Origin of the sequence: Oerskovia sp. USHLN155 (genome assembly GCF_037145535.1) — a bacterium.
In the GTDB taxonomy this organism is placed as follows: Bacteria; Actinomycetota; Actinomycetes; order Actinomycetales; family Cellulomonadaceae; genus Oerskovia; species Oerskovia rustica.
Genome location: NZ_JBBCXG010000012.1, coordinates 1 through 57,671, shown reverse-complemented (window position 1 = coordinate 57,671; position 57,671 = coordinate 1). Strand labels below are relative to the sequence as shown.

49 protein-coding genes (1 of these 49 running past the window's edge) are annotated in these 57,671 nt (G+C 72.6%); 36 read left to right on the top strand and 13 right to left on the bottom strand.

Annotation, left to right across the window (positions count from 1 at the left end):
• The 3 genes from WFH32_RS16790 to WFH32_RS16780 all read left to right on the top strand — a co-directional run.
• Positions 1 to 1,489 carry the 3' portion of a M3 family metallopeptidase gene (locus WFH32_RS16790; protein ID WP_336708458.1) on the top strand. The gene continues 599 nt to the left of window position 1, outside the view, so 1,489 of the gene's 2,088 nt are visible here — the last part of the coding sequence; its start codon lies beyond the left edge, outside the window; the stop codon is at positions 1,487 to 1,489.
• Between the two features lie 219 nt (positions 1,490 to 1,708).
• Positions 1,709 to 3,439, top strand: coding sequence for a multicopper oxidase family protein (locus tag WFH32_RS16785; protein ID WP_336708456.1), 1,731 nt, complete (start codon positions 1,709 to 1,711; stop codon positions 3,437 to 3,439).
• 93 nt (positions 3,440 to 3,532) lie between these two features.
• A complete protein-coding gene (locus tag WFH32_RS16780) occupies positions 3,533 to 4,879 on the top strand; it encodes a M20/M25/M40 family metallo-hydrolase (protein WP_138824586.1) in 1,347 nt (448 codons plus the stop codon).
• Between the two features lie 19 nt (positions 4,880 to 4,898).
• Here WFH32_RS16780 and WFH32_RS16775 read toward each other — a convergent pair whose 3' ends face one another.
• Positions 4,899 to 5,129 (bottom strand): DUF5703 family protein, encoded by a 231-nt coding sequence (locus WFH32_RS16775; protein WP_138824585.1) that lies wholly within the window; start codon positions 5,127 to 5,129, stop codon positions 4,899 to 4,901.
• A gap of 110 nt (positions 5,130 to 5,239) precedes the next feature.
• Between WFH32_RS16775 and WFH32_RS16770 the strand changes: the two genes are divergently transcribed.
• A complete protein-coding gene (locus WFH32_RS16770; protein ID WP_336708454.1) occupies positions 5,240 to 5,563 on the top strand; it encodes a primosomal protein in 324 nt (107 codons plus the stop codon).
• Positions 5,564 to 5,581: 18 nt separating this feature from the next.
• On the opposite strand, the gene WFH32_RS16765 is transcribed toward WFH32_RS16770, so the two are convergent.
• Positions 5,582 to 6,553, bottom strand: coding sequence for an aldo/keto reductase (locus tag WFH32_RS16765; protein WP_336708453.1), 972 nt, complete (start codon positions 6,551 to 6,553; stop codon positions 5,582 to 5,584).
• Positions 6,554 to 6,774: 221 nt separating this feature from the next.
• Between WFH32_RS16765 and WFH32_RS16760 the strand changes: the two genes are divergently transcribed.
• Positions 6,775 to 7,635: an undecaprenyl-diphosphate phosphatase gene (locus tag WFH32_RS16760; RefSeq protein WP_191795997.1), complete on the top strand. Its 861-nt coding sequence runs from the start codon at positions 6,775 to 6,777 to the stop codon at positions 7,633 to 7,635.
• Between the two features lie 35 nt (positions 7,636 to 7,670).
• Here WFH32_RS16760 and WFH32_RS16755 read toward each other — a convergent pair whose 3' ends face one another.
• Entirely contained in the window at positions 7,671 to 8,768 is a 1,098-nt protein-coding gene (locus WFH32_RS16755) for a CorA family divalent cation transporter (RefSeq protein ID WP_336708452.1), read from the bottom strand.
• A 129-nt stretch (positions 8,769 to 8,897) separates the two neighbouring features.
• Here WFH32_RS16755 and mshC point away from each other — a divergent pair, with 129 nt between their 5' ends.
• Entirely contained in the window at positions 8,898 to 10,172 is a 1,275-nt protein-coding gene (gene mshC / locus WFH32_RS16750; protein WP_138824581.1) for a cysteine--1-D-myo-inosityl 2-amino-2-deoxy-alpha-D-glucopyranoside ligase, read from the top strand.
• Positions 10,173 to 10,299: 127 nt separating this feature from the next.
• Here the strand turns inward: mshC and WFH32_RS16745 are convergent, their stop codons facing one another.
• Complete coding sequence (locus WFH32_RS16745; protein WP_138824580.1) at positions 10,300 to 11,208, bottom strand: PAC2 family protein; 909 nt, start codon at positions 11,206 to 11,208, stop codon at positions 10,300 to 10,302.
• Positions 11,209 to 11,603: 395 nt separating this feature from the next.
• Here WFH32_RS16745 and WFH32_RS16740 point away from each other — a divergent pair, with 395 nt between their 5' ends.
• Both WFH32_RS16740 and WFH32_RS16735 read left to right on the top strand, forming a co-directional pair.
• A complete protein-coding gene (locus tag WFH32_RS16740) occupies positions 11,604 to 12,374 on the top strand; it encodes a hypothetical protein (protein ID WP_191795995.1) in 771 nt (256 codons plus the stop codon).
• Between the two features lie 79 nt (positions 12,375 to 12,453).
• Entirely contained in the window at positions 12,454 to 13,185 is a 732-nt protein-coding gene (locus tag WFH32_RS16735; protein ID WP_336708451.1) for an HAD family hydrolase, read from the top strand.
• 48 nt (positions 13,186 to 13,233) lie between these two features.
• On the opposite strand, the gene WFH32_RS16730 is transcribed toward WFH32_RS16735, so the two are convergent.
• Positions 13,234 to 14,217 carry a RecB family exonuclease gene (locus WFH32_RS16730; protein WP_336708450.1) on the bottom strand — a complete coding sequence of 328 codons (984 nt, stop codon included), beginning with the start codon at positions 14,215 to 14,217 and terminating at the stop codon, positions 13,234 to 13,236.
• A gap of 85 nt (positions 14,218 to 14,302) precedes the next feature.
• Between WFH32_RS16730 and WFH32_RS16725 the strand changes: the two genes are divergently transcribed.
• From WFH32_RS16725 to hisF, 10 genes are all read left to right on the top strand, one after another.
• A complete protein-coding gene (locus WFH32_RS16725; protein ID WP_191795992.1) occupies positions 14,303 to 15,472 on the top strand; it encodes a site-2 protease family protein in 1,170 nt (389 codons plus the stop codon).
• Positions 15,473 to 15,645: 173 nt separating this feature from the next.
• Positions 15,646 to 16,695: a tRNA (adenine-N1)-methyltransferase gene (locus WFH32_RS16720; RefSeq protein ID WP_442946351.1), complete on the top strand. Its 1,050-nt coding sequence runs from the start codon at positions 15,646 to 15,648 to the stop codon at positions 16,693 to 16,695.
• Between the two features lie 157 nt (positions 16,696 to 16,852).
• On the top strand, positions 16,853 to 18,544 hold the full coding sequence (arc, locus tag WFH32_RS16715; RefSeq protein ID WP_336708449.1) for a proteasome ATPase: 1,692 nt from the start codon (positions 16,853 to 16,855) through the stop codon (positions 18,542 to 18,544).
• Between the two features lie 191 nt (positions 18,545 to 18,735).
• Positions 18,736 to 20,376 (top strand): depupylase/deamidase Dop, encoded by a 1,641-nt coding sequence (gene dop / locus WFH32_RS16710; protein ID WP_225228007.1) that lies wholly within the window; start codon positions 18,736 to 18,738, stop codon positions 20,374 to 20,376.
• A gap of 134 nt (positions 20,377 to 20,510) precedes the next feature.
• On the top strand, positions 20,511 to 20,705 hold the full coding sequence (locus WFH32_RS16705) for a ubiquitin-like protein Pup (protein WP_191795990.1): 195 nt from the start codon (positions 20,511 to 20,513) through the stop codon (positions 20,703 to 20,705).
• A 19-nt stretch (positions 20,706 to 20,724) separates the two neighbouring features.
• Positions 20,725 to 21,705 (top strand): proteasome subunit beta, encoded by a 981-nt coding sequence (gene prcB, locus WFH32_RS16700; protein WP_225227993.1) that lies wholly within the window; start codon positions 20,725 to 20,727, stop codon positions 21,703 to 21,705.
• The gene (prcA, locus tag WFH32_RS16695) at positions 21,702 to 22,442 is read left to right on the top strand and encodes a proteasome subunit alpha (RefSeq protein WP_336708447.1); all 741 of its coding nucleotides are present in this window, start codon (positions 21,702 to 21,704) and stop codon (positions 22,440 to 22,442) included. The genes prcB and prcA overlap by 4 nt, the downstream gene beginning before the upstream one ends.
• Positions 22,432 to 23,793: a Pup--protein ligase gene (gene pafA, locus WFH32_RS16690; protein WP_336708446.1), complete on the top strand. Its 1,362-nt coding sequence runs from the start codon at positions 22,432 to 22,434 to the stop codon at positions 23,791 to 23,793. The genes prcA and pafA overlap by 11 nt, the downstream gene beginning before the upstream one ends.
• Positions 23,794 to 23,884: 91 nt before the next feature.
• Complete coding sequence (locus WFH32_RS16685) at positions 23,885 to 24,808, top strand: FKBP-type peptidyl-prolyl cis-trans isomerase (RefSeq protein ID WP_336708445.1); 924 nt, start codon at positions 23,885 to 23,887, stop codon at positions 24,806 to 24,808.
• A gap of 3 nt (positions 24,809 to 24,811) precedes the next feature.
• Positions 24,812 to 25,582 (top strand): imidazole glycerol phosphate synthase subunit HisF, encoded by a 771-nt coding sequence (hisF, locus tag WFH32_RS16680; protein WP_191795986.1) that lies wholly within the window; start codon positions 24,812 to 24,814, stop codon positions 25,580 to 25,582.
• 26 nt (positions 25,583 to 25,608) lie between these two features.
• Here the strand turns inward: hisF and WFH32_RS16675 are convergent, their stop codons facing one another.
• Complete coding sequence (locus tag WFH32_RS16675; protein WP_336708444.1) at positions 25,609 to 26,346, bottom strand: TIGR03085 family metal-binding protein; 738 nt, start codon at positions 26,344 to 26,346, stop codon at positions 25,609 to 25,611.
• Positions 26,347 to 26,636: 290 nt separating this feature from the next.
• On the opposite strand from WFH32_RS16675, the gene WFH32_RS16670 reads away from it, so the two are divergent.
• From WFH32_RS16670 to pyk, 15 genes are all read left to right on the top strand, one after another.
• Entirely contained in the window at positions 26,637 to 28,562 is a 1,926-nt protein-coding gene (locus WFH32_RS16670) for an ABC transporter ATP-binding protein (RefSeq protein WP_336708542.1), read from the top strand.
• Positions 28,563 to 28,708: 146 nt separating this feature from the next.
• On the top strand, positions 28,709 to 30,475 hold the full coding sequence (locus tag WFH32_RS16665; RefSeq protein WP_442946350.1) for an ABC transporter ATP-binding protein: 1,767 nt from the start codon (positions 28,709 to 28,711) through the stop codon (positions 30,473 to 30,475).
• Between the two features lie 140 nt (positions 30,476 to 30,615).
• Complete coding sequence (hisI, locus tag WFH32_RS16660; protein ID WP_336708539.1) at positions 30,616 to 31,017, top strand: phosphoribosyl-AMP cyclohydrolase; 402 nt, start codon at positions 30,616 to 30,618, stop codon at positions 31,015 to 31,017.
• Positions 31,018 to 31,031: 14 nt separating this feature from the next.
• Positions 31,032 to 32,603, top strand: a complete 1,572-nt coding sequence (locus WFH32_RS16655; protein ID WP_336708538.1) for an anthranilate synthase component I — start codon at positions 31,032 to 31,034, stop codon at positions 32,601 to 32,603.
• Complete coding sequence (locus WFH32_RS16650) at positions 32,600 to 33,370, top strand: Trp biosynthesis-associated membrane protein (protein ID WP_336708443.1); 771 nt, start codon at positions 32,600 to 32,602, stop codon at positions 33,368 to 33,370. The genes WFH32_RS16655 and WFH32_RS16650 overlap by 4 nt, the downstream gene beginning before the upstream one ends.
• Positions 33,371 to 33,449: 79 nt before the next feature.
• Complete coding sequence (locus tag WFH32_RS16645) at positions 33,450 to 33,725, top strand: HGxxPAAW family protein (RefSeq protein ID WP_191791288.1); 276 nt, start codon at positions 33,450 to 33,452, stop codon at positions 33,723 to 33,725.
• Positions 33,726 to 33,861: 136 nt separating this feature from the next.
• Complete coding sequence (locus tag WFH32_RS16640) at positions 33,862 to 34,452, top strand: DUF4190 domain-containing protein (RefSeq protein WP_336708441.1); 591 nt, start codon at positions 33,862 to 33,864, stop codon at positions 34,450 to 34,452.
• Positions 34,453 to 34,483: 31 nt separating this feature from the next.
• Positions 34,484 to 34,936 (top strand): DUF2752 domain-containing protein, encoded by a 453-nt coding sequence (locus WFH32_RS16635; RefSeq protein WP_191795981.1) that lies wholly within the window; start codon positions 34,484 to 34,486, stop codon positions 34,934 to 34,936.
• 195 nt (positions 34,937 to 35,131) lie between these two features.
• Positions 35,132 to 35,944 carry an indole-3-glycerol phosphate synthase TrpC gene (gene trpC, locus WFH32_RS16630; RefSeq protein ID WP_191795980.1) on the top strand — a complete coding sequence of 271 codons (813 nt, stop codon included), beginning with the start codon at positions 35,132 to 35,134 and terminating at the stop codon, positions 35,942 to 35,944.
• Positions 35,945 to 35,991: 47 nt separating this feature from the next.
• Positions 35,992 to 37,248, top strand: coding sequence for a tryptophan synthase subunit beta (trpB, locus tag WFH32_RS16625; protein ID WP_336708440.1), 1,257 nt, complete (start codon positions 35,992 to 35,994; stop codon positions 37,246 to 37,248).
• Complete coding sequence (gene trpA, locus WFH32_RS16620; protein WP_191795978.1) at positions 37,245 to 38,108, top strand: tryptophan synthase subunit alpha; 864 nt, start codon at positions 37,245 to 37,247, stop codon at positions 38,106 to 38,108. Before trpB ends, trpA begins: the two co-directional genes overlap by 4 nt.
• Positions 38,105 to 39,025 carry a prolipoprotein diacylglyceryl transferase gene (lgt, locus tag WFH32_RS16615; RefSeq protein ID WP_191795977.1) on the top strand — a complete coding sequence of 307 codons (921 nt, stop codon included), beginning with the start codon at positions 38,105 to 38,107 and terminating at the stop codon, positions 39,023 to 39,025. The genes trpA and lgt overlap by 4 nt, the downstream gene beginning before the upstream one ends.
• A gap of 141 nt (positions 39,026 to 39,166) precedes the next feature.
• A complete protein-coding gene (gltB, locus tag WFH32_RS16610; RefSeq protein ID WP_336708438.1) occupies positions 39,167 to 43,726 on the top strand; it encodes a glutamate synthase large subunit in 4,560 nt (1,519 codons plus the stop codon).
• Positions 43,719 to 45,185, top strand: coding sequence for a glutamate synthase subunit beta (locus WFH32_RS16605; protein WP_336708436.1), 1,467 nt, complete (start codon positions 43,719 to 43,721; stop codon positions 45,183 to 45,185). The genes gltB and WFH32_RS16605 overlap by 8 nt, the downstream gene beginning before the upstream one ends.
• Before the next feature lie 117 nt (positions 45,186 to 45,302).
• Positions 45,303 to 46,727 carry a pyruvate kinase gene (gene pyk / locus WFH32_RS16600; protein ID WP_191795974.1) on the top strand — a complete coding sequence of 475 codons (1,425 nt, stop codon included), beginning with the start codon at positions 45,303 to 45,305 and terminating at the stop codon, positions 46,725 to 46,727.
• A 213-nt stretch (positions 46,728 to 46,940) separates the two neighbouring features.
• On the opposite strand, the gene WFH32_RS16595 is transcribed toward pyk, so the two are convergent.
• The 7 genes from WFH32_RS16595 to WFH32_RS16565 all read right to left on the bottom strand — a co-directional run bounded on the left by WFH32_RS16595 (position 46,941) and on the right by WFH32_RS16565 (position 53,193).
• A complete protein-coding gene (locus tag WFH32_RS16595; protein WP_336708435.1) occupies positions 46,941 to 47,570 on the bottom strand; it encodes a LysE family transporter in 630 nt (209 codons plus the stop codon).
• A gap of 202 nt (positions 47,571 to 47,772) precedes the next feature.
• Positions 47,773 to 48,408, bottom strand: a complete 636-nt coding sequence (locus WFH32_RS16590) for a hypothetical protein (RefSeq protein ID WP_336708434.1) — start codon at positions 48,406 to 48,408, stop codon at positions 47,773 to 47,775.
• Between the two features lie 30 nt (positions 48,409 to 48,438).
• Positions 48,439 to 49,575, bottom strand: coding sequence for a DUF6545 domain-containing protein (locus WFH32_RS16585; protein ID WP_336708432.1), 1,137 nt, complete (start codon positions 49,573 to 49,575; stop codon positions 48,439 to 48,441).
• Positions 49,572 to 49,988 (bottom strand): ImmA/IrrE family metallo-endopeptidase, encoded by a 417-nt coding sequence (locus WFH32_RS16580; protein ID WP_191795970.1) that lies wholly within the window; start codon positions 49,986 to 49,988, stop codon positions 49,572 to 49,574. Before WFH32_RS16580 ends, WFH32_RS16585 begins: the two co-directional genes overlap by 4 nt.
• Positions 49,985 to 50,422: an XRE family transcriptional regulator gene (locus WFH32_RS16575; RefSeq protein ID WP_138824553.1), complete on the bottom strand. Its 438-nt coding sequence runs from the start codon at positions 50,420 to 50,422 to the stop codon at positions 49,985 to 49,987. Before WFH32_RS16575 ends, WFH32_RS16580 begins: the two co-directional genes overlap by 4 nt.
• A gap of 414 nt (positions 50,423 to 50,836) precedes the next feature.
• A complete protein-coding gene (gene nrdI / locus WFH32_RS16570) occupies positions 50,837 to 51,280 on the bottom strand; it encodes a class Ib ribonucleoside-diphosphate reductase assembly flavoprotein NrdI (protein ID WP_336708537.1) in 444 nt (147 codons plus the stop codon).
• 251 nt (positions 51,281 to 51,531) lie between these two features.
• A complete protein-coding gene (locus WFH32_RS16565) occupies positions 51,532 to 53,193 on the bottom strand; it encodes an FAD-dependent oxidoreductase (protein WP_336708431.1) in 1,662 nt (553 codons plus the stop codon).
• Positions 53,194 to 53,309: 116 nt separating this feature from the next.
• Here WFH32_RS16565 and WFH32_RS16560 point away from each other — a divergent pair, with 116 nt between their 5' ends.
• The 3 genes from WFH32_RS16560 (at position 53,310) to WFH32_RS16550 (ending at position 57,525) form a co-directional block, all read left to right on the top strand.
• Entirely contained in the window at positions 53,310 to 53,936 is a 627-nt protein-coding gene (locus tag WFH32_RS16560; RefSeq protein ID WP_336708430.1) for a TetR/AcrR family transcriptional regulator, read from the top strand.
• A gap of 453 nt (positions 53,937 to 54,389) precedes the next feature.
• A complete protein-coding gene (locus WFH32_RS16555; RefSeq protein ID WP_336708428.1) occupies positions 54,390 to 55,022 on the top strand; it encodes a hypothetical protein in 633 nt (210 codons plus the stop codon).
• 109 nt (positions 55,023 to 55,131) lie between these two features.
• Positions 55,132 to 57,525, top strand: a complete 2,394-nt coding sequence (locus WFH32_RS16550) for a glycoside hydrolase family 3 C-terminal domain-containing protein (protein WP_336708427.1) — start codon at positions 55,132 to 55,134, stop codon at positions 57,523 to 57,525.
• Positions 57,526 to 57,671 lie beyond the last annotated feature (146 nt).

Here is a 57,671-nt window from a genome sequence, read left to right as displayed (position 1 = left end):
GGGCCTGCCCGAGGACGCGGTCGCCGCGGCTGCCGCAGCCGCTGCGACGCGCGGGCACGAGGGCAAGTACCTCCTCGAGATGCAGCTGCCCACGCAGCAGGGCGTCATCGCGTCGCTCGCACGCCGCGAGACCCGTGAGCGCGTCCAGCAGGCGTCCGTGACGCGCGGCGCGACGGGCGACGACAACGACACGCGCCAGATCGTGCTCGACCTCGCGCGCCTGCGCGCCGAGCACGCCCGGCTCCTCGGGTACGACCACCACGCGGCCTACATCGCCGAGGACGCGACGGCCAAGACGACCGATGCCGTCAACGCGATGCTCTCTCGCCTGGCCCCGGCGGCCGTCGCGAACGCACGCCGCGAGGCCGGCGACCTCGAGGTCGCGCTCGCCCGCGAGGCCGGCGACGGCGCGGAGCTGCGTGCGTCCGACTGGGCGTACCTCGCCGAGCAGGTCCGCAAGGAGCGCTACTCGCTCGACGACGCCGCGCTGCGTCCCTACCTCGAGCTCGACCGCGTCGTGACCGACGGCGTGTTCAAGGCCGCGAACCTGCTCTACGGGATCTCGTTCACCGAGCGCACCGACCTCGTGGGCTACCACCCCGACGTCCGCGTGTTCGAGGTCTTCGACGGGCCGGTCGGCGAGCCCGACCAGGGCCTCGGGCTGTTCCTCGCGGACTTCTACACGCGTGAGTCCAAGCGGGGCGGCGCGTGGATGAACAACCTGGTCGACCAGAACCACCTGCTCGACCAGCCGCCCGTCGTCGTGAACAACCTCAACATCGTCAAGCCGCCGGCGGGTGAGCCCACGCTGCTCGTGTGGGACGAGGTCATCACGCTCTTCCACGAGTTCGGCCACGCGCTGCACGGCCTGTTCTCGGACGTGCGCTACCCGTCGCAGTCGGGCACCGAGGTGCCGCGCGACTTCGTGGAGTACCCCTCGCAGGTCAACGAGATGTGGGCCTGGGAGCCCACGATCCTCACGTCCTACGCGGTCCACCACGTCACGGGCGAGCCGATGCCGGCCGCGTGGGCCCGGACCATGCTCGCCTCGCGCCTGTTCAACGAGGGCTTCGGGACGACCGAGTACCTCGCGGCCGCGCTGCTCGACCAGGCCTGGCACCAGCTCGTCCCCGAGCAGGTCCCCACGAGCGTCGACGACGTCCTGCCGTTCGAGGCCGCTGCCCTCGACGCGGCCGGGGTCGCCTTCGCGCCCGTGCCGCCGCGCTACCGCACGACGTACTTCAACCACGTGTTCGGCGGCGGCTACTCGGCCGGCTACTACTCGTACATCTGGTCCGAGGTCCTCGACGCCGACACCGTGACGTGGTTCGAGGAGAACGGTGGCCTCAACCGGGCCAACGGCGACGCGTTCCGCAAGAAGCTGCTCGCGCGCGGCGGCTCGGTCGACCCCATGGTCGCGTTCGCGGACCTGCGTGGCCGCGACCCGGAGATCGCGCCGCTCCTGACGCGTCGCGGGCTCGACGCGTAGTCCCCGCTCCAGAGCGCTCCCGAGCGCCGAGGTGGACCCAGGTCCACCTCGGCGCTCGGCCGTCCGGGCCAGGGTCGGTTCAGGGCCAGGGTGGGGGACACTCCCGATGTGCCCGACGCCGGGCCCTCCCTAGCCTGGGGTGAGCCGCACCGGGCGTCCGCACGACAGCGGCGCCCGCCGGCCTTCGCACCACCGTCACCTTGGGAGCCTCGCACCGACATGACCGCCACCCCCGACGACGACACCGTCGCCCCCGCGACCACCGCCGAGGTGGAGGGTCCCGTCGGGCCTGCGCCACGCCGTCGGCGCCGCTGGGTCGTCGTCGTGGTGGTGCTCGTCGCCCTCGTCGCAGGCGGGATTGCCGGCGGCGTCGCCGTGGCCTTCTCGAACGGCGCGACCTCGACGGCCGGCGAGGTCGACTTCACACGGCCCCTCGCGATCCCGCCCCTCGCGGCCTCGACCGTCGAGGACGGGGTCCGGGTCTTCACGCTCGACATGCAGGAGGGCCAGACGGACCTGGGGCAGGGCGGCCTGACCCCGACGCTCGGCGTCAACGGCTCGTTCCTGGGCCCGACGCTGCGCGCCTCGCGCGGCGAGCAGGTCCGCATCGACGTCACGAACTCGATGACCGAGACCAGCACGCTGCACTGGCACGGCATGAAGCTGCCCGCGGTCATGGACGGCGGCCCGCACCAGCAGGTCGCGCCGGGGCAGACGTGGTCCCCGACCTGGACGATCGACCAGCCTGCGGCGACGCTCTGGTACCACCCGCACCTGCACGGGCGCACGGCCGACCACGTGTACCGCGGCCTGGCCGGCCTGTTCCTGCTCGACGAGCCCCCGGGGTCCCCCGAGGCCGCGGTCCAGGACGCGCTGCCGCACGTGTACGGCGTCGACGACGTCCCGCTCGTCGTCCAGGACAAGAAGTTCCACGCCGACGGCCGCCTCGACGACGCCGACCCGTTCCTGTCGAGCACGGGCGTGCGGGGCTCGGTGGTCCTCGTGAACGGCACCGCGAACCCCTACCTCGACGTCACGACCGAACGGGTCCGGCTGCGGATCCTCAACGGCTCCAACGCGCGCGTCTACGCCTTCGGGTTCGACGACGGCCGCGACTTTCAGGTGGTCGGCTCGGACGGCGGTCTCCTGGACCAGCCGGTCACGACCGATCGCCTCCAGCTCTCCCCGGGCGACCGCGCCGAGGTCGTGGTCGAGGTCTCGCCGGGGGAGCGGACCGTGCTGCGCAGCTTCCCGCAGGAGCTCGGCGCGAACCCCTTCACGGCGCGGTTCTCCGGCGGCGACGACACGCTCGACGTCCTCGAGCTGCGGGCCGCGGACGGGCTGGCGCCGTCGGCCCCCGTGCCGGCCGAGCTCGGGGACCACCTCCCCGTCGCGGACGAGTCCGCCGCGACCACGACCCGCCGCTTCGAGCTCTCCGGCACCTCGATCAACGACCAGGACATGGACCTGCGCCGTATCGACGAGGTCGTCGACGCCGGGGCGACCGAGGTCTGGGAGGTCACGGGGCTCGACGACACCCCGCACAACTTCCACGTCCACGACGCGCAGTTCCAGGTGCTCGACGTCTCGGGAACACCACCGCCCCTCGAGCTCCGCGGCTGGCAGGACACCGTCTACGTCCGTCCTGGCAAGGTCACCCGGCTCCTGGTCACGTTCGGCACGACCCCCGACGCCGACAGCCCCTACATGTTCCACTGCCACCTGCTCCGCCACGAGGACCAGGGGATGATGGGGCAGTTCGTGGTCGTGGACCCGTCGGCAGCCGCGGGGACGGCGGGGCGCCCCGCCCCGGGGGACCTGCTGCCGGGGGTGAGCGACGACGTCGGGCACGGGGACGGGCACACCGACGCCGCGCCGCGCGGTGGGACGGGGCCGCGGCTCCCCGCCCAGGGGAGCCAGGGCCACGCCGCGACCGGCAACCACGGCTGAGGTCCGACCACAGCCCGGTCGGACGGGTGCCCACGGGGCGAGACACCCCCCGAAAGCCCCGGAGCGTGCCGCGACAGCGGGTACCGTGTGGCCATGACGACCCATGCCCACCCCGCGAACCCGCCGCAGACCCACCCGACCGCCGAGCAGGAGGTCGCGCGCATCTGCCAGGACCTGCTGCGCATCGACACCTCGAACTTCGGGGACGGGTCGGGACCCGGCGAGCGAGCCGCGGCCGAGTACGTGATGGCCTCGCTCCACGAGGTCGGGCTGAGCCCTGAGCTGTTCGAGTCCGCGCCGGGGCGCGCGAGCGTCGTCGTGCGCCTGCCGGGGCAGGACCCCACGCGCCCCGCGCTCGTCCTGCACGGTCACCTCGACGTCGTGCCCGCCCAGGCCGCCGACTGGTCGGTCGACCCGTTCGCGGGCGAGGAGAAGGACGGGCTCCTGTGGGGGCGCGGCGCGGTCGACATGAAGGACATGGACGCGATGATCCTCGCGGTCGTGCGCCAGATGGTCCGCGAGGGGCGCAAGCCGGCCCGTGACGTCGTCGTCGCGTTCTTCGCCGACGAGGAGGCCGGCGGCACCTACGGTGCGAGCTGGGCCGTCGACCACCGCCCCGAGATCTTCGAGGGCGCGACCGAGGCCATCAGCGAGGTGGGCGGCTTCTCGGTCGACATCGACGGCAAGCGTGCCTACCTGCTCCAGACCGCCGAGAAGGGCATCGCCTGGCTGAAGCTCGTCGCCGACGGTCGCGCCGGGCACGGCTCGCAGGTCAACACCGACAACGCCGTGACGCACCTCGCGGCCGCGGTCGCGCGCATCGGGGCCTACCAGTGGCCCTACACGATCACCCCGACCGTCGACGCGCTGCTTCGTGGCGTCGCCGAGCTCACGGACCTGCCCTACGACCCCCGCGACGAGGCGAGCATCGACGCGCTCGTCGCGGCCCTCGGGCCCGCCTCGCGGTTCGTCGGCGCGACCGTGCGCCACACGTCCAACCCGACCCAGCTCGGCGCGGGCTACAAGGCCAACGTCATCCCTGGCCGGGCCGAGGCCGCGATCGACGCGCGCCTGCTCCCGGGCCACGAGGACGAGGGGTTCGCGGTCATCGAGGGCCTCGTGGGCGAGCACGTGCGCATCGAGCCCATCCACCGTGACATCTCGCTCGAGGTGCCTTTCGAGGGCGACCTGGTCGACGCCATGATCGCGTCCCTGCACGCCGAGGACCCCGGCGCGACGGTCCTGCCGTACACGCTCTCGGGCGGGACCGACAACAAGTCGCTCGCGCGCCTGGGCATCACGGGCTACGGGTTCGCCCCGCTCCAGCTCCCCGCGGACCTGGACTTCTCCGGGATGTTCCACGGTGTCGACGAGCGTGTGCCCGTCGAGTCCCTGAAGTTCGGCGTGCGCGTCCTGGACCGGCTCCTGCGGACCTGCTGACCTGCGGGCGCTCGACGCCTCAGAGCGTCGAGCGCACCCGCATGATCTTGCGGCGCAGCCACACGCGCCGCTCGCCGCCCACGTACAGCCGGGTGCGGTCGAGCTCCCAGCGTCCGTACTCGGCCTCGTCCGTCAGGAGGCGGACGGCGTCGTGGCGACTCACGGACCTGTCGATCGTGAGCACCCGGTACTCGTACTGGCTGCTGGGCTCGGTGCGGGCCACGCGCTGCGGGGGAGGAGTGCTTGCCATGTTCCACCGTCCTCGGGTCGGTCGTGAGCGGCGAGCCGTGAGCCGTACCTCACTCTCCCGCGCCGGGATTCCGAGTGCCATTGTGCCTCGGGCAGGGCTACCGTCAGGGTATGACCGCTGACCCGCGCGCCGCGCTCGACCGATTCATCGCGGCCCTCGAGGCCCACTACAACGCTGTCGCCGCGCGCCGGGGCGAGGACGATCCCGCGGTCGACGACGCCTACTACGTCCTCGCGGACGCCTACGAGGTCTACGACGAGGCGCTCGCGCAGGTCCACGGCGAGGCCACACCGTTCTACCTCGCGGAGGACGACGACGAGGACGACGAGGACTCGGACGACGAGGACGACGACGAGCGGGAGGGCGGCTCGGACGACGACCGGCTCGACGAGGAGTTCGACGAGGTCGACCTCCACGACGGCGTCAGCCGCTGACCTCCCGCAGGGGTAGCGCTACCAACGCTCGGGGTAGCCGAACGAGAGGGCGCTGACGTCGTCGAGCGCGTGGTGGACGGCGTCGGGCAGCTCGAGGTCGCTCGCCGCGAGCGAGGCCCGCAGCTGCGACGGGGTCCGGGCGCCGACGATCGCGCTCGAGACCCCCGGCCGCTCCAGGAGCCAGGCCAGCGCCACGTCGAGCGGTGCGCGCCCCAGGCCGTTCGCGGCCGTCACGACGGCCTCGACGATGCCCGACGACGGGCCGTCCAGGTAGGGCTGGACGAACCCGGCCAGGTGCGAGGACGCCCCGCGCGAGTCCGCGGGCAGCGAGCTGCGGTACTTGCCCGTGAGCACGCCCCGACCCAGCGGTGACCACGCGAGGACCCCGAAGCCCATCTCGGTGGCGGCGGGCACGACGTCGCGCTCGATCCCGCGCTGCAGCAGCGAGTACTCGAGCTCCACCGCACTGAGCCCGACGTCGCCGCGCGCGTCGAGCGTCGCGGCCGCCCGCGCGGCGGCCCACCCGGGGTGGTTGGACAGACCCACGTAGCGGGCGCGCCCGGTCGTCACGGCAAGTCGCAGGGCCGAGAGCGTCTCGTCGAAGGGCGTCCGAGGGTCCGGGGTGTGCACCAGGAAGAGGTCGACGTGGTCGGTCCCGAGGCGCGCGAGCGAGGCGTCGAGCGAGTCGAGGAGCGCGCCGCGGGACGCGTCGACGGTGTTGCCGTCGGCGGTCGTGCGGATCCCGGCCTTGGTGCACAGCAGCACGTCGTTGCGGTCGACCTTGCCCGCGGCGAGGAGCGAGCCGATCATCGACTCGCTCGCGCCGCCGCCGTAGGAGGCCGCGGTGTCCACCAGGTTGCCGCCGGCGTCGACGAAGTCCCGGAGCTGCTCCGCCGCGTCGATCTCGTCGGTGTCCCGACCCCACGCCATGGTCCCGAGACCCAGCGGCGAGACGCGAAGGCCGGTGCGGCCGAGCTGACGAAGTTCCATGCGCGGCAGGTTACCGGCGAAGAGGGCGCGATGCCCGGAGACGTGGCGTGGTCGGGAGGGTGAGGTCCGTCGCTCTGGCCCGCGCGGGCGGGTCCCCAGGTGTCCGGCGGGCGTCCCGCGCGGGGCCGCGTGGTGTCCGCCGGGCGACGCCCAGGTGACGCTTTCCCCGATCCGGCCTGTCCGGCCGGGCCTGGGCTCGTGGCGCCGGTATCGTGCCCTTCGTGAATGCGTGGGATGCCGTCCTTCTCGGCCTCGTCCAGGGCCTGACCGAGTTCTTGCCCGTCTCCTCGAGCGCGCACCTGCGCATCGTGGGTGAGCTGATCGGTTCGTCGGACCCTGGGGCGGCCTTCACGGCGATCACCCAGATCGGTACCGAGACCGCGGTCCTGCTGTACTTCCGGCGGGACATCGCGACGATCTGTCGCGCCTGGTGGCGAGCGGTGCGCGGCGAGAACGGCACCGACTGGCGCGCCCGGATGGGCAAGGGCGACCACCACGCCGCCATGGCCTGGTTCATCGCCCTGGGCTCGATCCCGATCGTGGTCCTCGGCCTGCTGTTCCAGGACGCGATCGAGGCCTCGCTGCGCAACCTGTACATCACGGCGTTCATGCTCGCCGCGTTCGCGCTGCTGCTCGGGCTCGCGGACCGGGTCGGGGCCAAGAAGAGGACGCTCGACGAGCTGACCCCGCGCCAGGCCGTCGGGTTCGGGCTGGCGCAGGCGCTCGCCCTGGTCCCCGGCGTCTCCCGGTCCGGCGGGACCATCACCGCGGGCCTGCTCATGGGCTTCACACGGGAGGCTGCCGCGCGCTACTCGTTCCTGCTCGCGATCCCCGCGGTCCTCGGCTCGGGGTTCTACCAGCTCGCGAAGTCGGTCGCGTCGGGCCCCGTGCCCGGCTCGCCCGGCTTCGGGGCGACCCTGATCGCGACGCTCGTGGCGTTCGTCGTCGGGTACCTCGTGATCATCGCGTTCCTGAAGATCGTCTCGACGTTCAGCTACACGCCGTTCGTGATCTACCGGCTGGTACTCGCGGGCGTCGTGATCCTGCTGCTCACGTTCGGCGTCCTGCAGCCGCTCGCCTGACCCGCGCCGCCCGCCGCCGAGGGGGCGGGCGCCCGCTACATCCAGCCGACCTTCTTGAACGCCCCGTAGAGCCCGAAGCAGCCGACCACCATGATCGCGAGCGCCATCGGGTAGCCGAGCGACCAGTGCAGCTCGGGGATGTGGTCGAAGTTCATGCCGTAGATGCCGCCGACGATCGTGGGGAACACGAGGATCGCGGCCCAGGCGCTGATCTTGCGCATGTCCTCGTTCTGGCGCACCGAGACCTGTGACAGGTGCACCGAGAGCATGTCGGACAGCAGGTCGTCGTGCGCGTCGAGGTGGCGGTCGATGCGCTCGACCGTCGAGACCAGGCGGTCCATGAGTCGCTTGTCGAACGTGATGCGCGACCGGGCGCTGCCCGACACGAGCTCGGGCAGCTCGGCCGTGATGGGCAGCAGGGCCCGCCGGGCCTCGGTGATCTCGCGCTTGAGGTCGTAGATGGGCAGGACGGGGTCGGTGTGCCGCCGGGGTTCGAACACGATCTTCTCGACCTCGGCGACCGCGTCGCCCAGGGCCAGCTCGACGTCGGAGGCCGTCGCCACGAGCGCGAACAGGGCCTCGCCCGCCAGGTGCTGGACGCCCTTGCCGCGCCCGTGCGACGGGCCGGTCAGGTGCTCGCGCATCCGGTCGTGGACGCCCCCGGAACCCTTCTCGACCGTCACGACGACGTCCGGTCCGACGAGGATGCAGAAGCTGCCCGTGCTGACCTGCCGGTCGTCCTCGGAGAAGGCCAGGGTCGGGGTCACGACCAGCAGCCAGTCCATGCCGATGTGCTCGACGTGCGCCAAGGGGTGCTTGACGTGCCGCACGTGCACGGGCAGGTGCCCTCGCCCCCACTGCGTGCTCAGGCCCACTCCGAGGGCCTCTGCGGCCTCCACGAAGTCGTCGAGCGTGCGGACCTCGTACCAGCGCGCCCCGGTCTCCTGGTCGGCCGTTCCCGGAGCGCCGGAGTCCGCGAGGCCGGTCGTCCCCGGGCGCCCGTCGACCGGTCGCACGCGCCCGTCGGCCCCCTCGACCCACAGCTCCTTGTAGCGCGTCGGCGCCGTGCGCAGCTTCTCGTGGGCGTCCGGCTCGGAGGATCGGGGGTCGGGGGGACGTGTGGGTTCGGTCACCCCTGCATTCTTGCCCGACGCCGCAGGCACGCCACCCAGGACGGGCTCGCGGCGCCGTCGGGCGGGCTGGGGGGGCCACGCGCGACGACCGTCGAGGAGGCCGGGGCCGTTCGCGGCTAAGGTTGTCGCGTGCACAGCTGGCCCATGCCTCAGATCCCGTCCCTGCCCGGTCGAGGACTCCCGATCCGGGTGCACGACAGCACCACCGGGGAGCTCGTCGTCGCCGCGGAGGGGGACACCGCGACCATGTACGTCTGCGGGATCACCCCGTACGACGCGACCCACATCGGGCACGCCGCGACCTACGTCGCGTTCGACCTCCTGGGCCGCGCCTGGCGCGACTCCGGGCACGACGTCACCTACGCGTCCAACGTGACCGACGTCGACGACCCGCTGCTCGAGCGCGCGACCGCGACAGGCGTCGACTGGTGGGACCTCGCCGTCGAGCAGACCGCCCTGCTCGCCGAGGACATGACCGCGCTCGGCGTCGTGCCCCCGGACGTGTACCGCGGCGCGGTCGAGGCGATCCCCGACGTCGTTCAGGCCGTCGAGGCCCTCATCGAGGACGGGTTCGCGTACCGCGTACCCGTCGAGCCCGGAGCAGGCGGCGACACCCCGGAGCTCGGCGACGTGTACGCCGACCTCAGCGCCGACGCGCGCTTCGGCGCCGTGTCGCGGTTCAGCCGCGAGGACATGCTGCGCCTGTTCGGCGAGCGCGGTGGAGACCCCGAGCGCGACGGCAAGAAGGACCCGCTCGACCCGCTGCTGTGGCGTCGCGAGCGCACGGGCGAGCCCACCTGGGACGGCGCGAGCCTCGGCACCGGGCGCCCCGGCTGGCACATCGAGTGCGCCGTCATCGCGCGCGACGGCCTGGGCCTGCCCTTCGACATCCAGGGCGGGGGAGCGGACCTGCTCTTCCCCCACCACGAGATGTCGACCTCGCACGACCGCCTGCTCGACCACGGGTTCGGGGCGCGCAACCACGTCCACGCGGGCCTCGTCGCCTACCAGGGCGAGAAGATGAGCAAGTCGCGCGGGAACCTCGTGTTCGTCTCGCGGCTGCGCGCCACGGGCGTCGACCCCATGGCCATCCGCCTGGCCCTGCTCGCCCACCACTACCGCTCCGAGTGGGAGTGGACCGACGCCGACCTCCCCGCTGCCGTCGAGCGCCTCGAGCGGTGGCGCTCCGCGGTCTCGGGCAACGGCGGCCCCGACGCCGACGCGACCCTCGCGGCGGTGCGCGCGGCGCTCGCGGACGACCTCGACGCCCCCACCGCGCTCGCCGCGGTCGACGCGTGGGCCGACGTCTCGCTCGCCGACGGGCGCGACACCTCTGCCGACACCGAGGGCGCGCCCGGCGTGATCTCGCGCGCGGTCAACGCGCTGCTCGGCGTGCGGCTCTAGTCCAGGCGCTCCGCCGCCCTCCGCTCGACCGCCCGCGCACGACGACGGCCCGCGGCCCCTCTGGGAGGGGGTCGCGGGCCGTTCGTCGTGCAGGGCCGGGGGCCCGGCAGGGTCGGGCCCGCGATACTCAGGCGAGCGGGCCGCCCGTGCCGTCGTCTCGGCGCTTGAGGTAGCGCTCGAACTCGCGCGCGATGGCCTCACCGCTCGCCTCGGGCAGCTCGGCCGTGTCCTTCGCCTCCTCGAGCTGGTGGACGTACTCCGCGATCTCCTCGTCCTCGGCCGCGAGCTCGTCGACGCCCGCCTGCCACGCCTCGGCCTCCTCCGGGAGGTCGCCCAGAGGGATCGGGTCGGACAGCAGCTCCTCGACCCGGGACAGGATCGCGATCGTCGCCTTGGGCGACGGCGGGTTCGCGACGTAGTGCGGCACCGCCGCCCACAACGACACGGACTGCATGCCCCGCTCCGCGGCGGCGTGCTGGAGGACGCCCACGATCCCCGTCGGCCCCTCGTAGGAGTTGGGCTCGACGTCGAGGACCGCGCGCAGCCCCGCGCTCTCGGACGTCGCGGTCATGGGGATGGGCCGCGTGTGGGGGACGTCGGCGAGCAGCGCGCCCAACGTCACGACCGTGGTCACGCCCTCACGCTCCGCGAGGTCCAACAGCTCGCGGCAGTACCGGCGCCAACGCATCGAGGGCTCGATGCCATGGACCAGCAGGACACGGCGCCCGCTGCCGGGGACGGTCGCGGACACGATCGTCGTCGCAGGCCACGTGATCTCGCGGCGGCCGTTCTCGTCGGTGCCGACGACCGGGCGGATGACCTGGAAGTCGTGGTACTCCTCGGGGTCCAGCTCCGCGAGGTCCTGGGCGTCCCAGAGGTCGTGCAGGTGCAGGAGCGCCGCGGTCGCGGCACTGCCTGCGTCGTTCCATCCCTCGAAAGCGGCGAGCATGACCGTCTGGCGGTGCTCGGCCGGCTCGGCCGGGAGTGTCGGCTCGGGCAGGTCGGCCGGGTCGAGCGGTTCCCTGGTCTCGTTCATCGTCCCAGCCTAGGCTGCCGCGCCGCTGGTCATCGCGCGGGGCGAGAACGCCGACGAGTCCGCCGCCTCCTGCGAGCGGTCGCCGCCGCCGTCGGCCCCGGTGCGACGACGACGCGGGCAGTGTCAGGTGCTCGGGAGACGGCCCGGTGTATCAGGCTGCTCGGTGCATCCTTCCCTAGTGATCGAAGGGTCCGGGTGGGCGAGCCGTGCGCCGAGCGCGAGGACGATCGCTGCGCGGTCCGACCGGCGGGGAAGTGGGTGCCACGATGGCGGACAGGGCTGGCGGTCCACGGGTTGCCGGGCGACGCCGCGCACGCGGCCCCCGCACCGAGGGCGAGGACGAAGCTGACGGTGGCGTCGGGTCTCAGGGTCTCTCTCGCTGGTGGGACAAGCCGGTGTCACGCATCGGCGCCGCTCTGGCGCTCGTCGCCGCGGTGCTCGGGCTGGTGGCGGCCTGGCCTCAGACGTGGTGGCCGCGCCAGGTGCCCGCGTTGGCCGTGAACGTCGTCGCCGACCAGGGGGCGGCGTTGTGGGTCGCGAACGAGCCGCCCGTGATGCCCACGAGCCTGCCGTCCGCCGACGGACCGGCCGGATGTGGTTCCGCAGCCCGGCACGAATGGGCGAAGGGCGCGGGAGCTGCGCCGTTCGTGATCTCCTCGGTGACCGCGTTCCTCACGGCGCTGCGCACGGAGACCACGGTGGTCCTCACGGGAGCGACTCCAGAGGTCAGGCCGCTGTCGGGCGAGTTCGACACCGGCATCCTCCTGTGCCCGGACGAGGAGTGGTTCGCCGTCGGCGGGGGAGAGACGTACCAACGCGTCCTGTCTCTCGACGTCAGCGCGGCAACTCCGACCGTCGAGATCTGGGACCCGGAGTCCGGTGCGAGCGTCGATCGACTGTCGCTGTACCTGACCAGCGGGGAGGCCGCAGAGCTGGTCCTGTCCGCCAAGGCGGAGACCGTCGACGGTGTCGGGCAGGGGTGGGAGTGGGCGGTGAACCTGCACGTCATCGTGAACGGCGAGGAGGAGGTCCTCAGGATCCCCGACGAGGGGTACTTCAAGGTCGCGGTCCTCAGCGAAGAGGGCGAGCTCTGGACCGACGCCGCGCTGCCGCACACCTGCAGCCTGGAGGATGCCGACGCGGACGTCGGAGACGGGTGGTGCTGACGCGCCGGTGGGAGTGCGCTCGTGCCAGCTAGGGTGGCAGGACGGCCACGAACCGTTTCCCCGAAGCATGGAGTACTCGTTGAACCCCCTGGAATCACCCGATCTCGCACGCCCCGACACCGCCTCCCGTGAGGCGTTGGTCCTGCCGCAGGCCGTCCTGTGGGACATGGACGGCACCCTCGTCGACACCGAGCCCTACTGGATCGCCGCCGAGCACGAGCTCGTCGAGGCCCACGGGGGCACGTGGTCCCACGAGCAGGCGATGCAGATGGTGGGCAACGCGCTGCCGGAGTCGGCGCGCGTCCTGCAGGCCGCCGGGGTCGACCTGTCGTCGGAGCAGATCATCGACTTCCTCATCTCACGCGTGATCGAGCAGGTACGGGTCGAGGTCCCGTGGCAGCCGGGGGCTCTGGCGCTGCTCGCCGAGCTGAGCGAGCACGGCGTGCCGTGCGCGCTCGTGACGATGTCCTACCGCGCCCTGGCCGAGCCGGTCGTCGAGCTGGCGCCGCCCGGGTCGTTCGTGACGCTCGTGTGCGGTGACGACGTCACGCACGGCAAGCCGCACCCCGAGCCGTACCTGCTCGCCGCCGAGCGCTTGGGCGTGGACGTGACGCGCTGCGTCGCGATCGAGGACTCGCCCACGGGTATCGCCTCGGCCCGGGCGGCGGGGGCGGCGACGCTGGGCGTCGAGGCGGTCGTGCCCGTCCCGGTGCTGCCCGGGCTCAGCCGGACGCCGTCGCTGGCCCGCCTGGACGTCGACGGGCTCGCGCGCATCCTCGCGGGCGACGTGATCGACCTGTTCCAGGACTGACGCCGAGGCGCGGAGGACGCGGGGGCCGGGCCGACCGGGCGACGCGTCCTACGACGCCACGGCCTCCGGCGCAATGCCGAGGGCGAGCTCGACCGCGCCCTCGGGGATCTCCGGAGGCGTCCCGCCGAACTGCGGGCACACGGCCTGGTGCGCGCACCACCCGCACAGCGGGGTCCGGCGCGGGGTCCACTGCCCGGTGCGCGCGGCCTGCGTGATGGTCGACCAGAGCGTGCGCACCTGCTCCTCGACCGCGAGGAGGTCCGCCTCCTGCGGCTCGGCGCGCAGCACCTGGCCGTCGCCCAGGTAGACGAGCTGGAGCATCTTGGGGATCTCTCCCCGCTCGCGCCACAGCACGAGGCCGTAGAAGCGCATCTGGAACAGGGCAGACCCCTGGTACTGCGGGCGGGGCGACTTGCCCGTCTTGTAGTCCACGACCCGCATCGCCCCGGTCGGGGCGACGTCGAGCCGGTCCACGATGCCGCGCAGCAGCGGGCCGTCCTCGAGCTGGGTCTCGACGAACATCTCGCGCTCGGCAGGCTCGAGGCGGTTGGGGTCCTCGAGCGTGAAGTACGTGCCCAGGAGGTTCCCCGCGCCGTCGAGCCAGGCCTGCACCCCGCCGTCGGCCCCCGCGCCACCGGCGAAAAGCTCCGCGTACCGCGGCTCGGCCTCCTGCAGCCGCTCCCACTCGCCGGGCAGCATGGCCTGCGCGGCCGCGAGGGTGCGCTCGCCCAGCGGGGCGTCGTACAGGCGCTCGAGCACCGAGTGGACCAGGGTGCCGCGCGCGGCGGCCGAGCTGGGGGGCTCGGGCAGCTTGTCGATCACCCGGAAGCGGAAGAGCAGAGGGCACTGCATGAAGTCGTTGGCGCGCGACGGCGAGAGGGCGGGCCGGCGGCGCTCGCGGGGCGCGTGGCCCAGGAGCTCGGCGGTCTCGACGGACTCGAGCGGCTCCGCGGCGTCGGCGGGCCCACCGGGGACGGCAGGTCCGTCGGGCGGGGTGCCGGAGCCGGCGAGGTCGGGGGCGAGGGACGTCATGCGTCGAGCCTACGTGTCGACTCCCACACGCCCACCACGCTCCACAGCCCAGGTCCGGCCAAGGTGCCCGACATAGGGTGTCGACGTGGAGACCACCCCGGCACCGGCACGTCGCGCCCCCCGAGACCCGCAGCTCACGAAGGGCTGGACCATCGGTCGGGTGTCGGGTGCCCCCGTCATCCTGACCCCGTCCTGGTTCCTGGCCGCGGCCGTGCTGACGTTCCTGTTCGTCCCCACCGTGCGCAGCTTCGCGCCGCACCTCGGCAGCAGCGAGGTCTACCTGGTCTCCTTCGTCTTCGTGCTGCTGCTGTTCGTCTCGGTGTTCCTGCACGAGGTCGCGCACGCCGTGGTCGCGAAGGCTCGGGGGCACCAGGTCACGGAGCTCGCCGTGACGCTGTGGGGCGGCCACACCGCGTACTCGGGTGCGTCGAAGCGCCCGCTCGACGGCATCCTCGTCTCGGTCGTCGGCCCGCTCACGAACCTTCTCCTCGCAGCCGTGTGCTGGCTCGTCTTCCAGGTGCAGCCGACCATGACGATCCCCGCCCTGCTGCTGTACGCGGCGGCGTTCTCGAACGCGTTCGTGGGGATCTTCAACCTTCTGCCCGGCCTGCCGCTCGACGGCGGCCAGATCCTCGAGTCCGCGGTCTGGGCCGCGACGGGTTCCCGGACCACGGGCACGATCGTCGCGGGCTGGGTCGGGCGCGTCGTAGCCGTCGGGGTCGTGCTCTGGGCGCTCGCGTGGCCGCCGCTCAACGGGTATCAGGTGTCCTTGTTCACGGTCGCGTGGGCTGCGCTGATCGGCGCCTTCCTGTGGTCGGGTGCCGGGGCGGCGATCAAGAACGGCCGCACGCGCGCGGCCGTCGCGGACCTGTCGGTCGCGGCGCTCGCGTACCCGGCCGTCGCGGTGCCCGTGACCAGCACGGTGGCCGACGCCGTCGCGTCGGCCCAACGTGCCGGCGCCGGCCACGTCGTGCTCGTCGAGACGGACGGCCACCCCGTGGCCTTCGCGGACCCCGCGGCCGTCGCCGCGGTGCCGCCGGCGCAGGCGCCGCTGACCCCGGTCGGGGCGGTCGCCGTCGGGCTGCCTCCCACCGCGTGGGTCGACGTGCACCTGCGCGGCCAGGCCATGCTCGACGCCGTCGCCGCGGTGACCCGTGACGCACCGGTGATCGTCGTGACCGACGGCGGTCGCGTCGTCGGGCTCCTGGACGTCACCCGGGTCGTCGCGGCGCTCAAGGGGACCCGCGGGCGCTGACCCGTCACCGGGCCGCGTCCGAGGGCGGGGCAGCCCGTCCCGCCCGACTAGGATGGTCGCCCGTGACCCACGACCCCGCGCACGACGCCTCCGCCCTGCCCGTCCCGGCCGACGACGCCGCCACGCAGGCCCCCACGCCGACCGGCGCCGACGTGCGCCGCGGACCGCTGCGCCTGGGGGACAAGGTCCAGCTCACCGACCCGCGCGGGCGCCTGCACACCATCACGCTCGCGACGGGCGCCACGTTCCACACGCACCGCGGCTACCTCGCGCACGAGGACCTCGTGGGGCTGCCCGAGGGGTCGGTCGTGCGCAACACCGCGGGCATCGAGTACCTCGCGCTGCGCCCGCTGCTCGCCGACTACGTGCTCTCGATGCCGCGCGGCGCGGCCGTGGTCTACCCCAAGGACGCGGGCCAGATCGTCGCGATGGCCGACATCTACCCCGGTGCGCGCGTCGTCGAGGCGGGCGTGGGCTCGGGCGCGCTGACCATGTCGCTGCTGCGCGCCGTCGGCGACCAGGGCACGGTCCACTCGATCGAGCGCCGTGAGGACTTCGCGGCGATCGCGCGCGGGAACGTCGAGCTGTTCTTCGGCGGGGAGCACCCCGCGTGGGAGCTGTCCGTCGGCGACCTGTCCGACGTCCTGCCGCAGGTCGCGGAGAAGGGCTCGATCGACCGCGTCGTGCTCGACATGCTCGCGCCGTGGGAGAACCTCGACGCCGTGGCCGACGCGCTCGCACCCGGTGGGGTCCTCATCTGCTACGTCGCGACCGCCACCCAGCTCTCGCGCCTGGCCGAGGACCTGCGTTCCGACGGCCGGTACGCCGAGCCGTCGGCGTGGGAGTCGCTCGTGCGCGGCTGGCACCTCGAGGGGCTCGCGGTCCGCCCGCAGCACCGCATGGTCGGGCACACGGGCTTCCTGCTCACGGCGCGCCGCCTCGCGGACGGCACGGTCGCGCCCCTGCGCAAGCGTCGCCCTGCGAAGGGGTCCTACCCGGTGGCCGAGGAGTGGACGCCCGAGGACCTGGGCGAGCGGTCGGTCTCCGACAAGCGCGTGCGCCGCGTGCGCCGCGACGTCGGCCAGGGCCCCCAGCTCGACCCGCGCACGGGCCAGCCGCTCGAGCCGGTCGACGCCGCGGACGGCGTCGACGAGCCGCTGGCGGACCCCGCGGCCTCGGCCGAGGACACCCGGGACGTTTCGGGCGCCGTCGACAACGATTGAGGAACGGCCGTCTCAGCCCGGGTGTTCTGGCAGCGCTCGCGAGAGACTTGTGCGTAAGGTCGTGCCTCGATCACCGGGTTGCCGGGGGTCGGTGACGCACCGGTGACGGGGTCGACCGCACGACCTCCTGACGGTGCCTGCGAGAGGGAGAAGCCGGATGACCGACACACCTGGACTGACACCTGGACAGACCCCGAGCCGTGACGCGGAGCGCCAGCAGGCGATCCTGTCCGCGAAGAACGAGCGGCTCGCCGAGGCCCTGCGGGCCGCGCGGGACCAGATCATCGACCTCAAGCGGCAGATCGACGAGCTCGCCAAGCCGCCGGGCACGTACGCGCTGTTCCTCGGTGCGCACCCCGACGGCACGGTCGACGTGTCCGCGGCGGGCCGCAAGATGCACGTCGGGGCGAGTCCGGGCCTGGACGTGTCGCGGTTGGCGCCGGGCCAGGAGGTCAAGCTCAACGAGGCCATGACGGTCGTGGCCGCGGGCGGGTACGAGCAGGTCGGCGAGCTCGTGACGGTCAAGGAGCTCCTGGGCTCCGACCGTGCGCTGGTCGTCGGGCGCTCCGACGAGGAGCGCGTCGTGCGCCTCGCGGGCTCGCTCGCCGACGCGCCTCTGCGCGTCGGGGACTCCCTGACGATCGACACGCGCAGCGGCTTCGTGTTCGAGATCGTGCCCAAGTCCGAGGTCGAGGAGCTCGTCCTCGAAGAGGTTCCCGACATCGACTACTCGGACATCGGTGGCCTGGGGCCGCAGATCGAGCAGATCCGTGACGCGGTCGAGCTGCCGTTCAGCCACCCGGACCTGTTCCGTGAGCACGGGCTGCGCCCGCCCAAGGGCGTCCTGCTGTACGGGCCCCCCGGGTGCGGCAAGACGCTCATCGCCAAGGCCGTCGCGAACTCGCTCGCGCACACCGTCGCCAAGGCGCGCGCCGCCGCGGGCGAGCTCGCGGGGGAGACGGTCGTCTCGGACCCCCAGGGCGCCAAGAGCTACTTCCTCAACGTCAAGGGGCCCGAGCTTCTCAACAAGTACGTCGGGGAGACCGAGCGACACATCCGGCTCATCTTCGCGCGCGCCCGGGAGAAGGCCTCGCAGGGCACCCCGGTCGTGGTGTTCTTCGACGAGATGGAGTCGCTGTTCCGCACGCGCGGCACGGGGCTGTCGTCCGACGTCGAGACGACGATCGTCCCGCAGCTCCTGAGCGAGATCGACGGCGTCGAACGCCTCGACAACGTCATCGTCATCGGCGCCTCCAACCGCGAGGACATGATCGACCCCGCGATCCTGCGGCCCGGGCGGCTCGACGTGAAGATCAAGATCGAGCGCCCCGACGCCGAGGGAGCCAAGGAGATCTTCGCGAAGTACCTGACCACGGACCTGCCGATCCACGCCGACGACCTGGCCGAGCACGGCGGGAGCCCGCAGGAGGCCCTCGACGCGATGATCACGAGCGTCGTCGAGCGCATGTACTCCGAGGAGGACGAGAACCAGTTCCTCGAGGTCACGTACGCGAGCGGCGACAAGGAGGTCCTGTACTTCAAGGACTTCAACTCGGGCGCCATGATCCAGAACGTCGTGGACCGCGCCAAGAAGTCCGCGATCAAGGACCTCCTGGCGACCGGTCAGCGCGGCATCCGGGTCGAGCACCTGCTCGCGGCGTGCGTCGACGAGTTCAAGGAGAACGAGGACCTGCCGAACACGACCAACCCCGACGACTGGGCGCGGATCTCCGGCAAGAAGGGCGAGCGCATCGTCTTCATCCGCACGATCGTCCAGAAGAAGGGCGACGGGGCGGGCGCGGTCGCGCGCACGATCGACACCGTGACCAACACGGGGCAGTACCTCTAGGCACCTGCAGGCACAGGGGCCGCGCGAGGCGCCGCACCACACGACCAGGCCCGACGGCGCACCCCGCCGCTGGGCCCGGTTCGCGTCGGGGACGGGTCGGGCAGGTGCGTCGTGGCGGTCCTCTCCGTGGACAGCCCGCCCCGCCGTCACGGCCCCGGCATAGGGTGGTGCTCGTGACCGTGCGACGCGTGATGGGGATCGAGACCGAGTACGGCGTGCTGCAGCCCGGGCGGCCGCTCGCGAACCCGATGCTCATGTCGAGCCAGGTCGTGACGACCTACCGGGCGCTCGCGGCCCGTGCCGACGGCGCTCGCGGCAAGGCCCGGTGGGACTACGACGACGAGGACCCGTTGCAGGACGCCCGGGGGTTCCACCTCCAGCGCGCCTCGGCCCACCCCTCGCTGCTGACGGACGACCCGACCCGGCCTGCGCCGTCTGGCCCCGTGGCGCAGCGCCCCGGCGTGTCGACCTCCCTCCAGGAGGTCGCGCGCCCCACGCACGAGGAGTACGACGACCCGAGCGCCGCGAACGTCATCCTGACGAACGGTGCGCGGCTGTACGTCGACCACGCGCACCCGGAGTACTCGTCGCCCGAGGTCACGAACCCGGCCGACGCGGTCTGCTGGGACGTCGCGGGCGAGCGCATCATGCTCGCGGCCTCGCGCGAGCTGAGCGCCGTGCCGGGCTCGGAGGTCGTGCTCTACAAGAACAACGTCGACGGCAAGGGCGCCTCGTACGGCACGCACGAGAACTACCTCGTCGAGCGCGACGTCCCGTTCGCGACGATCGTCGAGCTGCTCACCCCGTTCCTCGTCACTCGCCAGGTCTTCACGGGTTCGGGCCGCGTGGGCCTCGGCGCCGTGGGGCAGGAGCCAGGCTTCCAGCTCTCGCAGCGCGCGGACTACATGGAGGCCGAGGTCGGCCTCGAGACGACGCTGCGCCGCCCCATCGTCAACACGCGCGACGAGCCGCACGCCGACCGTCAGCGCTGGCGGCGCCTGCACCTGATCATCGGGGACGCGAACCTGTTCGAGGTCGCGACCTACCTCAAGCTCGGCACCACCTCGCTCGTCCTCTTCGTGATCGAGCAGCTCGACGCGCTCGCGTCGGTCGAGGCGGCGACCGGGGTCTCGCTGCGCGCCGAGCTCGCGGCCCTGCGCCTGCACGACCCCGTGACGGACGTGCAGAGGGTCAGCCGCGACCTCGACCTGACCGCGCCGCTCCTGCTCGCCGACGGGCGCCGGCTCACGGCCCTCGACGTCCAGCGCGTGTATGCCGACGTGGCGCGCCGTGCGGCCGAGCACCTGGGCACGCTCGACGACGAGACCCGGTCGGTCCTGGACCGCTGGGACTCGGTCCTCGAACGGCTCGGGACGGACCCCTCCTCGTGCGCCAAGGAGGTCGAGTGGGTCGCGAAGCTGCGGCTCCTGGACAGGCTGCGGCAGCGCGACCACCTCGACTGGGACCACCCGCGCCTGGCCGCGATGGACCTCCAGTGGTCGGACGTGCGCCCCGAGCGCAGCATCTACCACCGGCTGCTCGCCGCGGGCGCGGCCGAGCGCGTCGTCGACGAGCGCGCGGTCTCCCAGGCCGTGCACCACGCGCCGGAGGACACGCGCGCGTACTTCCGGGGCGAGGTCATGGCCCGGTTCGGCGACCAGGTCTCGGCCGCGAGCTGGGACTCGGTGATCTTCGACGTCGTGGGCGCCCCGTCGCTCCAGCGCGTGCCCATGCTCGACCCGCTGCGCGGCACCCGGGCCCACATCGGCGCGCTGCTCGACGCGAGCACGGACGCGGGGGCGCTCCTCGCAGGCCTCTCGGGCAGCCGATGACGGACCCCGCCGCGCGCTCGCGGCTCGTCGCACCTCGCGATCGGCACGCAAGAGCCTAGGCTTCAAGAAGACGCGGGCCTCGCGCAGGGCCGCCCACGGACCAGCAGGACAGCACGCACACCCAGGAGGCGAAGATGGCCCAGGAACGCACCAGCGCATCGCACGAGGACCGGCGTCCCGACGACGACGCGGCCACCCCCGCGCCCGTCGCACCGCAGGCCCAGGACCGGGACGCCGAGGTCGACTCGCTCCTGGAGGAGATCGACGAGGTGCTCGAGTCCAACGCCGAGTCGTTCGTCCGAGGGTTCGTCCAGAAGGGCGGCGAGTAGCCGGACCGGCCAGGAGCTGATGACCATGGACTTCTCCGGGCGTCTGCCGCACGCCTTCACCACGCCGGGCTCGTCCTCCTTCGTGGAGTTCCTCGCGAGCCACGCCCCTGACCTCCTGCCCTCTGCGAAGGCCGTCGCGGGTCCCTCCGCCGCAGCCGGCCACGGCGCTGCGGGCGCGCAGCTCGCCCCGCACGCCACGACGATCGTCGCGCTGACCTTCGGGGACCCCGGGTCCCTGGGGGCCGGGGTCGTCATGGCGGGGGACCGGCGCGCCACGATGGGGTCGATGATCGCCAACCGCGAGATCGAGAAGGTCTTCCCGGCCGACGAGTTCTCCGCGGTGGGCATCGCGGGGACCGCGGGCATCGCGGTCGAGCTCGTGCGCCTCTTCCAGCTCGAGCTCGAGCACTACGAGAAGATCGAGGGCGCGCTCCTGTCGCTCGACGGCAAGGCCAACCGGCTCTCGACCATGATCCGGGCGAACCTCGGCCTGGCCATGCAGGGCCTGGCGGTCGTGCCGCTGTTCGCGGGCTACGACCTGGACCGTGGGCTGGGGCGCATCTTCTCCTACGACGTCACGGGCGGACGCTACGAGGAGCGCGACCACCACAGCGTGGGGTCGGGCTCGGTCTTCGCGCGCGGGTCGCTCAAGAAGCGCTGGCACCCGGGGCTCGAACCCGCCGACGCGGTCCACGTGGCCGTCGAGGCGCTGTACGACGCGGCGGACGACGACTCGGCAACGGGCGGCCCGGACGCGGTCCGTCAGATCTGGCCCGTGGTGGTCACCGTGACCGCCGAGGGGTACCGCCGAGTCCCTGACGACGAGCTCGCGGCGGTCGCGGCGCAGATCGTCGCGGAGCGCACCGAGCAGGCCGACGGGAACCGTGCGGCGCGCGTGCGCATCGCACGCCCGACGGCGGGGCTCGCCCCGGAGCCGCCGGGGCTCCCGGCCGACCAGCCGGACCCGACCGACCAGAACGAGGGAGGTGACGCACGATGAGCATGCCGTTCTACGTCTCGCCCGAGCAGCTCATGAAGGACCGGGCCGACTTCGCGCGCAAGGGCATCGGCCGGGGTCGCTCGGTCGTCGTGCTCGCCTACGACGAGGGCATCGCGTTCGCGACGCACAACCCGTCCCGGTCGCTGCACAAGATCTCCGAGATCTACGACCGCATCGCGTTCGCGGCGGTCGGCAAGTACAACGAGTTCGAGAACCTGCGCGTCGCGGGCGTGCGGTACGCGGACCTGCGCGGCTACTCGTACGACCGGTCCGACGTGAACGCGCGCGGGCTGGCGAACGCGTACGCGCAGACGCTCGGCACGGTCTTCACGACCGAGTCCAAGCCGCTCGAGGTCGAGCTCGTCGTGGCCGAGGTCGGGCCGAGCCCGTCCCAGGACCAGATCTACCGCCTGTCCTACGACGGGTCGGTCGCGGACGAGTCGGGCTTCGTCGTCATGGGCGGGCAGGCCGAGCAGCTCGGCCGGGACCTGGGCGAGGCCTGGCACCCCGGCATGGCGCTCCCCGAGGTGCTGCGTCTCGCGGTCGCGACGCTCGGCGGCGCGGGCGCCCACGACGCCCGGGACGCGCTCGAAGGGGCGGAAGCGATCCCCCCCAGCCAGCTCGAGGTCGCGGTCCTCGACCGCACCCGTCCTCGGCGCGCCTTCCGCCGCCTGACCGGCGCGGTGCTGGCCAGGCTGCTCGAGGAGACACCCGAGGAGGCTCCGGATGGACCGTAGGATCTTCGGTCTCGAGACCGAGTACGGCGTGACCTGCGCCTCGGACGACGGCCGCGGCCTGTCCGCGGACGAGGTCGCGCGCTACCTGTTCCGCAAGGTCGTGGCCTGGGGGCGCTCGTCGAACGTGTTCCTTCGCAACGGCTCGCGCCTCTACCTCGACGTCGGGTCGCACCCCGAGTACGCGACGGCCGAGTGCGACGACGTCCGCCAGCTCGTGGCGTACGACCGCGGCGGCGAGCGCATCCTGGAGGGCCTCGTGGCCGACGCCCAGGAGAGGCTCGAGCACGAGGGGCTGCCTGGACGCATCCACCTGTTCAAGAACAACACCGACTCGGCGGGCAACTCCTACGGCTGCCACGAGAACTATCTCGTGCGCCGTCAGGGTGACTTCGCGCGCCTCTCGGACGTCCTGGTGCCGTTCCTCATCACGCGCCAGGTGCTCACGGGGGCCGGGAAGATCCTCGCGACACCGCGCGGTGCGATCTACGCCCTGTCGCAGCGCGCGGACCACATCTGGGAGGCGGTCTCGAGCGCGACCACGCGCTCGCGCCCCATCATCAACACGCGCGACGAGCCGCACGCCGACGCCGAGTCCTACCGGCGCCTGCACGTCATCGTGGGCGACTCGTCGATGGCGGAGACCACGACGATGCTCAAGGTCGGGGCGACCGACCTGATCCTGCGCATGATCGAGGCGGGGGTACCGATGCGGGACATGGCCCTCGAGAACCCGATCCGGGCCATCCGCGAGATCAGCCACGACATGACCGGCAAGCACCCCGTGCAGATGGCGAACGGGCGCACCGTGACGGCCGTGGACCTGCAGGGCGAGTACCTGCAGCGGGTCAAGGAGTTCGTCGACGCGAACGAGACCCCCACGCCCGTCGTGAAGCAGGTCCTGGACCTGTGGGAGCGCGGGCTGCGTGCCCTGGAGACCGACGACCTGTCGCTCGTCGACCGTGAGCTCGACTGGGTCATCAAGCTCAAGATCCTGCGCCGCTACCAGGAGAAGCACGGCCTGGAGCTCGACGACCCCCGCATCGCCCGCCTGGACCTGGCGTACCACGACATCTCGCGGACCGACGGGCTGTACAACATGCTCGCGGCGCGCGGCATGGTCGAGCGCATCACCACGGACCTCGAGGTCTTCGAGTCGACGGCGATCCCGCCGCAGACCACCCGGGCCAAGCTGCGCGGGGACTTCGTGCGCAAGGCGCAGGAGGCCCGGCGCGACTACACGGTCGACTGGGTGCACCTCAAGCTGAACGACCAGGCCCAGCGGACCGTGCTGTGCAAGGACCCGTTCCAGAACGTCGACGAGAGGGTCGAGCGGCTCATCGAGTCCATGTGACGTCGGCCCGCAGTCCGGACACGAGCAGGGACGGGGCGCCGCCACCGCTAGGGTGGTGGCACCCCGTTCCCTGCTCGTCCCGAGGAGCTTCGTGCGCCGTCAGCACCACTGGTCGTCCGTCGTCGTACTGGCGCTCGTGCTGACCACCACGGCCTGCTCGGAGCTGCCGGAGCGCGAGGACGCGTCCGCGAACTCCGAGGTCACGGTCTCGGGGAAGATCGGGGACCCGCCCGTCGTCGAGTTCCAGCAGCCCCTGAGCGTCCCGGACGAGCGTGGCGAGGTCCTCGTGCCCGGAACAGGCGCGGAGCTGGTCGAGGGGCAGGACGTGCTCGTCAACATGTACGCGCTCGACGGGCGGGACGGCACGGTGCTGCAGAACACGTACACCGACGCCCCCACGTCGCTCGCCCTGACGGACGCCGAGGCGGGGTCGGAGATCGTCGACCTCCTGGCCGGGCAGCGGGTCGGGGCGCGCGTGCTGTACCTCGAGGAGGCGAACGACGTCCCGCTGGTCCTGGTCATCGACGTGCTGCCCACGCGCGCGTCGGGGGCCGAGATCCCACCGGTCGAGGGGTTGCCCACGGTGGCGCTCGACGACGACGGGGCTCCCACGGTGACGATCCCCGCCGACACCGCCCCGCCGGGGGATCTGGTGGTCCAGCCGCTCGTCCGCGGCGCCGGGGTCCAGGTCGAGGCCGGGCAGGTCGTCACGGTCCGCTTCACGGGGGTCGCGTGGTCGTCGGGCGAGGTCGTGGACTCGAACTGGCCCGAGGGCACCAAGCCGGCGTCGACCATGATCGGGATCGGGCAGATCATCGAGGGGTGGGAGCGGGGCCTCCTGGAGCAGAGCGTCGGCAGCCAGGTGCTGCTCGTCGTCCCGCCCGCTCTGGCCTACGCGGGCACGGGGCGGCCGTACGCGGACGAGACGCTCGTGTACGTGGTGGACATCCTGGACGCGCACTTCCCGGTGGTCGACGAGACACCGGGCCTAGAAGGTCAGACGGAAGGTCAGTAGCTCATGTCGGTCACGGTCCGTGTCATCCCCTGCCTGGACGTCGACGCGGGGCGCGTCGTCAAGGGCGTCAACTTCGAGAACCTGCGCGACGCGGGTGACCCCGTCGAGCTCGCGGCGCGCTACGACGCCGAGGGGGCGGACGAGATCACGTTCCTCGACGTCTCGGCCTCCTCGGGCAACCGCGAGACCACGTACGACGTGGTCCGCCGGACGGCGGAGCAGGTCTTCGTACCGCTCACGGTCGGTGGCGGGGTGCGCACGCCCGACGACGTCGACAAGCTGCTGCGCGCGGGGGCGGACAAGGTCGGGGTCAACACGGCGGCGATCGCTCGCCCCGAGCTCGTCGCGGAGATCGCCGACCGGTTCGGCAGCCAGGTCCTGGTGCTCTCGGTCGACGCGCGACGCGTGAGCGGTGAGGTGCGGACGCCGTCGGGCTTCGAGGTGACGACGCACGGCGGTCGCCGGGGGACCGGGATCGACGCGGTCGAGTGGGCCGTGCGCGCCGCGGAGCTGGGCGCGGGCGAGATCCTGCTGAACTCGATGGACGCCGACGGCACGACGGGTGGGTTCGACCTGGAGATGTTCGCCGCGGTGCGCTCCGAGGTGAAGGTCCCGCTCATCGCGAGCGGGGGAGCGGGCACCCCCGAGCACTTCGCCCAGGCCGCGCAGGCCGGCGCGGACGCCGTGCTGGCCGCGAGCGTGTTCCACTTCCGGACGCTGACGATCGGCGACGTCAAGGAGCACATGCGCGAGGCCGGCCTGCTCGTCCGCTGAGTGCGTGCCCGACGACGACGCGCGCCTCAGCGCGGTCCGGGCACCACGGCGTCGAGCGCTTCGACGTCGGCCGCGTCGCCCTGGACCGTGACCCCGGCGTGGCGCCCGCGACCGAACGCGTGGAGCACGAGCTCGCCCACCTGACCCGTGACGACGACCGTGCCGGCGAGGCGTCCGTCCTCGGACGGACGCTGCGGCGGTGACTTGACCGCCAGACGCTGCCCGCCGGGGACGACCAGCACGACGCCCACGGGGGAACGGCGGAAGAACAGCGGGGCGGCGCGGCGGAGCTGCGCCCAGAGCGCGTCCCGCAGGCCGGGCGGCAGGTCGCGGGCGCGCCCGTCCGAGGGGTTCGTGCCCCCGGTGCCGCCGTCCGTGCCGGTCTCTTCCGGCCCCGCCTCCCACGTGCCGCGCCGCGCGTCCTCGGTGTGTACGAAGTACTCGGCGAGGTTGACGAGGTCCCCGGCCCAGGACCACGGGCTCCACGCGGCGGGAGGCTGCTCGACGCGGGCCAGGAGCGCGGCATAGCCTCCGGGCTCGAGCGCGGTCGCCGCGAGCTCCTGGAGGTGGCCCTCGGACCAGCGGTGCAGCGGACCGCCGTTGGCGCCGGCCTGCGTCCACGGCTGGTGCTCGCGCAGGATCACGTGCGCCACGAGGTGCCGGGTGCGCCACCCCTCGCAGAGGGTCGGGGCGTCGGGGCCGGCCTGGGTGAGGGCGTGGACGAGGGCGGCGCGCTCGTGGGCGTGCCAGGCGGTGGGCTGCATCGGGCCATGCTCGCACGAGCACGCCATGTCCCGTGTGAGAAGATCGTGACAACCCCCACGAAAGACGAGGATCGTCCGTGTCCGCGCGACGGAGCACCCCCACGAACACCACGCCCCGGACCCAGGACGCGCGCCCCGGCGCTGCGCCCGGCCGGTCGGAGTCCACCCACCCGCACCCCGACGCACCCGCAGGGTCCACCGGACGGACAGTGCCGCCCGCGCCCTCGTCGTCGGCGACGACACGGCGCCACGCCCTGACCGGTTCGCGCACGCGACGCTCGCTCCAGCTCATGGGGCGCGGCATGCGTTCCGAGTGGCGCGTCTACATCTTCGCGATCGGGGCCTCCGCGCTGTTCGGCGCGACGACCGTGGGCATCAGCCTCGCGGTCGGGCGGGTCACGGACGAGGTCGTCGTCCCTGCGCTCGCGGGGGACGCCGACGCCCGGGGCGACCTGTGGATCGCTGGGCTCGTGCTGGTGGGCATCGCGGTGACGCTCGCGCTGACCGTCGCTGGTCGGCGCATCTTCGCGGGCTACGGCTACGCGAACATCCAGGCCCGGCACCGCACGGCCGTCACGCACCAGTACCTGCGCCTGCCCATGTCGTGGCACCGCGCCCATCCGGCGGGCCAGCTCCTGTCGAACGCCAACTCCGACGTCGAGGCCGCGACGGGGGTCTTCAACCCGCTGCCCTTCGCGCTGGGCGTGGTCGTGATGATCGGCGTGTCCGCGGTCATGCTGTTCCGCATCGACGTGTGGCTCGCGTGCGCCGCGCTGATCGTCATCCCGGTCGCGGTCGCGGTCAACGTCGTCTTCCAGAAGTACATGTCGCCCGCGATCACGCACGCTCAGCAGCTGCGGGCCGAGGTCTCGGACGTCGCGCACGAGAGCTTCGAGGCCGCGCTCCTGGTCAAGTCGCTCGGCACCGAGGCGCGTGAGGAGCGCCGCTTCGCGGCCCGCACCGACGAGCTGCGCGCGGCCAACGTGCGCGTCGGGATCGTCCGCGCGTACTTCGACCCGGTGATCGAGCTGCTGCCCTCGCTGGGCACGCTCCTGGTCCTCGGGGTCGGGGCGGCCCGGGTCTCGGCGGGGGCGGTCGACACGGGCGAGATCGTGACGGCGGCGTACCTGCTGACGATCATGGCGGTCCCCGTCCGTGCGTTCGGGTGGGTCCTGGGCGAGCTGCCGCGTGCGCTCGTGGGCTACGAGCGCATCGCGAGCGTGCTCGACGCCCCGGGCATCCCGGTCGCGGGCGAGCAGCGGCTGCCCGTGACGTCGCGGGGTGCGCACGTGCGCTTCGAGGACGTGGGCGTCGACGTCCGCGCGGGCGGTCGCGACGTGACCCTGCTCGACGGCATCGAGCTCGACCTGGCCCCCGGGCGGACCGTCGCGGTCGTCGGCCCCACGGGTGCGGGCAAGACCACGCTCGTGTCCCTGCTCTCGCGCCTGTCGGACCCGACGCGGGGCCGTGTCCTGATCGACGGCGTCGACGTGCGCGACGCGCTCGCGTCCGACCTCACGGGTCAGGTCGCGCTCGTCGGGCAGTCCACGTTCATCTTCGAGGACACGGTCCGTTCCAACGTGACGCTCGCGGACGAGGGCGTCGGCCCGACCGACGAGCAGGTGTGGGACGCGCTGCGCCTGGCGAAGGTCGACGACGTCGTCTCCCGTCTGCCCGGCGGCCTCGACTCGCCGCTGGGCGAGCGCGGCTCGAACCTGTCGGGCGGGCAGCGGCAGCGGCTCGCGATCGCGCGTGCCCTGGTGCGGTCCCCACGCCTGCTGGTCCTCGACGACGCCACCTCCGCCGTCGACCCGCGCGTGGAGCAGCAGATCCTGGCGGGGCTGCGCGGCGAGGGCCCCACGGCCGCGGCAGGCGCACGCCCGACGGCGGAGCACCCCACGGTCGTCATGGTCGCCTACCGCATGTCGAGCGTCGCGCTCGCGGACCAGGTGGTCCACGTCGAGTCCGGGCGGGTGGTCGACGTCGGGACGCACGAGGAGCTGCTGGCCCGCGATCTCGGCTACCGCGAGCTCGCGACCGCGTACCAGCGCGAGGCCGAGCGTCGCGCGGAGGCCGACGAGCTCGACGGCGCCCTGCCGGACGGGCACGAGGAGCAGGACCAGGACGACGAGCAGCGCGAGGAGATCGAGCGCTGCGAGCAGGAGGAGACCGACGAGATCGTGCGTCATGCCGAGGAAGGGACGGTGACCGAGTGAGCACCACGACCGCCACCCCGCCCCGCGAGCGTCGTCGTCGCGGCCGCGCCGCGAAGCCCGAGGTCGTCGTCGAGGACGCGACGGGCGCCCGCATCGCCTCGGCGAGCGCGCTGGGGGTCTTCGCGACCCTGCGCAAGGGCGTCCAGATGTCGCCGGAGATCCTCCAGGGCGTGTGGATCACGCTGCTCCTGGCCGTCGCGGCCGCCCTGGGGCGCATCGTCGTCCCGATCGCGGTCCAGCAGACGGTCGACACCGGCATCATGGCGCCGGGAGGCCCCGACACGAGCCGCGTGACGCTGCTCGTGGGGGCTGCGGCCCTCGTCCTGGTGGTCGCGGGCCTGTGCTCGGCGCTCGTCAACGTGCGCCTCTTCCGCTCGACCGAGGCCGGGCTCGCGAGCCTGCGCGTGCGCGCGTTCCGGCACGTGCACGACCTGTCGGTCCTCACGCAGAGCACCGAGCGTCGCGGCGCCCTGGTCTCGCGCGTCACGAGCGACGTCGACACCATCTCCCTGTTCGTCCAGTGGGGCGGCATCATGCTGCTCGTCTCGGTGCTGCAGATCGGTGCCGCGACGATCCTCATGGCGTTCTACTCGTGGCAGCTCACGCTGCTCGTGTGGGCGTGCTTCGTGCCGCTCTTCCTGATCCTGCGCCCCGCGCAGAAGCACGTGAACGCGGCGTACACCGCGCTGCGCGAACGGGTCGGCGCGATGCTCGGCGCCATCTCGGAGTCCGTCGTGGGCGCCGAGACGATCCGCGCCTACGGCGTGGGGGAGCGCACGGGACGCCGGATCGACGCGGCCGTCGAGAGCACGCGCACGGGCATGGTCCGGGCGCAGAAGCTCGTCTCGACCGTCTTTTCCAGCGGCGTGCTCGTCGCGAACCTGGTCCTCGCGGCGGTCGTGGTCGTGGGCACCCTGCTCGGCATCGACGGGACGATCACGGCCGGCAAGCTCCTCGCGTTCCTGTTCCTCGTGCAGCTCTTCACAGGGCCGGTGCAGATGGCGACCGAGATCCTCAACGAGCTGCAGAACGCCGTCGCGGGCTGGCGTCGTGTGCTCGCGGTCGTCGAGACCCCGATCCAGGTCGTCGACAAGGGCGAGCAGGGCGTGCGCTCGCCGCGCGGGCCCGCCCACGTGACGCTCGACGACGTCCGATTCGCCTACCCGGACGGCCCGGAGGTGCTCCACGGCGTGGACCTCGACTTCCCGGCCCGCACCTCGGTGGCGGTCGTCGGCGCCACGGGCTCGGGCAAGACGACGATCGCCAAGCTCGTGACACGGCTCATGGACCCGACGTCGGGCGCGGTCCGGCTCGACGGCGTGGACCTGCGCGACCTGTCGGCCGCGAGCCTGCGCGAGCGCGTGGTCCTCGTGCCGCAGGAGGGCTTCCTGTTCGACGGCACGCTCGCCGAGAACATCGCGTACGGCGTGCGGGACGTGTCGGAGCAGGGAGGTCCTCGGACGGGGGAGACCGCCGCGCAGGCCGCCGCCCGGCACGCCGGGCGCATCGACGCCGCGGTCGCCGAGCTCGGCCTGACCGACTGGGTCGCGGACCTGCCGCACGGGCTGGGCTCCGCCGTCGGGCAGCGTGGTGAGGCGCTGTCCGCGGGCGAGCGGCAGCTCGTCGCGATCACGCGCGCGTACCTCGCCGAGGCCGACCTCCTGGTGCTCGACGAGGCGACGTCGGCGGTCGACCCCGCGACCGAGGTGCGCATCGCGCGGGCCCTGGACTCGCTCACGGCGGGCCGCAGCACCATCACGATCGCGCACCGGCTCTCGACCGCGGAGGCCGCGGACCTCGTGGTCGTGGTCGACGCGGGGCACGTGGTCGAGGTCGGCCCGCACGCCGAGCTCGCGGCCGCGGGAGGCGTCTACGCCTCGATGCACGCGTCGTGGGTCGCACAGACGCGATGAGCGAGGTCGGCGGGCGGGCCGAGGCGCGGACCACGGACGAGGGGAGCCCGGGGATCTGGCAGGATTCTCGGGTGCCCCAGAACGCAGCCCCGTCCGCCGACCAGCCCGTCCCTGCGGACAAGACCTCCGACGGGACCTCGATCGCGGCTCCCGCCGAGCTGCCCGCGACCCTCGCCGCCCGCCTCAAGCGCGACGCCGACGGCCTCGTCGCCGCGATCGTCCAGCAGCACGACACCGGTGAGGTGCTCATGCTCGGCTGGATGGACGACGAGGCGCTGCGCCGCACGCTGACGACCGGCCGGGTCACGTTCTGGTCGCGCTCACGGCAGGAGTACTGGCGCAAGGGCGACACGTCGGGCCACGCGCAGTGGGTACGGTCCGTCGCGATCGACTGCGACGGCGACGCCCTGCTCGTCCGCGCCGACCAGGTGGGTGCGGCCTGCCACACCGGTGCCCGGACCTGCTTCGAGGCGGGTGGAGACCTGGGCGCCGTCGTCGGGAACCGCCCCGAGACCGAGACCTCCGAGGAGAAGACGCAGTGACCGGACCGGCCCCCGTGACCAGCTCGCCCGTCCCCGTGGTGCCCGCCGCGGGCCTTCCCTGGGGCGAGACCTGGCCCGCGGTCGAGGGATTCCGCGCGCTCGCGTCCTCGCGCCGGGTGGTCCCGGTCGTGCGCCGCCTCCTGGCCGACGACGTCACTCCCGTGGGCCTGTACCGGACCCTCGCGCAGAGCCGCCCGGGCACGTTCGTGCTGGAGTCCGCCGAGGTCGACGGCTCCTGGGCCCGCTACTCGTTCGTGGGCGTCGCCTCGCGGGCGACGCTCACCGCGCGCGACGGTCAGGCCGTGTGGACGGGCGACGTCCCCGCGGGCGTCCCCACGTCCGGGGACGTCGTCGACGTGCTCGAACGGACCCTCGACGCGCTGCGCACCCCCGCGATCGACGGCCTGCCCCCGCTCACGGGCGGGCTCGCGGGCGCCCTGGGGTGGGACGTCGTGCGCCACTGGGAGCCCACGCTGCCCGCGAACGCGCCCGACGAGCTGGGTGTCCCCGAGGTCACGCTGTGCCTCGCGACCGACCTCGCGGTCGTGGACCACCGTGAGGGCAGCGTGTGGCTCGTGGCCAACGCGATCAACTTCGACGACACCGACGAGCGGGTCGACGAGGCCTACGTCGACGCCGTCGCGCGCCTCGACCGCATGCAGGGCGAGCTCGTGGCCGGGACCGGCCGTGGATCCTCGACCGCGGCCGTCGTCGTCGACGTCCCCGAGCCCGAGCTCGAGTTCCGCTCGACGCGCGAGGAGTTCGAGGACGCGGTGCTCGCGGGCAAGGAGGCGATCCGCGACGGCGAGGTCTTCCAGATCGTCATCTCCCAGCGGCTCGACCTCGACTGCCCGGCACCGCCGCTCGACGTCTACCGGGCCCTGCGGACCATCAACCCGAGCCCGTACATGTACTACTTCCAGCTCACCAACGCCGACGGCGCGGACTTCGCCGTGGTCGGGTCGAGCCCCGAGACGCTCGTCAAGGTCGACGACGGGCACGTGGTCACGTTCCCCATCGCCGGGTCGCGTCCACGCGGCGCGACCCCCGAGCAGGACGTCGCGCTGGGCGAGGAGCTGCTGGCCGACCCCAAGGAGCGCGCCGAGCACATCATGCTCGTCGACCTCTCGCGCAACGACCTCGTGAAGGTGTGCGAGCCCGCGTCGGTCGAGGTGGTCGAGTTCATGGCCACCAAGCGGTTCAGCCACATCATGCACCTGTGCTCGACCGTCGTCGGGACGCTGCGCGAGGGAGCACGGGCGCTCGACGTGCTTCGTGCGACGTTCCCGGCGGGCACCCTCTCGGGCGCCCCGAAGCCGCGCGCCATCGCCCTGATCGACGAGCTCGAGCCCGCGTCGCGCGGCATCTACGGCGGGACCGTGGGCTACTTCGACTTCGACGGCAACATGGACATGGCCATCGCGATCCGCACCGCGCTCATCCGAGGTGGACGCGCGAGCGTCCAGGCGGGCGGGGGCATCGTGGCCGACTCCGTGCCCGCCCTCGAGTACGAGGAGTCACGCAACAAGGCGGCGGCCGCGGTGCGCGCCGTCCAGCTCGCGGCGCGCCTGCGGAGCCTGGCATGACCGGGGTGTCGTCCGGCGCTGCCGGCGCCGCGCGAGGTACCGGGTCCGCGGCGGCCGCTCGTGCGCCGCGGTCGTGGCGCCTGGCGCGCCGCAGCGCCATCCTGCTGCTGCTCGTGCTCGGTGGCGGCGCTCTCGCGGCTGCCGCACCCACCTGGCTGCGCACCTCGGGGGCCACACCGCTCGACCCCGACGTCCTGGTCCAGGTCACGGGCACGTCGGCCGCGCCGGGAGTCGGCGCGGGCGCGCTGGTCGTCGTGGCGAGCGCGCTGGCTCTCGGACTGGTCGGGCGGATCGGTCGCTGGCTCGTGCTCCTGGTGTCCGCCGCGAGCGGGGTCGTCGTCGCCGCATCGGCCGCCGCGATCCTGCGCGACCCCACGCAGGCCGCCCGGACCGCGGTCGCCGAGGCGACCGGGGTCACGGACATGACGAGCGGCATCGTCCTCACCCCCTGGCCCTACGTCGCCTGCGCCGTGGGCGTGCTCGTGGTCCTCGTGGCCCTCTGGGCGGCGGTGTCCTCCCCGTCGTGGGGGCGGGTCTCCGCCCGCCACGAGATCGTCCGCACCGAGGCCTCGCCGTCGTCCGGCACCGGTCGCGCCGACGGGACCCGCACCGGCGCCACCGGGGCGACGGGCCGCGCCGACGCGTCGTCCACCGCGTCTGCCGACGCGCCGGCGGGCGACGCGGCGGCCGCACCGGAGGGCGAGGAGCCCGACGAGCAGGAGACGTGGGACTCGCTGACCCGCGGCGAGGACCCCACCGACCGCTGAACATCACGTCCTGCCAGCAGGAACAGACCGACCCGCGTCCGATAGGCTGGGCGCACATCTTGACGAAAGGCACACCCCCATGGCCGAGAAGCCGCAGACCACCGAGATCTCCTACCTGCCGCCGTCGGCACCTCCCACGAACCACGGGCACACCGTCGCGGCCTGGTTCACCATGATCGGCATCATCGTGGGCGCGGTCGTCGCGGGTGTCGCCGTCGCGATGGCCCAGGTCTGGCTCTTCTGGGTCGGCATGGTCGTGGTCGCCCTGGCCCTCGTCGGCGGCGGCGTGCTGCGCAACATGGGGTACGGCCAGCCGAAGCCCGGGGTCGCACCCCGGACGACGACGCAGCACTGACCCCTCCCGGGCGAGAGCCCGGACGTGACTCCACGCGCCGCGCACCCCCTTCGGTGCGTGGCGCGTGCCGTACCACCGGCAGCAGACCCGGCGTCGACCGGGCCGCGCAGCCGTCTCGTAGAGAGCAGGTCGCACCATGAGCTACCCACCCACCCCGCCGAACGACCCCTACCGCCCCGAGGGCGAGCAGCCCGGCGGCGAGCCCGTGGAGCCGCAGGCCCCCGGCCAGGCGCCGCCCCCGACCCCCGGCTACCCGACCTACCCCGGGCAGCCCGCGTCGCCGTACGCGGCGCCCACGGGGCAGCCCGCCCCGGGTTCCGTGCCCGGTGCAGAGCAGGGCGGGTACTCGCCGTACCCGCCGCCCGCGCAGCCGCCCTACGGTGCGCCGCAGCAGGTTCCGTACGGTGCCTCGCCGTACCCCGCCCCCGGCGCTCCCGGGGGCTACGGCTACTTCCCCCGTAACGACCTGGGCATCTGGGCCCTCGTGCTGGGCATCGCGTCGTTCGTGCTGTCGTGCGGGTTCCTCACGGGCATCCCGGCCATCATCGTCGGCACGAAGGCCAAGCGTGCGGTCGAGGCCGGCGAGGCGAACAACGGAGGGCTCGCGCAGGCGGGGGTCATCCTCGGCTGGGTCGCGTCGGCGCTGTCGGTGCTCGCGATCATCCTGTTCGTGATCCTGGTGGGCTTCGGGCTCGCGTTCGGCGAGGTCGACTCGACGTCCTACTGACGAGCGGCACAGGACGAGAGGGGGCGCGCAGATGACGAGACCACCGGTGTCGCCGCCGGCTCCCTCGGCGACGGTTCGGGCCGAGGACCGGACGTGGCGTGCCCTGCGCACGCCGCTCGGGGTCGGGGCGGGCGTCGCAGGGGCCACCGTGCTCCTCGCGCTCGTGGACCCGCACGAGGGCGGCTACCCGTTGTGCCCGCTGCTCGCCCTCACCGGGTGGGCGTGCCCGGCGTGCGGTGGCCTGCGCGCGACGCACGACCTCGCGACGGGCGACCTCGCGGGGGCGTGGGCCATGAACCCGCTCTGGGTCCTCGTCGTGCCGTTCCTCGTCGTCGCCTGGGCCCTGTGGGTCCGTCGGGCCCGGCGCGGAACGACGGCGAGGGCGGTCCCCCCGTGGACCGGGGTCGTCGGGCTCGCGATCCTGATCGGCTTCGGGATCGCGCGGAACGTGCCCGCGCTGGCGCCGTTCCTGGGGCCGTCCTGACGCCCAGGCGTGGACCTGGGACACGTCTCGCGAGGTGACACGTGTCCCTGGTCACTCTCAGGCGGCTCTACGATGGCAGGTATCTCCCTGTCAATGGTTCGCGGAGAGATGCTGCGGGTGACCCGTCACGGTCCCGGCGGACGGACGCGAGCCTCTGGTGGCACGGAGTCGACGACGAGCACGGGGAGATATCAGATGACGGTTCTGGAGGACATCGTCGCGGGAGTCCGCGAGGACCTTGCGGAGCGCCAGGCGAGGACGACCCTGGACGAGCTGAAGGAGCGCGCCTCGCGCGTCCACGGAGCGCTCGACTGCATCAGCCGCCTCAAGGCCGAGGACGCCGTCGCCGTGATCGCCGAGGTCAAGCGCTCGAGCCCCAGCAAGGGCAACCTGGCGGCCATCGCCGACCCCGCGTCGCTCGCCTCGGAGTACGAGAAGGGCGGCGCCGCCGTCATCTCGGTGCTCACCGAGCAGCGACGGTTCAACGGGAGCCTGGCCGATCTCGACGCCGTGCGGGGCAAGGTCGACATCCCGGTCCTGCGCAAGGACTTCGTCGTGACGCCGTACCAGGTCTGGGAGGCCCGTGCCCACGGTGCGGACCTCGTCCTGCTCATCGTCGCGGCGCTCGAGCAGACCGTCCTGACCTCGCTCGTCGAGCGCGTCCACTCGCTCGGCATGACCGCCCTCGTGGAGGTGCACACGCTCGACGAGGTCTCGCGCGCGATCGACGCCGGTGCCCGCGTCATCGGCGTCAACGCCCGCGACCTCAAGACCCTCGAGGTCGACCGTACGACGTTCGCACGGCTCGCCCCGGCCATCCCCGACGAGTACGTCCGCATCGCCGAGTCCGGGGTGCGTGGCCCGCACGACGTCATGGACTACGCCCGTTCCGGGGCGCACGCCGTCCTCGTGGGCGAGGCCCTCGTCACGGACGCCGCACCGCGCGCGTCGGTCGCCGACCTCGTCGCGGCCGGGTCGCACCCGTCGCTGTGGTCCGTCCGCCACTGAGCAAGCCCCCGACACCCCCAGATCCCGTACCGAGGAGGTCAGGCCGCGTGCCCGACGCAACACGTTCCCTGCAGGACCAGCAGGGCCCCTACTTCGGGGACTTCGGCGGACGCTTCGTCCCGGAGGCCCTGATCGCCGCTCTCGACGAGCTCGAGGCCGAGTACCGCAAGGCCGTCGTCGACCCGACGTTCCAGGAGGAGCTCGCCCGGCTGCACAGGGAATACACGGGGCGCCCCAATCCCCTCACGGAGGTGCCCCGCTTCGCGGAGCACGCCGGGGGGGCGAGGGTCTTCCTCAAGCGCGAGGACCTCAACCACACGGGGTCGCACAAGATCAACAACGTGCTCGGCCAGGCGCTGCTCGTCAAGCGCATGGGCAAGAAGCGCGTCATCGCGGAGACCGGCGCCGGGCAGCACGGCGTGGCCACCGCGACGGCGGCAGCCCTCATGGACCTCGAGTGCGTCGTGTACATGGGCGAGGAGGACACCGAGCGCCAGGCGCTGAACGTGGCGCGCATGCGCCTGCTCGGTGCGACGGTCGTCCCCGTCACGATCGGCTCGCGCACCCTCAAGGACGCCATCAACGAGGCGCTGCGCGACTGGGTCGCCAACGTCGACACCACGCACTACCTGCTCGGCACGGTCACGGGGCCGCACCCGTTCCCCGAGATGGTCCGCGACTTCCACCGCATCATCGGCGAGGAGGCGCGCGCGCAGATCCTCGACCGGATCAGCCGCCTGCCCGACGCCCTCGCTGCGTGCGTGGGCGGCGGGTCGAACGCACTGGGCCTGTTCAACGCGTTCCTCGACGACAAGGACGTCGCGCTCTACGGCTTCGAGGCCGGGGGAGAGGGCGTCCCGACCGGCAAGCACGCCGCACGGTTCAGCGGTGGCGCGCCGGGCGTGCTGCACGGCGCGCGCTCGTACCTCATGCAGGACGAGGACGGCCAGACGCTGCCCAGCCACTCGATCTCCGCGGGGCTCGACTACCCGAGCGTCGGGCCCGCCCACTCGTGGCTGCACGACCTGGGCCGGGCGACCTACGAGCCCGTGACCGACGTCGAGGCCATGGAGGCCTTCCGTCTCCTGTGCCGCACCGAGGGCATCATCCCGGCGATCGAGTCGGCGCACGCGCTGGCCGGAGCGCTGCGGATCGGCCGCGAGGCGCAGGCCGCGGGCAAGGAGGACACCGTGATCCTGGTGAACCTCTCGGGCCGCGGGGACAAGGACGTCGCGACCGCGGCGCGGTGGTTCGACCTGATCGACGCGGACACCGTGGTCGACGGCGAAGGGAGCAGCCTGTGAGCGGGACCGTCGGGGGCGTCCGCGCCCCCCACGCGACGTCGGCACGGATCGACGAGCTGGCGGCCGAGGGGCGCGCGGCGCTCATCGGCTACCTGCCGGTCGGCTACCCGAGCGTCGAGGGGACCGTCCAGGCCGCGACGGCGCTGGTCGAGTCCGGGGTCGACATCATCGAGCTCGGGCTGCCCTACACGGACCCCGTCATGGACGGGCCCGTCATCCAGCGCGCGGTCGAGCACGCCCTCGCGGGCGGCACGCGCGTGCGGGACGTCTTCACGGCGGTCGAGGCCGTGGCGGCGCTCGGCGTCCCCGTGCTCGTCATGACCTACTGGAACCCCGTGCTGCGCTACGGCGTCGAGGCCTTCGCCCGCGACCTGGCGGCCGCCGGGGGAGCCGGGCTCATCACGGCCGACCTCATCCCGGACGAGGCGGGCGAGTGGATCGCCGCCGCGGACGCGCACGGCCTCGACAAGGTGTTCCTCGTCGCGCCGAGCTCGACCCCCGAGCGACTGCGCCTGACGGCGGCCGCGTCGCGCGGCTTCGTCTACGCCGCGTCGACCATGGGTGTGACCGGAGTCCGCGCCGAGGTCGGCAGCAGGGCCGAGGAGCTGGTCGCCGCGACCCGCGCCGCGGGGGGCGAGCACGTGTGCGTGGGGCTCGGCGTCTCGACGGCCGCACAGGCCGCGCAGGTCGGTCGCTACGCCGACGGCGTGATCGTCGGCTCGGCCTTCGTTCGTCCGCTCCTCGGTGACGAGCCCTGGGAAGAGCGCCTGGAGAACCTGCGCACGGTCACGCGTGACCTGGCGGAAGGCGTCCGCACGGCTCGCGCGGGCGACGGGACCACCGGGCAGGTGACGGCATGAACGGGCTGGTCTCCGCCGTCGGGCCCGTGGTCGCCTCGATCCCCAGCCCCTCCGAGCACACCTGGTACATCGGGCCCTTCCCGCTGCGCGCCTACGCGCTCGCGATCCTGGCGGGCATCGCGGTCGCGGTGTGGCTCACGCGCAAGCGCTGGGTCGAGCGTGGCGGCGACGCCGACGACGTCCTCGAGATCGCGTTCTGGGCCGTGCCCTTCGGCATCGTCGGTGGGCGTCTCTACCACGTCATCTCCTCGCCGGACGCGTACTGGGGTCCTGACGGCGACCCGCTCAAGGCCCTGCGCATCTGGGACGGCGGCCTCGGGATCTGGGGCGCGATCGCCCTCGGTGCCGTGGGTGCCTACATCGGCTGCCGACGCCAGAAGGTGAGCTTCCCGGCGTTCGCGGACGCGCTCGCCCCAGGTCTCCTGCTCGCCCAGGCGATCGGCCGGCTCGGCAACTGGTTCAACCAGGAGCTGTTCGGTGGTCCCACCACCCTCCCGTGGGGGCTCGAGGTCGACCCGAGCATCGCGGACTACGTCTGCAGCAACGCAGGACTCACGTGCGGGGCCGGGACGCTGTTCCACCCGACGTTCCTCTACGAGATGCTGTGGAACGTCGCAGCAGCCTTCCTCCTCATCTATCTCGACCGTCGCTTCAGGTTGGGTCACGGTCGGGTATTCTGGCTGTACGTTCTCTTCTACACGCTTGGCCGCGTGTGGATCGAGATGCTACGCATCGACGACGCCGAGCTGGTGCTCGGTCTCCGACTGAACGTCTGGACCTCCATCCTGGTCGGAGTCGGTGCGTTGATTGCGTTTATCGTTGTCGGGCGCCGAAACCCAGGGCGCGAAGAGACAGTATCGCTCGATGCTGCGGAGCCCGAGCAGGCAGATGCTGCCAGACCCGACCCAGGTCGCTGAAGCATCCGTCTTTTCATAGGCGAACCCGCTGGACAACCATCCAGCAGGTTCAGTCATGTCCGTTGGGCCGATGAAGTCCCACAATCCCCCAAGTTGGATCAAAGCCCGGCCCATGGCCGGGCGCCTGTGAGGACGGTGTTGATGACCACGCCGCTGCACCGGGCTGCTGCGCCTTCGGCACAGGGCCTGTACGACCCTGTGGCCGAGCACGACGCGTGCGGTGTCGCCTTCGTGGCGACGCTCCGCGGCACGCCCGGACGCGACATCGTTGACGCGGGGCTCACGGCCCTGCTCAACCTGGACCACCGCGGCGCCGTCGGCGCCGAGGAGAACAGCGGTGACGGGGCAGGCATCCTGACCCAGATCCCCGACGCCTTCGTGCGGGACGTCGTCGACGTCGAGCTGCCGCCCGCGGGCCACTACGCGATCGGCATGGCCTTCCTGCCGCAGGACCCCGTGGCTGCGGCCGAGGCGGTCCGGCAGGTCGAGGCCATCGCGACCGAGGAGAAGCTCGTCGTCCTCGCCTGGCGCGACGTCCCCGTGACGGCGGACCTCGTCGGGCCGAGCGCGCGCGCCTCGATGCCGACGTTCCGTCAGCTCGTGGTCGCCGACCTGACCCGCGAGCTGTCCGGCCTCGAGCTGGACCGTCGGACGTACCGTCTGCGCAAGCGCGCCGAGCACGAGCTCGGGCTGTTCTTCGCGTCGCTGTCCTCGCGCACGCTCACCTACAAGGGCATGCTGACCGTCGCGCAGCTCGAGCCGTTCTTCCCGGACCTCTCGGACCCGCGCTACGCGAGCGAGCTGGTCCTGGTGCACTCGCGCTTCTCGACCAACACGTTCCCGTCGTGGCCGCTCGCCCAGCCCTTCCGCATGATCGCGCACAACGGCGAGATCAACACGGTGCGAGGCAACCGCAACTGGATGGCCGCACGCCAGGGCATGCTCGCGAGCGACAAGCTCGGCGACCTCGGTCCGCTGCTGCCGGTCTGCTCGGAGGGTTCGAGCGACTCGGCCAGCTTCGACGAGGTGCTCGAGCTCCTGCACCTGTCGGGCCGTTCGCTGCCGCACGCCGTGCTGATGATGGCGCCCGAGGCGTGGGAGAACCACACGGAGATGGACCCGGACCGTCGGGCCTTCTACGAGTACCACTCCACGCTCATGGAGCCGTGGGACGGCCCCGCGTGCCTGAACTTCACCGACGGCACCCTCATCGGCGCCGTCCTGGACCGCAACGGGCTGCGCCCGGGGCGGTACTGGGTGACCGAGGACGGCCTCGTCGTCCTGGCGTCCGAGGCCGGGGTCCTGGACCTCGACCCCGCCACGATCGTGCGCAAGGGCCGGCTCGAGCCGGGCCGCATGTTCCTGGTCGACACGGGCCAGGGCCGCATCATCGAGGACGAGGAGATCAAGGGGCAGCTCGCCGCGCAGCGTCCGTACGCGCAGTGGGTCGCCGAGAACTCGGTCTACCTCGACCGCATGCCCGAGCGTGAGCACGTCGCGCACAGCCCCGCCTCGGTCCAGCGTCGCCAGCGCGCCTTCGGCTACACCGAGGAGGAGCTGCGGATCCTGCTCACCCCCATGGCCGGCACGGGCGCCGAGCCGCTCGGCGCCATGGGCACGGACACGCCGATCGCGGTGCTGTCCAGCCGGCCGCGGCTGCTGTTCGACTACTTCACGCAGATGTTCGCCCAGGTGACGAACCCGCCGCTGGACGCGATCCGCGAGGAGCTGGTCACGTCGATCGGCGGGGCGATCGGCCCCGAGCCGAACCTCCTGGACGACAGCCCGCTGCACGCCCGCAAGCTGATCCTGCCGTTCCCCGTGCTCGACAACGACGAGCTCGCGAAGATCCTGCGCGTCGACCGTGACCCGGCCCTCGAGGGCATCTTCCGGGCCGTGACCGTCAAGGGGCTGTACCCCGTCGGTGGGGGTGGCCAGGCTCTTCAGGACCGCCTCGAGGAGATCTTCGCCGAGGTCGACCAGCACGTGGCCGAGGGTGCGAGCTTCATCGTGCTCTCCGACCGCGACTCGAACCAGGAGCTCGCGCCGATCCCGTCGCTGCTCCTGTCGAGCGCGGTGCACCACCACCTGCTGCGCCGCCACACGCGCACCCAGGTCTCGCTCGTCGTGGAGGCCGGGGACGTCCGCGAGGTGCACCACGTGGCCCTCCTGATCGGCTACGGCGCGGCCGCGGTCAACCCGTACCTCGCGATGGAGACCGTCGAGGACCTCGCCAAGTCGGGCTTCGTCCCGGTCAGCCCCGAGCAGGCCGTGAAGAACCTCATCAAGGCGCTCGGCAAGGGCGTCCTGAAGGTCATGAGCAAGATGGGCATCTCGACCATCTCCTCGTACCGCGGGGCGCAGGTCTTCGAGGCGCTCGGTCTCTCGCACGAGCTCGTCGCGGACTACTTCGCCGGGACGACGAGCCGCCTCGGCGGCATCGGCCTCGACGTCCTCGCGGCAGAGGTCGCCGCACGGCACGCCGAGGCCTACCCGGCCTCGGGCAACCACCAGGCGCACGTCCGTCTCACCACGGGCGGCGAGTACCAGTGGCGCCGCGACGGCGAGGAGCACCTGTTCGACCCCGAGACAGTCTTCCGCCTGCAGCACGCGACGCGCGAGCGCCGGTACGACGTCTTCCGCCAGTACACCCAGCGGGTCGACGACCAGTCGACCCGTCTGATGACGCTGCGTGGCCTCCTGGAGTTCCAGGAGGGGCAGCGCCCGGCGCTGTCGATCGACGAGGTCGAGCCGGTCAGCGAGATCGTCAAGCGCTTCAACACGGGTGCGATGTCCTACGGCTCCATCTCGGCCGAGACGCACGAGACCCTCGCGATCGCGATGAACCGGCTCGGCGGACGGTCGAACACGGGTGAGGGCGGCGAGGACCCGGAGCGCCTGTACGACCCGGAGCGTCGTTCGAAGGTCAAGCAGATCGCGTCGGGCCGCTTCGGCGTCACGTCCGAGTACCTGACCAACGCGGACGACATCCAGATCAAGCTCGCCCAGGGCGCCAAGCCCGGCGAGGGCGGTCAGCTGCCCGGTCACAAGGTGTACCCGTGGGTCGCCAAGACGCGTCACTCGACGCCGGGGGTCGGGCTCATCTCCCCGCCGCCGCACCACGACATCTACTCGATCGAGGACCTCGCGCAGCTCATCCACGACGCCAAGAACGCGAACCCGTCGGCTCGCGTGCACGTCAAGCTCGTGAGCGAGTTCGGCGTGGGCACCGTGGCGACAGGTGTGTCCAAGGCGCACGCCGACGTCGTCCTCATCTCGGGGCACGACGGCGGCACGGGCGCGAGCCCGCTGACCTCGCTCAAGCACGCGGGCACCCCGTGGGAGCTCGGCCTGGCCGAGACCCAGCAGACGCTCGTGCTGAACAACCTGCGCGACCGCATCGTGGTCCAGGTCGACGGCCAGATGAAGACCGGGCGCGACGTCGTGATCGGTGCGCTGCTGGGGGCCGAGGAGTTCGGCTTCGCGACGGCTCCCATGGTCGTCTCCGGTTGCGTCATGATGCGCGTGTGCCACCTGGACACGTGCCCGGTCGGCGTCGCGACGCAGAACCCCGAGCTGCGCGCCCGGTTCACGGGCAAGCCGGAGTTCGTCGTGAACTTCTTCGAGTTCATCGCGGAGGAGGTGCGCGAGCACCTGGCCCGCCTCGGGTTCCGTTCGATCGAGGAGGCCGTCGGGCACGTCGAGGCGCTCGACACCCGCAAGGCGGTCGAGCACTGGAAGGCTCAGGGTCTCGACCTCGGGCCCGTGCTCGAGAAGCCGCAGCCCGTCGAGGGGTCGTCGCTGCGCAACACGACGACGCAGGACCACGGGCTCGACCGCGCGCTCGACAACCAGCTCATCGCGCTGGCGACCGACGCGCTCGAGAACCGTGAGCCCGTGCGGATCGCCCTGCCGATCCGCAACGTCAACCGCACCGTGGGCACGATGCTCGGTCACGAGGTGACCAAGCGGTACCGCGGCGAGGGCTTGGCCGACGACACGATCGACGTCTCCCTCACGGGGTCGGCCGGTCAGTCGATGGGCGCGTTCCTCCCGCGAGGCATCACGCTGCGCCTGTTCGGCGACGCGAACGACTACGTCGGCAAGGGCCTGTCGGGCGGACGCATCGTCGTCCGTCCTGACCGTGCCGCGGTCCTCACGGGGTCGAGCAACGTCGTCGCGGGCAACGTCATCGGCTACGGCGCCACGTCCGGGCAGATCTTCCTGCGCGGCCTGGTGGGCGAGCGCTTCGCGGTCCGCAACTCGGGCGCCACGCTCGTCGTGGAGGGCGTGGGCGACCACGGCCTCGAGTACATGACCGGCGGGTCCGTCGTGATCCTCGGACCGACGGGACGCAACCTCGGTGCGGGCATGTCGGGAGGTACGGCCTACGTGCTCGACCTGCGCCCGCAGGCGATGAACACGACCGGCGTGTCCTCGGGCGAGCTGCTGCTCGACACGCTCGACGACGCGGACGCCGCGCTCGTCGAGGGCCTGGTCCGGACGCATCTCGAGGAGACGGGCTCGACCGTCGCGGCCGAGCTGCTCGAGGACTTCGACGCGGCGCGCGCTCGCTTCACGCGCATCCTGCCGGCCGAGTTCGCCCGCGTGCGCAAGGCGCTCGCCCAGGCGGAGCTCGACGGTCTCGATCCTGCCGCCCCCGGCGTGTGGGACCAGATCTTGGAGGTGGCCCGTGGCTGATCCCCGCGGATTCCTGAAGGTGCGGGAGCGTGAGCTCCCGCCCAACCGCCCTGTCGAGGTCCGTCTGCGTGACTGGCGCGACGTCCACGAGCACCGTGTCGAGGGGCAGCCGTTCCTCAAGGAGCAGGCCGGCCGTTGCATGGACTGCGGCATCCCGTTCTGCCACCAGGGCTGCCCGCTCGGGAACCTCATCCCCGAGTGGAACGACCTCGTCTGGCGCGACCAGTGGGCCGAGGCCAGCGAGCGGCTGCACGAGACGAACAACTTCCCGGAGTTCACGGGGCGGGTGTGCCCGGCGCCGTGCGAGTCGAGCTGCGTGCTGGGCATCAACCAGCCTGCCGTGACGATCAAGAACGTCGAGGTCTCGATCATCGACGAGGCGTTCGCGCGGGGCTTCGTCACGCCGCACGTGCCGCAGAGGCTCACGGGCTCGACGGTCGCGGTCGTCGGGTCGGGGCCGGCGGGGCTCGCCGCGGCGCAGCAGCTCACGCGGGCCGGCCACACGGTCGTCGTGTACGAGCGGGACGCCGCGATCGGTGGCCTCCTGCGGTTCGGCATCCCGGACTTCAAGCTCGAGAAGACGCACATCGAGCGTCGTCTCGCGCAGATGGAGGCCGAGGGCACGCGCTTCCGCACGGGCGTGGAGATCGGTACGGACATCACCTGGGACGAGCTGCGGCGCCGGTTCGACGCCGTCGTGCTCGCGACGGGCGCGACGATCCCGCGTGCGCTCCAGGTGCCGGGCAGCGACCTCGACGGCGTGCACTTCGCCATGGAGTTCCTGCACCAGGCGAACACCGTGGTCGCGGGCGGGACCGTCGAGGACCAGATCGTCGCGACGGGCAAGAACGTGATCATCATCGGCGGCGGCGACACGGGCTCGGACTGCCTGGGCACCTCGCTCCGGCAGGGTGCCGCGAGCGTCACGACGCTCGCGATCGGCAAGCAGCCGCCGCGTGAGCGGGCCGCGGGCCAGCCCTGGCCGACCGACCCGATCCTGTTCGAGGTCTCGACCTCGCACGAGGAGGGCGGTGAGCGGGCCTACCTGGCCTCGACCGTCGAGTTCCTCGCGGGCGAGGACGGTCGGGTGCGAGCACTGCTCGTCGCCGAGACCGAGTACCTCCCGGACGGGCGACGCGTCCCGAAGGCCGGCACCGAGAAGGAGATCCCTGCCGATCTCGTGCTCGTGGCCATGGGCTTCACGGGACCCGAGACGGACACGCTCTCGACCCAGTCCGACATCGGGCTGACGACGCGCGGGCTCGTGGCGCGCGGGGACGACTTCGCGGCCACGGTGCCCGGGGTCTTCGTCGCGGGCGACGCGGGCCGGGGCCAGTCGCTCATCGTGTGGGCGATCGCCGAGGGTCGTGCCGCGGCGGCGTCGGTCGACGCGTACCTGCAGGGCAGCAGCGAGCTGCCCGCTCCGGTGCGCGCGTCGACCGTGTCGCTGAGAGCATGACAGGAGTGTGAGACGCGCCCCGACGTCCGACCGGACGTCGGGGTGGAGACGGGGCCCAGGCAGGGGCCCGAAGCGGTCCGGTTCCGCCGGACACGAAGGAACAACGAGGCTGGAGAAATGCGCAGAGCAAAGATCGTTTGCACCATCGGACCCGCGACCGAGTCGAAGGAGCAGCTCCGGGCGCTCGTCGACGCCGGGATGGACGTGGCGCGGATCAACCGCAGCCACGGCAGCGCCGAGGAGCACGCAGCCGTCTACCACGGCGTGCGCGAGGCCGCTGCGGCGTCGGGCCGTTCGGTCGCGGTGCTCGTCGACCTGCAGGGCCCCAAGATCCGCCTGGGCCGCTTCGGCGGCGACGAGAAGCACTGGCTCAACGAGGGTGACGTCTTCACCATCACGACCGAGGACGTCGTCGGCACCAAGGAGCTCGTCTCCACGACGCACAAGGGTCTGCCGGGCGACGCTCGCGTCGGCGACCCGATCCTCATCGACGACGGCAAGGTGCTCGTCCGCGTCACGGCCGTCGAGGGCCCGCGCGTCGTGACGCGCGTCGAGGTCGCAGGCCCTGTGTCGAACAACAAGGGTCTGAACCTCCCGGGCGTCGCGGTCTCCGTGCCGGCGCTGTCCGACAAGGACCGCGACGACCTGCGCTGGGCGCTGCGCATTGGCGCGGACATCATCGCGCTGTCGTTCGTGCGTTCCGCCGCGGACTTCGACGACGTCAAGGCGATCATGGACGAGGAGGGCCGCACGGTCCCCGTCGTCGCGAAGATCGAGAAGCCGCAGGCCGTCGAGAACCTCGCCGAGATCGTCGACGCGTTCGACGGTGTCATGGTCGCGCGTGGTGACCTCGCGGTCGAGCTCCCGCTCGAGCAGGTCCCGCTCGTGCAGAAGCGCATCGTGGAGATGGCTCGCCGCAACGCGAAGCCGGTCATCGTGGCGACGCAGGTGCTCGAGTCCATGACGAACTCGCCGCGCCCCACGCGCGCCGAGGCGTCGGACTGCGCGAACGCCGTCCTGGACGGGGCGGACGCCGTCATGCTCTCGGGCGAGACGAGCGTCGGCGAGTTCCCGATCCTCACGGTCGAGACGATGGCCCGCATCATCGAGGCGACGGAGGAGGCCGGCCGCGAGCGCATGGCTCCGCTCGGCTCGACGCCGCACACCCGCGGTGGCGCGATCACGCGTGCCGCTGCGGAGATCGGTGAGATCCTCGGCGCGAAGTACCTCGCGACGTTCACGCAGTCGGGCGACTCGGCGCGCCGCATGTCGCGTCTGCGTTCGTCGATCCCGCTGCTGGCCTTCACGCCGCGTGAGCACGTGCGCAACGTGCTGTCGCTCTCGTGGGGCACGCAGACCTACCAGGTGCCGGAGGTCCAGAACACCGACGCCATGGTCGGCCAGGTCGACACGACCCTGCAGGCCAACGGTCTCGCCGAGGTGGGCGACCTCGTGGTCGTCGTCTCCGGTGCGCCCGTGGGCCAGCCGGGCACGACGAACTCGATCCTCGTGCACCGGATCGGTGACAGCACGGACGTCTGATCCGCGCTGACCCCTGATCGACGACGGCCCCGGTGGCCGGCCGCGCTCCTCGCGCGACCGGCCACCGGGGCTTCGTCGTCCCGGCCCGACGGCGGTGCTCACCCCGAGCGGTGGACCGCACGGAGGCGCGGGAGCGCGCGGCGGACGTCTTCCGGTCGGCGGTCGAGCGGTACGCCCCGGTGCGAACCGTCGCGCCCTGACGTCCGGGTGCCGTCAGGCCCCGAGCGCCAGGTGCACCGCGAGGCCGAGGATCACGAGCCCGCCGACGGCCGCGGTGACCCGCTGACCGGTGTCGTTGGTCAGGGCCCGTCCGAGCACCGCGCCACCGCCCGCGACGACCAGCTGCCAGCTCGCGGACGCGAGGAACGCCGCGGCGACGAACACGGCACGCTCGGGCCCGGTGGCGTCGGGGCTGAGCGCCCCGCCCGCGACGAGCACGGCGAAGTAGACGACGGTCGCGGGGTTGACCAGGGTCAGCCCGAGGAGCGTCGCGTAGGCGCGCACGGGAGTGGTGTCGCTCGTCGCCGGGCGGGGCGTGGCGCCGTCGGGCACGACGCGCTGGAGAGCCGGACGGAACGTGCGCCACGCGAGGAACACCAGGACAGCGACCGACGCCCACGTGAGCGGGGTGCGGATCGACGCGACGAACGGCGCGACGACCGCACCTGCCACCACGGCGACCGTCGCGTAGATGCCGTCCGCGGTCGCGGTGCCCAGGCCCGCCGCGGCGCCCACGGTGAAACGCGTGCGCGCGGTGAGCGTCACGAGGTAGACCGCGATGGCGCCGACGGGGATCGCGATCGCGTACCCGGCGACGAGGCCCGCGACGAGCGCGGCCGTCATCGGTCCGGGTGAGGTCGCCGGGTCGGGAGGCCCTGCTGTCGGCCGGCAGGTCGCGCGGGAGCGGCGAGCGGGCGGGGAGCGGGCGTCGTCGGCATGGATCGAGGATCACCTCTGGGGGCCGAGCCGTCAAGCATTTTTCGGAGTCGTGCAGCGCTCGTGCCCGACGGCGCCGCTCGCCCGGGCGCGGACGGCGGGCCGGTCGTCAGCCGACGAGCACGGCTGCCGCGACCGCGCCCACGACCGCACCGAGCACGAGGCCCGTGACGACCTCCGTGCGCGTGTGGTCGCGCACCCCGAGCCGGGCGAGGCCCACGACCACGGCGACGACCAGCAGACCGGCCGCGAGCCACCACGACAGCGTGGTCGCGACGCCTGCCGCGACCGAGAAGACGCCCGTGTGCACCGACGCACGCACGACCGGGGTCACGAGGGCGAGGGCGACGATCCCCGAGAGGTAGGCCGTGAGGAGCTGGGGCAACAGCGGCGGAGCCCCCGTGAGGTGCAGGGCGACGATCGCCGTGACCTCGATGAGGACGAGTCCCGCGAAGACGATCATGCGCTGCGCGCGAGGACGCACGTGCCGGGACTCGAGCACCCGCAGGCGGGCGAGCCCGTGCACGAACAGGTAGGGCAGCCCACCGCACAGGAGCACGGCGAGGGCGACGTGGCCGAGGCCCGACACACCGGGGGAGGCGTACAGGGCGGTCGCGAGCACGAGCGCGGCGACCGTGTAGCCGGGGGCGAGCACCTCGGTCACGAGGACGGCCCACCGGGGGTGGGGCGCCGTCGTGCCAGGGGGCGCCTCGGCCGGCGGTGCGGTGGGGACGGGGTGGGCCATGGTTCTCCGAGCGGCAGGGTGCGGTCGCGGTCAGTGGTGGTCGTCGCGCTCGCTGCCCGGCGGGAGGTGCGAGCCCTCGTGGCCGTCGTACCCGAGGACGGACACGAGGACGCTCGCGCGCCGCTCGCCCGTCTGCTCGCGGAACGCCCGCCCGAGATCGCGCAGGGCCTGGTCGTCACTGACCCAGTCGCCCCAGTCGGCCGGGACCGCTGGCCGCTCGTCCATCCCTCTCCGGGTCGCGGCGAGGTCGATCTGGAGGGCGCGCAGCACGGGTGCGGGCGCGTCGCCGACGAGGGCGCGGACCTGCGCTGCGTCCTGTGGGTCGGAGTAGCGGGCGAGGGTCGCCAGGGCGTCCATGATCTCGATGGTGCGGTGGTACTCCGCGACCTCGGGCCGGACGGCGGGCAGCCGGGACTCGGCGACGGCGTCCACGAGGTGGGAGTGCAGGGCGCCGAGGTCGGCGTGCCGACGCCTGCGGGTGCGGGCCGCGGAGAGGAGGTGTCCCATGATCCCGACCGTGAGCAGGACGCTCGACGTCGCGATGAGGTACCGCGTGCGGACGCCGAGGAGGCGGAACTGCCCGACGGCCTCCGGTTCCTGCAGGACGATGTTGACGGCGCTGAGCAGCGCCCACAGGACGCCGACGAACGCTCCGGCCGCCGCCAGGTCCATGCCCCATCTGCCGCCGCGCGGTCGCTCGCCGCGCGAGCGCAGGGTGGAGACGCCGAACGTCGCCGTCGCCCACAGGAAGGCGCCGTAGTAGGTGGCCCAGTAGAGGGCCATCCACGGCTTGCCGGCGGTCTGGAAGTCGAAGTCCCGTCGCTCCCACGGCCCGTTGAGGACGAAGACCACGACGAGCACGCTCACGACGCCGACCACGCCCGCCACGACGTACCGGGGACGAGGACGTCGCCCCTGGGTCCCCTGGACCCAGGCCGCGATGCACAGGCAGCCCGCGACGAGCAGCGAGTGCTTCGCGAGCTCGTGGAGCCCGGCCGGGGCGGACGTCAGCAGGAAGGACTCGATGGTGTCGATCCGCAGCGCGGAGGCCGCGGCCACGAGGCCGAGACCCCAGGTGAGCGCACGGTCGCCGTCGAGGTGTGAGCGGTGCCGCAGCGCGGTCCACCCCGCTGCCCCGGCGAAGAGCAGGAAGGCGAGGTAGGTCACCGGTAGCGCTCCATGCCTGCCAACCGGTGGGCGACACCGCCCGTCGCCTCGATCGACATCATGAGCTCGCTCGCGAGGGACTCGGCACGGTGCTCGACCGGGTCCTCGTAGCGGTTGCGTCGCTGCGGGCCCGGGGGAGGAGCCGTGGGGTCGTCGCACGCGTCGAGGATGTGGACGAGCTCGTGGGCGATGATGTGCTGCCGGTGGCGCGGGGAGAGCGCGGCCTCGGAGCTGACGATGACCTTCTCGCCGTCCGGCAGGCTGAGCCACATCCCGGAGACCCCTTCGCCGAGGGGGCCGTCGACGACGTCGACCGGGCGCCCGCGACGGGTCGCGACGATCCCGCGCGCCTCGTCGATGCTGCGCGCGCGGTCGAGGCCGGCGGAGGTCAGCCAGGCGCGATGCTCGGTCACGGTTCGTCGTCGGTCTCGACGGCAGGGAGCGACTGCATGCGGCGCATCTGGTCGAGGAGCTGAGTCACCGCACGGACGTTCTCCGCCGAGAGCCCCTCGGCGCGCATCGCGAAGGCCTCGACGCCGTGGTCCGACAGGGCGAGGCGCAGCTCCTTCTTGGGGTCCTCGCCCGTGTCGAGGAGGTCCTTGGGCTCGACGCCGAAGTACGCCGCGAGACCCTCGATGATGCGCAGCGAGGGAGAGGTGCGGTGGCCGCCGCGCAGCGCGCTCAGGTAGGCCTCCTTCACGGCGTAGCCGTGCTCGGTCATCCAGGTCGCGACCTCGCGGTTGGTCGCGCCGCGTCCGGCCCGCTGCCTGGTCGCGAACAGCTCGTTCAGCCGGTGCTGGAACGCGCGGCTGAGCCGCTCGCCCGGGGGGTTCTCCTGTGTCGTCACCTCTCGATTGTCCCAGGATCGACGGGGTGCTGGTAGCACCTGTCCGCCGAGCCGACGGACCGGCGCCGGGCGGGTGAGGGCGGGCGCGTCGAGCGCTGTTTCCGGCGGTGTCTCCGAGGGCAGGAGCGCGACCACCGGCGGGACGCCGTGGGCCGGTCCCGATGTGGTGGCGATGTGTGACCGGCGCGCTCGTGTGGTGCAGTTCACATGAGAGCTCTCTCATCTACAGGAACATCGTCGTCGGGTCAGGGATGCCCTCAGTAGAGTACGGATGTCGCGGTTCGTGACGGTCGAGGCCTTGGGGGTCGTGCGTCCCGTCACGCCGCGACCGCCCGGCGCCTCCGGGGGAGCAGGGGGTCCCCGGACGGCGCCGGCGCTGTCCCTGCGTCCTTCCAGCGGCCGGCCCGGTCCCGTCTAGGCCTGCGCGCCCGCCTCGCGCCTCGCGTGCTCGACGTCGAGCGCCCGGTCCAGGCCCTCCAGGATGCTCCTGGCCTCCTCGACGTCCCACGTCGTGCCCTGCAGCTCGAACTCGAAGAGCACGGGGCGCCCCGACGTCCGGGCGATCTGCCGGCACGCTGCCTGGTAGTGCTCGCCGAAGTTCCGGTTGCCCGACCCCATGACCCCCACGAGACGTCGCCGCGTCACAGGGCTCGCGAGGAAGCGGCGCACCGGTTCGGGGATGGTGTCGTTGTCGACGTTCCCCGTCTTGTACGAGGGCGTGAGCAGCACCCAGGGGCCGTCCGGCACGGAGCGACGGACCTCACGGTCGCCCAGGTCGAACGCCTCGCGGCCCAGCCGGAGCGCGAACGAGCGCACCATGCCCGACGCCGACGAGTAGAAGTAGACGACGGTCCGCACCGGGCTCACCAGCCCAGGAGCACCCGGGCCCCCGGGGGAGCCTTCGGCGACGGGAGAGCGATCGGGACGGGCGGCGTCGGGCACGGGTGCGGCGCTCCTCAGGTCGGGGGGACTCTCCAGTCCACACCGGCCCTGCGCGGCCGGCCAGGGCACAAGGTCCCGTCCCGGTGCTCATGGAGGTCCCGGCGGCCCGGGCCGTGCCAGCGGGCTCCAGCGTGCTCCCGCCGTGCGACGGGAGCACGCCGTCCTGCTCAGGGGGCCGCGGTCACGACCGCGCGCGAGGCGGCGTGGCGTGCGCCGAGGTAGCCGAAGACGACGGCCGGCCCGATCGTCGAGCCGGGGCCAGGGTAGGTGCGTCCCATGACCGCTGCGGTCGAGTTCCCTGCTGCATAGAGCCCCGGGACGGGCGAGAGGTCCTCGCGCAGGACCGCGCCGTGCTCGTCGGTGAGGAGCCCGCCCTTGGTCCCGAGATCGCCCGGGACGATCTTCACGGCCGTGAACGGCCCCCTCTCGATCGGGCCGAGGTTCGGGTTGGGCCTGACGCCGGGGTCGCCGTAGTAGCGGTCGTACAGCGAGTCCCCGCGGTGGAAGTCCTCGTCGACGCCGGTGCGCGCGAAGCCGTTGAAGCGTTCGACGGTCGCGGCGAGCTGCGCGGGCTCCATGTGGAGCAACCGGGCGAGGTCCTCGAGCGTGTCGGCGACGACGAGGGTCCCGGCCTTCTCGAGATTCTTGGTGCCCGACGGCGCGATGGTGAACAGGTACCTGCGGCGCGCACGGGAGTCCAGGACGAGCCAGGACGGTATCGAGGGCGTGGTGCGGTCGTGCTCGAGCATGGCGTGCCCGAAGTCGATGTAGCTCGCCGACTCGTTGGTGTACCGCTGCCCGTGCTGATCGACGAGGATGCTGTACGGCATGGACCGCTCGCTGAGCACGAAGCCGTTCATCCCCTTCTCGTTCGCGACGCCGGCCCCCCACCAGGCGTCGTCCATGAGGGCCAGCGTCCCGCCTGCCGCGACCCCGGCCTCGATCCCCGTCCCGAGGTCGCCGTCCGCGGCCGCGCTCCACCCGGGTACCCCGTGGTACTTCTCGCGCCACTCGGTGCGGTGCGCGAAGCCTCCGGCCGCGATGACGACGCCACCCCGGGTCCGGACGGTCCGCCGGCCGGTCGGACCGCCGAGCACCGCCCCGACGACCGCGTCGTCCTCGACGACGAGCTCGACGAGCGGGGTGCTCAGCAGGACCGGCGTGCCCTGCGTCCGTACGACCTGCATGAGCGAGCACACGAGCGCCGCACCGATGCCCGCGGGGCGCTGCCCGCGCACCAGGGAGCCGAGCGTGCGCCCGACGAAGCGGGCGCCGCGGACGAAGCCGCTGGGTGAGGACCACGCGCGGGCGAGAAGCCACACGTCGTCGGTGCGGAGGGGGAGCGGCATCCCGCCGTCGTTCATGCGTGAGTACTTGATCCAGGTACCGAGCCGTCGGGTGTCGAAGGCCTGGGCCTCGATGCTGCGTCCCACCATCCCACCGGGCTGTTCCGGGTAGTAGTCGGGATAGTCGGTCGCCCGGACCCAGCGCACCCCGTGCGTCTCGAGGCTCGTGACGACCTCCGGCACGGCCTCGACGAAGGCCCGCTTGCGCGCCGGCGAGGTCGCCGGACCGGCGTCCTCGACGACCGCGTCGAGGTACGTCAGCGCCTTCTCGGCGGAGTCCTCGACGCCGTCACGTGCCATGAGCGGGTTGGCCGGCATCCACAGCCCACCGCCGCTGCGCATCGTCGTGCCGCCCCACCGGTCCGTGCCCTCGACCAGCAGGACCTTGGCGCCGGCGTCCGAGGCGGCTACCGCCGCCGAGAGCCCCGCTGCACCGGTCCCGACCACCAGGACATCGACCTCGTCGTCCCACGACCGCTCCATCGCGGCCTCCTCTCACGCGCAGCTCACACGCTTCGGCAGAACCGGAGGATGATCCTCCGTATCGAGAATGTAGCGGGCGATACGCTGCTGCGGAAGAGGCCGACCGAGGGGGAACGATGTCCGAGCAAGTCCTGCGCGCCGACGCGCAGCGCAACCGCGACCAGATCGTCACGTCGGCCACGTCCCTGTTCGTCGACGTCGGCCCCGACGTCGCTCTCGAGACCGTCGCCCGCAAGGCCGGAGTCGGCATCGGCACGCTCTACCGCCGGTTCCCCGACCGGGAGGCGCTCCTGCGCGCAGTCCTGCAGGACGCGCTCGAAGGGCTCCTGGCCGACATGCGCTCGGCGCGCGACCACGAGCGCACGGCCTGGGACGCGCTGGTCGGTGCGCTCGGTTGGTCGCACCGCCTGCGGGTCGTCCTCACCCTGACCGGTGCGGTCACGGCCGCCGAGTCCGCGGACCTCGCGCACCACGCCGGTCTCGTGCAGGTCCGGGACGAGCTCGTCGAGCTCGTCGACGAGCTCGTCGGCGCCGCACAGCGGGAGAAGAGTCTGCGCAGCGACGTCGCGACAGGAGACGTCGTCCTGCTCATGGCGGCCGTCAGCCGAGGGCTGCCACGCGGGACCACGAACGCCGCGAACGCCTACACCCGCGCCCACGCGCTCGTCCTCGACGCGTTGCGCGCCCCGGCGGCGACACCGCTGCCCGGCGTGCCGACGCGCGTCGGCGACCTCCCGCTGTAGACGTCCCGCTGTCGACGTCCCGCCGTGGGCGGGCGCCCTCCGCCACCGGACCGACGGCGGTCGTCACCGGGCGAGGACGCCAGCCGGGGCGACAGGTTGTGCGCCAGAACCGACAGGTTATGCAAACCGACCACCCCCCTCACCAGGGGTGCGCTGTGATGAGTTCGTTATCAACCGACCAGCGACACCAACGTCTCTGGGCACCAGGGCGTGGCGGCCCTCAGCGGACGAGGGGCTCGACCCCGACGTCACCCGAGTCCGCCCGGTCGACGGCGCGGCAGGGGACGGCCCCGGCCTGCGACCGCTCTTGGACAGTCGAAGGAGACACACAAGTGGACCCACGCACGCAACCCGCGCCTGAGGTCGCCGTCGTGCGCTGCCACCGCGCCGAGGTGGCCCAGGACAAGACGTGCCACGCACGGACACAGCCCCGAGGACGTCAGGGGGGCTCTCGTGCGCACGTTCTGGACTGACCTCTCCGAGCGACGCCCCACGGTCGCGCAGTTCATCATGTTCTCGCTCCTGAGCACCGGCATGACGGTGCTCCAGCTGGCGCTGATGCCGCTGTTCAAGTGGGTCTTCACCAAGACACCTCTCGTGGACCAGACCTTCCAGGCGTTCGCCGTGAACGTGAACGCGGACGGTTCGCCGTTCTACCTCTTCGACTACGCGGCGGGTGCCCTGCCCGCCGGAGGCGGCGGCCTGGCGTACTTCCTGGCGGTGCAGGTCACCCTCCTCATCGCCCAGGTCATCAACTTCTTCCTCCAGCGCAACGTGACGTTCAAGTCGGACACGAACATCTGGCGTGCGGCGGCCTGGTACTTCGTCGCGTACGTGCTGATCACCTTCGCGGCCGCGGCGTTGCAAGGCTTCTACAAGGCGCCGATCTACCAGTGGATGGTCGAGCGCTGGGGCAGCACCGGGGAGGTCGGGGCAGACCTCGTCACGATGATCATCAACGCGCTGATCTCGGTCCTCGTGTACTTCCCGATCCTCAAGATCATCTTCAAGCAGGCGCCCGGGACCGACGCGCCCCCGGGCTCGGGCCCGACCGTCGCCGAGCCGGTCGTCGAGGCGGCCCGCTAGTCGCGACGCCCGCCCCAGAGCAACGCAGCCCGTCGGACCGGTCGGGCGTGCAGAACCACACCAGTGCACCCACGAGAGAAGACCTCCGTGGGGGAACGGAAGCAGAACCATGACGGAAGAACTGACCACGCTCGAGAAGGCCGCACTCCTCAGCGGGGAGAGCGTCTGGGAGACGCGGGCGGTACCCCGGCACGGCATCCGGACGCTGTGGCTGTCCGACGGCCCGCACGGCATCCGCAAGCAGACGGGTTCGGCCGACCACCTCGGCCTGGGCGCGTCGCAGCCCGCGACCTGCTTCCCGACGGCGGCCACGGTCGCGAACAGCTGGGACCCCGAGCTGGCGCTGTCGGTCGGCGAGGCGCTCGGCGCCGAGGCTGCGGACCAGGGCGTGGACGTGCTGCTCGGTCCTGGTCTCAACGTCAAGCGCAGCCCGCTGTGCGGGCGCAACTTCGAGTACTTCTCCGAGGACCCCCTGCTCTCGGGGCGCCTCGCCGCCGGATACGTGCGCGGGATCCAGTCGCGCGGCGTCGCGGCGTGCCCCAAGCACTTCGCGGCCAACAGCCAGGAGCTGCGACGCATGACGAGCGACTCCGTGGTGGACGAGCGGACGCTGCGCGAGATCTACCTGACGGGCTTCGAGGTCGTGGTCCGCGAGTCCTCGCCGTTCTCGATCATGTCGAGCTACAACCTGATCAACGGCACCTACGCCAACGAGAACCCCTTCCTGCTCCAGCAGGTGCTGCGGGACGAGTGGGGCTTCGACGGCGCGGTCGTGACGGACTGGGGCGGCGGCAACGACGCGGTCGAGGCGGTCCGCCGCGGCGGGACGCTCGAGATGCCCTCGCCGGGCCTCGACTCGGCCGCGCAGATCGTGGCCGCCGTGGAGCGCGGCGACCTGGACATGGCGGACCTGGACGCGCGGGTCGAGGAGATGAAGGTCCTCGGGAGCCGGATCGGTGGGGCGGGGCGCGAGGTCGACCTCGACGCGCACCACGAGCTGGCGCGCACGGTCGCCGAGCAGAGCGCGGTGCTGCTGCGCAACGAGGACCATCTGCTGCCGTTGGCGTCGGGGACCCGGGTCGCGGTCGTCGGCGACTTCGCCGCGACGCCTCGCTACCAGGGCGCCGGATCCTCGGTCGTCAACCCGACCCGGCTCACGACTGCCCTGGACGCCCTGGGCGCCTCGGACCTGCAGGTCGTGGCGACCGCGCAGGGCTTCACGCGCGGCGGGGACGCGGACCCCGCCCTCGTCGCAGAGGCCGTCGACGCGGCGCGCACGGCGGACGTGGTGCTGCTGTACCTCGGGCTGGACGAGATCAGCGAGTCGGAGGGGCAGGACCGGAGCCACCTGCGTCTGCCGCCGAGCCAGGTCGAGCTGTTGGCGCGGATCTCCTCGGTCACGAGCCGGATCGTGGTCGTGCTGAGCGCGGGATCGGTCGTGGAGGTGCCGTGGCTGTCGCAGTGCGGTGCGCTGGTCCACGGCTACCTGGGCGGCCAAGGCGGCGCAGAGGCCGTGGTGCGGGTCCTGACAGGTGCGGTGAACCCGTCGGGTCGCCTCGCGGAGAGCTACCCCGTCCGTCTCGAGGACGTGCCCAACGCGCGCTACTACCCGGGCGAAGGGGTCGACGCCGAGTACCGCGAGGGTCCCTACGTGGGCTACCGCTACTACTCGACGGTCGGCGTCCCGGTCGCCTTCCCGTTCGGGTTCGGCCTGAGCTACACGACGTTCGCCTACACCGACCTCGCGGTCGACGCCGACGGCGTGACGTTCACCCTGACCAACACGGGTGATGTCGCGGGGGCCGAGGTCGCCCAGCTCTACGTGGGGCGCCAGGACGCCGACGGCGTGCACCGCCCCGTGCGCGAGCTCAAGGGCTTCGCGAAGGTGCACCTCGCGCCGGGCGAGTCCCGACGCGTGCGCATCGACTTCGACCGCTTCACCTTCCGGCACTTCTCGACGACGTCGAGCGCCTGGGAGACCGAAGGCGGCGCCTGGACGCTCGCCGTGGGCTCCGACGTGGAGACCGTGCTGCTGACGGCCGAGCACGTCGTGGCGGGTATGGCCGCTGCCGATGTCGACGCGGTGCCGGACGAGTACCGCACCGGCCGGGTGACGGACGTCTCCGACGAGGCGTTCGCCGCGCTCCTGGGCCGACCGCTCGCCCCGCGAGGCCAGGTGACCGGGCCGCTCGGCGTCAACAGCCCGTTGTCGGACATGGAGCACGCACGGAGCCCGCTGGCCCGGTTCGCCTACCGGGAGCTGGCGAGGCGGATCGCTCGCGCCGAGGCCAAGGGCACCCCGGACCTCAACCTGCTCTTCCTGCGCGGGATGCCGTTCCGGGCGATCGCGAAGATGACGAACGGCGCCATGAGCATGGACATGGCCGAGGGCCTGCTCACGATCGTCAACGGCCACTTCTTCCGTGGAGCGGGGGCCCTGGTCGCAGGGTTCTTCCGCAACCGCCGCTCCACCCGTCGGATGCGGGCCGAGCTCGCGCGCTGACGCGCACGTCCGGTTCGTTCCTTCTTCCTGAGAGAGAGTGTGTGTGATGTTCCGACGGATTGGTCAGGCGTGGTCGGGGTTTTCTGAGCGGCGTCCGGGGACGGCGCAGTTCTTGTTGTTCTTCTTGTTGAGCAATGGTGTGACGG

Coding starts and splice junctions, on each gene's coding strand:
- arc (WP_336708449.1), top strand. CDS start 16,853: ATGACCGACACACCTGGACTGACACCTGGACAGACCCCGAGCCGTGAC.
- WFH32_RS16645 (WP_191791288.1), top strand. CDS start 33,450: ATGGCCGAGAAGCCGCAGACCACCGAGATCTCCTACCTGCCGCCGTCG.
- WFH32_RS16770 (WP_336708454.1), top strand. CDS start 5,240: ATGACCGCTGACCCGCGCGCCGCGCTCGACCGATTCATCGCGGCCCTC.
- WFH32_RS16705 (WP_191795990.1), top strand. CDS start 20,511: ATGGCCCAGGAACGCACCAGCGCATCGCACGAGGACCGGCGTCCCGAC.
- prcB (WP_225227993.1), top strand. CDS start 20,725: ATGACCATGGACTTCTCCGGGCGTCTGCCGCACGCCTTCACCACGCCG.
- WFH32_RS16730 (WP_336708450.1), bottom strand. CDS start 14,217: ATGACGTCCCTCGCCCCCGACCTCGCCGGCTCCGGCACCCCGCCCGAC.
- WFH32_RS16560 (WP_336708430.1), top strand. CDS start 53,310: ATGTCCGAGCAAGTCCTGCGCGCCGACGCGCAGCGCAACCGCGACCAG.
- WFH32_RS16775 (WP_138824585.1), bottom strand. CDS start 5,129: ATGGCAAGCACTCCTCCCCCGCAGCGCGTGGCCCGCACCGAGCCCAGC.
- WFH32_RS16590 (WP_336708434.1), bottom strand. CDS start 48,408: ATGGCCCACCCCGTCCCCACCGCACCGCCGGCCGAGGCGCCCCCTGGC.
- WFH32_RS16650 (WP_336708443.1), top strand. CDS start 32,600: ATGACCGGGGTGTCGTCCGGCGCTGCCGGCGCCGCGCGAGGTACCGGG.
- WFH32_RS16640 (WP_336708441.1), top strand. CDS start 33,862: ATGAGCTACCCACCCACCCCGCCGAACGACCCCTACCGCCCCGAGGGC.
- pafA (WP_336708446.1), top strand. CDS start 22,432: ATGGACCGTAGGATCTTCGGTCTCGAGACCGAGTACGGCGTGACCTGC.
- WFH32_RS16635 (WP_191795981.1), top strand. CDS start 34,484: ATGACGAGACCACCGGTGTCGCCGCCGGCTCCCTCGGCGACGGTTCGG.
- WFH32_RS16745 (WP_138824580.1), bottom strand. CDS start 11,208: ATGAACGAGACCAGGGAACCGCTCGACCCGGCCGACCTGCCCGAGCCG.
- WFH32_RS16550 (WP_336708427.1), top strand. CDS start 55,132: ATGACGGAAGAACTGACCACGCTCGAGAAGGCCGCACTCCTCAGCGGG.
- WFH32_RS16780 (WP_138824586.1), top strand. CDS start 3,533: ATGACGACCCATGCCCACCCCGCGAACCCGCCGCAGACCCACCCGACC.
- WFH32_RS16595 (WP_336708435.1), bottom strand. CDS start 47,570: ATGACGGCCGCGCTCGTCGCGGGCCTCGTCGCCGGGTACGCGATCGCG.
- dop (WP_225228007.1), top strand. CDS start 18,736: ATGGGGATCGAGACCGAGTACGGCGTGCTGCAGCCCGGGCGGCCGCTC.
- pyk (WP_191795974.1), top strand. CDS start 45,303: ATGCGCAGAGCAAAGATCGTTTGCACCATCGGACCCGCGACCGAGTCG.
- trpC (WP_191795980.1), top strand. CDS start 35,132: ATGACGGTTCTGGAGGACATCGTCGCGGGAGTCCGCGAGGACCTTGCG.
- hisF (WP_191795986.1), top strand. CDS start 24,812: ATGTCGGTCACGGTCCGTGTCATCCCCTGCCTGGACGTCGACGCGGGG.
- WFH32_RS16565 (WP_336708431.1), bottom strand. CDS start 53,193: ATGGAGCGGTCGTGGGACGACGAGGTCGATGTCCTGGTGGTCGGGACC.
- gltB (WP_336708438.1), top strand. CDS start 39,167: ATGACCACGCCGCTGCACCGGGCTGCTGCGCCTTCGGCACAGGGCCTG.
- WFH32_RS16785 (WP_336708456.1), top strand. CDS start 1,709: ATGACCGCCACCCCCGACGACGACACCGTCGCCCCCGCGACCACCGCC.
- WFH32_RS16670 (WP_336708542.1), top strand. CDS start 26,637: ATGGGGCGCGGCATGCGTTCCGAGTGGCGCGTCTACATCTTCGCGATC.
- WFH32_RS16765 (WP_336708453.1), bottom strand. CDS start 6,553: ATGGAACTTCGTCAGCTCGGCCGCACCGGCCTTCGCGTCTCGCCGCTG.
- WFH32_RS16665 (WP_442946350.1), top strand. CDS start 28,709: ATGTCGCCGGAGATCCTCCAGGGCGTGTGGATCACGCTGCTCCTGGCC.
- prcA (WP_336708447.1), top strand. CDS start 21,702: ATGAGCATGCCGTTCTACGTCTCGCCCGAGCAGCTCATGAAGGACCGG.
- WFH32_RS16675 (WP_336708444.1), bottom strand. CDS start 26,346: ATGCAGCCCACCGCCTGGCACGCCCACGAGCGCGCCGCCCTCGTCCAC.
- lgt (WP_191795977.1), top strand. CDS start 38,105: ATGAACGGGCTGGTCTCCGCCGTCGGGCCCGTGGTCGCCTCGATCCCC.